At 71.0% G+C, this 55844-nt stretch carries 50 protein-coding genes, 4 tRNA genes and 1 pseudogene (1 of these 55 only partly in view); 22 read left to right on the top strand and 33 right to left on the bottom strand.

Features of this window, described 5'->3' with window-relative positions:
* Positions 1-64 precede the first annotated feature (64 nt).
* Positions 65-1120 (top strand): M23 family metallopeptidase, encoded by a 1056-nt coding sequence (locus tag PH203_RS18000; RefSeq protein ID WP_289921078.1) that lies wholly within the window; start codon positions 65-67, stop codon positions 1118-1120.
* 66 nt (positions 1121-1186) lie between these two features.
* On the opposite strand, the gene PH203_RS18005 is transcribed toward PH203_RS18000, so the two are convergent.
* The 7 genes from PH203_RS18005 to PH203_RS18035 form a co-directional block, all read right to left on the bottom strand.
* Positions 1187-2053, bottom strand: a complete 867-nt coding sequence (locus tag PH203_RS18005; protein WP_289921079.1) for a Cof-type HAD-IIB family hydrolase — start codon at positions 2051-2053, stop codon at positions 1187-1189.
* A 94-nt stretch (positions 2054-2147) separates the two neighbouring features.
* A complete protein-coding gene (locus PH203_RS18010; RefSeq protein ID WP_289921080.1) occupies positions 2148-3059 on the bottom strand; it encodes an LLM class flavin-dependent oxidoreductase in 912 nt (303 codons plus the stop codon).
* A gap of 51 nt (positions 3060-3110) precedes the next feature.
* Positions 3111-3566 (bottom strand): hypothetical protein, encoded by a 456-nt coding sequence (locus PH203_RS18015; RefSeq protein ID WP_289921081.1) that lies wholly within the window; start codon positions 3564-3566, stop codon positions 3111-3113.
* A gap of 25 nt (positions 3567-3591) precedes the next feature.
* Positions 3592-4140: an RNA 2'-phosphotransferase gene (locus tag PH203_RS18020; RefSeq protein ID WP_289921082.1), complete on the bottom strand. Its 549-nt coding sequence runs from the start codon at positions 4138-4140 to the stop codon at positions 3592-3594.
* A gap of 122 nt (positions 4141-4262) precedes the next feature.
* On the bottom strand, positions 4263-5201 hold the full coding sequence (locus PH203_RS18025; RefSeq protein WP_289921083.1) for a MerR family transcriptional regulator: 939 nt from the start codon (positions 5199-5201) through the stop codon (positions 4263-4265).
* A 28-nt stretch (positions 5202-5229) separates the two neighbouring features.
* Positions 5230-6984 (bottom strand): SDR family oxidoreductase, encoded by a 1755-nt coding sequence (locus PH203_RS18030; protein WP_289921084.1) that lies wholly within the window; start codon positions 6982-6984, stop codon positions 5230-5232.
* Between the two features lie 5 nt (positions 6985-6989).
* Positions 6990-7832 (bottom strand): M24 family metallopeptidase, encoded by an 843-nt coding sequence (locus PH203_RS18035; RefSeq protein WP_289921085.1) that lies wholly within the window; start codon positions 7830-7832, stop codon positions 6990-6992.
* A 261-nt stretch (positions 7833-8093) separates the two neighbouring features.
* Between PH203_RS18035 and PH203_RS18040 the strand changes: the two genes are divergently transcribed.
* The 6 genes from PH203_RS18040 to PH203_RS18065 all read left to right on the top strand — a co-directional run bounded on the left by PH203_RS18040 (position 8094) and on the right by PH203_RS18065 (position 12306).
* Positions 8094-9071, top strand: coding sequence for an ABC transporter ATP-binding protein (locus PH203_RS18040; protein WP_289921308.1), 978 nt, complete (start codon positions 8094-8096; stop codon positions 9069-9071).
* Entirely contained in the window at positions 9061-9969 is a 909-nt protein-coding gene (locus tag PH203_RS18045; protein ID WP_289921086.1) for an ABC transporter permease, read from the top strand. Before PH203_RS18040 ends, PH203_RS18045 begins: the two co-directional genes overlap by 11 nt.
* Positions 9966-10877 carry an ABC transporter ATP-binding protein gene (locus tag PH203_RS18050; protein WP_289921087.1) on the top strand — a complete coding sequence of 304 codons (912 nt, stop codon included), beginning with the start codon at positions 9966-9968 and terminating at the stop codon, positions 10875-10877. The genes PH203_RS18045 and PH203_RS18050 overlap by 4 nt, the downstream gene beginning before the upstream one ends.
* 10 nt (positions 10878-10887) lie before the next feature.
* Positions 10888-11607, top strand: a complete 720-nt coding sequence (locus PH203_RS18055) for an ABC transporter permease (RefSeq protein ID WP_289921091.1) — start codon at positions 10888-10890, stop codon at positions 11605-11607.
* A gap of 80 nt (positions 11608-11687) precedes the next feature.
* Complete coding sequence (locus PH203_RS18060; RefSeq protein ID WP_289921092.1) at positions 11688-11921, top strand: hypothetical protein; 234 nt, start codon at positions 11688-11690, stop codon at positions 11919-11921.
* A gap of 282 nt (positions 11922-12203) precedes the next feature.
* Positions 12204-12306: transfer RNA gene (locus PH203_RS18065), tRNA-OTHER, on the top strand.
* A 32-nt stretch (positions 12307-12338) separates the two neighbouring features.
* Here the strand turns inward: PH203_RS18065 and PH203_RS18070 are convergent.
* From PH203_RS18070 to PH203_RS18110, 9 genes are all read right to left on the bottom strand, one after another.
* A complete protein-coding gene (locus PH203_RS18070; RefSeq protein WP_289921094.1) occupies positions 12339-13157 on the bottom strand; it encodes an HAD family hydrolase in 819 nt (272 codons plus the stop codon).
* Positions 13154-14431, bottom strand: a complete 1278-nt coding sequence (serS, locus tag PH203_RS18075; RefSeq protein ID WP_289921095.1) for a serine--tRNA ligase — start codon at positions 14429-14431, stop codon at positions 13154-13156. Before serS ends, PH203_RS18070 begins: the two co-directional genes overlap by 4 nt.
* 562 nt (positions 14432-14993) lie before the next feature.
* Positions 14994-15926, bottom strand: a complete 933-nt coding sequence (pheA, locus tag PH203_RS18080; RefSeq protein WP_289921097.1) for a prephenate dehydratase — start codon at positions 15924-15926, stop codon at positions 14994-14996.
* 125 nt (positions 15927-16051) lie between these two features.
* Positions 16052-17350 carry an iron uptake transporter deferrochelatase/peroxidase subunit gene (gene efeB / locus PH203_RS18085; protein ID WP_289921099.1) on the bottom strand — a complete coding sequence of 433 codons (1299 nt, stop codon included), beginning with the start codon at positions 17348-17350 and terminating at the stop codon, positions 16052-16054.
* 6 nt (positions 17351-17356) lie between these two features.
* Complete coding sequence (locus PH203_RS18090) at positions 17357-19246, bottom strand: copper resistance protein CopC (protein ID WP_289921100.1); 1890 nt, start codon at positions 19244-19246, stop codon at positions 17357-17359.
* Positions 19247-19259: 13 nt separating this feature from the next.
* The gene (locus tag PH203_RS18095) at positions 19260-19739 is read right to left on the bottom strand and encodes a copper chaperone PCu(A)C (RefSeq protein WP_289921101.1); all 480 of its coding nucleotides are present in this window, start codon (positions 19737-19739) and stop codon (positions 19260-19262) included.
* On the bottom strand, positions 19736-20389 hold the full coding sequence (locus PH203_RS18100; RefSeq protein WP_289921103.1) for an SCO family protein: 654 nt from the start codon (positions 20387-20389) through the stop codon (positions 19736-19738). Before PH203_RS18100 ends, PH203_RS18095 begins: the two co-directional genes overlap by 4 nt.
* Positions 20390-20511: 122 nt before the next feature.
* Positions 20512-21273 (bottom strand): YcnI family protein, encoded by a 762-nt coding sequence (locus PH203_RS18105; RefSeq protein ID WP_289921104.1) that lies wholly within the window; start codon positions 21271-21273, stop codon positions 20512-20514.
* 193 nt (positions 21274-21466) lie between these two features.
* The gene (locus PH203_RS18110; RefSeq protein ID WP_289921105.1) at positions 21467-22276 is read right to left on the bottom strand and encodes a hypothetical protein; all 810 of its coding nucleotides are present in this window, start codon (positions 22274-22276) and stop codon (positions 21467-21469) included.
* A gap of 232 nt (positions 22277-22508) precedes the next feature.
* On the opposite strand from PH203_RS18110, the gene PH203_RS18115 reads away from it, so the two are divergent.
* From PH203_RS18115 to PH203_RS18130, 4 genes are all read left to right on the top strand, one after another.
* Positions 22509-22958, top strand: a complete 450-nt coding sequence (locus PH203_RS18115; RefSeq protein ID WP_289921106.1) for an ATP-binding protein — start codon at positions 22509-22511, stop codon at positions 22956-22958.
* Positions 22959-23044: 86 nt separating this feature from the next.
* A complete protein-coding gene (locus PH203_RS18120; RefSeq protein WP_289921107.1) occupies positions 23045-23605 on the top strand; it encodes a GNAT family protein in 561 nt (186 codons plus the stop codon).
* A gap of 103 nt (positions 23606-23708) precedes the next feature.
* Positions 23709-24671 carry an intradiol ring-cleavage dioxygenase gene (locus PH203_RS18125; protein ID WP_289921108.1) on the top strand — a complete coding sequence of 321 codons (963 nt, stop codon included), beginning with the start codon at positions 23709-23711 and terminating at the stop codon, positions 24669-24671.
* A 10-nt stretch (positions 24672-24681) separates the two neighbouring features.
* The gene (locus PH203_RS18130) at positions 24682-25521 is read left to right on the top strand and encodes a triphosphoribosyl-dephospho-CoA synthase (protein ID WP_289921109.1); all 840 of its coding nucleotides are present in this window, start codon (positions 24682-24684) and stop codon (positions 25519-25521) included.
* A gap of 193 nt (positions 25522-25714) precedes the next feature.
* On the opposite strand, the gene PH203_RS18135 is transcribed toward PH203_RS18130, so the two are convergent.
* From PH203_RS18135 to PH203_RS18150, 4 genes and pseudogenes are all read right to left on the bottom strand, one after another.
* Complete coding sequence (locus PH203_RS18135; RefSeq protein ID WP_289921110.1) at positions 25715-26971, bottom strand: MFS transporter; 1257 nt, start codon at positions 26969-26971, stop codon at positions 25715-25717.
* 68 nt (positions 26972-27039) lie between these two features.
* Positions 27040-28389: pseudogene (locus PH203_RS18140) on the bottom strand (PLP-dependent aminotransferase family protein).
* 133 nt (positions 28390-28522) lie between these two features.
* Positions 28523-30010 carry an aminopeptidase P family protein gene (locus tag PH203_RS18145; RefSeq protein ID WP_289921111.1) on the bottom strand — a complete coding sequence of 496 codons (1488 nt, stop codon included), beginning with the start codon at positions 30008-30010 and terminating at the stop codon, positions 28523-28525.
* Positions 30011-30104: 94 nt separating this feature from the next.
* Positions 30105-31625, bottom strand: a complete 1521-nt coding sequence (locus PH203_RS18150; protein WP_289921309.1) for a PP2C family protein-serine/threonine phosphatase — start codon at positions 31623-31625, stop codon at positions 30105-30107.
* 494 nt (positions 31626-32119) lie between these two features.
* Between PH203_RS18150 and PH203_RS18155 the strand changes: the two genes are divergently transcribed.
* Both PH203_RS18155 and PH203_RS18160 read left to right on the top strand, forming a co-directional pair.
* Positions 32120-32785 (top strand): bifunctional DNA primase/polymerase, encoded by a 666-nt coding sequence (locus PH203_RS18155; protein WP_289921112.1) that lies wholly within the window; start codon positions 32120-32122, stop codon positions 32783-32785.
* Positions 32786-32841: 56 nt separating this feature from the next.
* Complete coding sequence (locus PH203_RS18160; protein ID WP_289921114.1) at positions 32842-33408, top strand: hypothetical protein; 567 nt, start codon at positions 32842-32844, stop codon at positions 33406-33408.
* Positions 33409-33663: 255 nt separating this feature from the next.
* On the opposite strand, the gene PH203_RS18165 is transcribed toward PH203_RS18160, so the two are convergent.
* The 3 genes from PH203_RS18165 to PH203_RS18175 form a co-directional block, all read right to left on the bottom strand.
* Positions 33664-34629 carry a DUF5926 family protein gene (locus tag PH203_RS18165; protein WP_289921115.1) on the bottom strand — a complete coding sequence of 322 codons (966 nt, stop codon included), beginning with the start codon at positions 34627-34629 and terminating at the stop codon, positions 33664-33666.
* Positions 34630-34768: 139 nt separating this feature from the next.
* Complete coding sequence (locus tag PH203_RS18170) at positions 34769-35407, bottom strand: ATP-binding protein (protein WP_289921116.1); 639 nt, start codon at positions 35405-35407, stop codon at positions 34769-34771.
* A 153-nt stretch (positions 35408-35560) separates the two neighbouring features.
* Positions 35561-36370 (bottom strand): glycerophosphodiester phosphodiesterase, encoded by an 810-nt coding sequence (locus PH203_RS18175; RefSeq protein ID WP_289921118.1) that lies wholly within the window; start codon positions 36368-36370, stop codon positions 35561-35563.
* A 315-nt stretch (positions 36371-36685) separates the two neighbouring features.
* Between PH203_RS18175 and PH203_RS18180 the strand changes: the two genes are divergently transcribed.
* Positions 36686-38164: a trypsin-like peptidase domain-containing protein gene (locus tag PH203_RS18180; RefSeq protein WP_289921119.1), complete on the top strand. Its 1479-nt coding sequence runs from the start codon at positions 36686-36688 to the stop codon at positions 38162-38164.
* Positions 38165-38226: 62 nt separating this feature from the next.
* Positions 38227-38313, top strand: a tRNA-Ser gene (locus PH203_RS18185).
* Between the two features lie 168 nt (positions 38314-38481).
* Here the strand turns inward: PH203_RS18185 and PH203_RS18190 are convergent.
* Together PH203_RS18190 and PH203_RS18195 are read right to left on the bottom strand one after the other, a co-directional pair.
* Entirely contained in the window at positions 38482-40161 is a 1680-nt protein-coding gene (locus PH203_RS18190; protein WP_289921120.1) for a long-chain fatty acid--CoA ligase, read from the bottom strand.
* A 195-nt stretch (positions 40162-40356) separates the two neighbouring features.
* Entirely contained in the window at positions 40357-40803 is a 447-nt protein-coding gene (locus tag PH203_RS18195; protein WP_289921121.1) for an Lrp/AsnC family transcriptional regulator, read from the bottom strand.
* Between the two features lie 93 nt (positions 40804-40896).
* On the opposite strand from PH203_RS18195, the gene PH203_RS18200 reads away from it, so the two are divergent.
* Positions 40897-41712, top strand: a complete 816-nt coding sequence (locus PH203_RS18200) for an LLM class flavin-dependent oxidoreductase (protein WP_289921123.1) — start codon at positions 40897-40899, stop codon at positions 41710-41712.
* Positions 41709-42140 carry a nucleoside deaminase gene (locus tag PH203_RS18205; RefSeq protein ID WP_289921124.1) on the top strand — a complete coding sequence of 144 codons (432 nt, stop codon included), beginning with the start codon at positions 41709-41711 and terminating at the stop codon, positions 42138-42140. The genes PH203_RS18200 and PH203_RS18205 overlap by 4 nt, the downstream gene beginning before the upstream one ends.
* Positions 42141-42522: 382 nt before the next feature.
* Here PH203_RS18205 and PH203_RS18210 read toward each other — a convergent pair whose 3' ends face one another.
* The 5 genes from PH203_RS18210 to PH203_RS18230 all read right to left on the bottom strand — a co-directional run bounded on the left by PH203_RS18210 (position 42523) and on the right by PH203_RS18230 (position 46514).
* Complete coding sequence (locus PH203_RS18210; protein ID WP_289921125.1) at positions 42523-43092, bottom strand: SigE family RNA polymerase sigma factor; 570 nt, start codon at positions 43090-43092, stop codon at positions 42523-42525.
* Between the two features lie 183 nt (positions 43093-43275).
* Positions 43276-44442, bottom strand: a complete 1167-nt coding sequence (locus tag PH203_RS18215) for a lipid-transfer protein (protein WP_289921126.1) — start codon at positions 44440-44442, stop codon at positions 43276-43278.
* Positions 44439-44900 (bottom strand): MaoC family dehydratase, encoded by a 462-nt coding sequence (locus PH203_RS18220; RefSeq protein WP_289921127.1) that lies wholly within the window; start codon positions 44898-44900, stop codon positions 44439-44441. Before PH203_RS18220 ends, PH203_RS18215 begins: the two co-directional genes overlap by 4 nt.
* A complete protein-coding gene (locus PH203_RS18225) occupies positions 44887-45864 on the bottom strand; it encodes a bifunctional MaoC family dehydratase N-terminal/OB-fold nucleic acid binding domain-containing protein (protein ID WP_289921128.1) in 978 nt (325 codons plus the stop codon). Before PH203_RS18225 ends, PH203_RS18220 begins: the two co-directional genes overlap by 14 nt.
* A gap of 335 nt (positions 45865-46199) precedes the next feature.
* Positions 46200-46514, bottom strand: coding sequence for a hypothetical protein (locus PH203_RS18230; RefSeq protein ID WP_097266095.1), 315 nt, complete (start codon positions 46512-46514; stop codon positions 46200-46202).
* Positions 46515-46863: 349 nt separating this feature from the next.
* Between PH203_RS18230 and PH203_RS18235 the strand changes: the two genes are divergently transcribed.
* The 3 genes from PH203_RS18235 (at position 46864) to PH203_RS18245 (ending at position 49066) form a co-directional block, all read left to right on the top strand.
* Positions 46864-47862 (top strand): bifunctional DNA primase/polymerase, encoded by a 999-nt coding sequence (locus tag PH203_RS18235; protein ID WP_289921129.1) that lies wholly within the window; start codon positions 46864-46866, stop codon positions 47860-47862.
* A gap of 170 nt (positions 47863-48032) precedes the next feature.
* Entirely contained in the window at positions 48033-48464 is a 432-nt protein-coding gene (locus tag PH203_RS18240) for a hypothetical protein (RefSeq protein WP_289921131.1), read from the top strand.
* Positions 48464-49066: a nucleotidyltransferase family protein gene (locus PH203_RS18245; protein WP_354671251.1), complete on the top strand. Its 603-nt coding sequence runs from the start codon at positions 48464-48466 to the stop codon at positions 49064-49066. The genes PH203_RS18240 and PH203_RS18245 overlap by 1 nt, the downstream gene beginning before the upstream one ends.
* Positions 49067-49212: 146 nt before the next feature.
* Here the strand turns inward: PH203_RS18245 and PH203_RS18250 are convergent, their stop codons facing one another.
* Together PH203_RS18250 and PH203_RS18255 are read right to left on the bottom strand one after the other, a co-directional pair.
* Entirely contained in the window at positions 49213-53937 is a 4725-nt protein-coding gene (locus PH203_RS18250) for a PAS domain-containing protein (protein WP_289921134.1), read from the bottom strand.
* 254 nt (positions 53938-54191) lie between these two features.
* Entirely contained in the window at positions 54192-54653 is a 462-nt protein-coding gene (locus tag PH203_RS18255; RefSeq protein ID WP_289921136.1) for an SSI family serine proteinase inhibitor, read from the bottom strand.
* A 170-nt stretch (positions 54654-54823) separates the two neighbouring features.
* On the opposite strand from PH203_RS18255, the gene PH203_RS18260 reads away from it, so the two are divergent.
* Positions 54824-54914: transfer RNA gene (locus PH203_RS18260), tRNA-Ser, on the top strand.
* A 189-nt stretch (positions 54915-55103) separates the two neighbouring features.
* A tRNA-Arg gene (locus PH203_RS18265) sits at positions 55104-55179 on the top strand.
* A gap of 89 nt (positions 55180-55268) precedes the next feature.
* Here PH203_RS18265 and PH203_RS18270 read toward each other — a convergent pair.
* On the bottom strand, positions 55269-55844 hold the end of the coding sequence (locus PH203_RS18270) for a site-specific integrase (protein WP_289921137.1). The gene runs 594 nt beyond the window's last position; 576 of the gene's 1170 nt are visible here — the last part of the coding sequence; the start codon falls outside the window, past its right edge — the gene reads right to left on this strand; its stop codon occupies positions 55269-55271.

Raw genomic sequence — 55844 nt, forward strand, 5'->3', positions numbered from 1 at the left:
TGATTCCCCCGGCTGTACGACTTGAACATGCCCCCGCCCTGCTCCCGGGGTCACGATCGCTGGCATGCGACTGTCCCGCCGCCATCCGCTGCTCGTCCCGGCGTTGCTGTGTGCGCTCGCCGTGCTCGCGGCCCGCCCCACCGACGCCGCGGAGAAGCAGGGCGACGGCACCGACTCCGGGATCAGTGCGCAGGTGGCGAGGCTGTACGAGGACGCGGCCGTCGCGACGCAGCAGTACGAGAAGGGGCGGCAGGAGGCGAAGGTGCAGCGGGCGCGGGCGCAGCGGTTCGAGACGCTGCTCGGCCGGGAGCGGCAGGACATCGCCGTCATGCACGAGGACCTGGGCCGGATCGCGCGCGCTCAGTACCGCAACGGCGGCGACCTTCCGCTCACCGCGCAGATCATCCTCGCCGGGAGCCCGGAGGAGCTGATGCGTGGTCAGCAGGTCTTCTCCCAGGCGAACCTGGCGGTGGACAACGCCATCGAGAAGAGCCGTCGGGCCGAGGCACGGCTGGCGAAGGACGAGGCGAAGGCTGCCGCGGAGTGGCAGGCGCTGGAGCAGCAGAACGTCGAACTCGCCGCCTTGAAGAAGGACATCGGGCAGAAGCTCGAAGAGGCGCGCCGGCAGTTGCAGGGCCAGGCGGACGCGTCGGTCGCCGCCGGCGCCTGCCGTGGCGCCGTCCGCCTCGACCAACCGCCCACGCCGGTCGCGGGCGCGTGGATGACGCCGGTGGAGACGTACGAACTGTCCGCCGGCTTCGGCAGCGGCGGCTCACGATGGGCGAACCGGCACACCGGGCAGGACTTCGCGGTGCCGATCGGCACACCGGTGCGGTCGGTCGGCGCGGGCCGGGTGGTGAAGGTGTCCTGCGGCGGCGCCTTCGGCATCGAGATCGTGATCGAGCACGCGGGCGGCTACTACACGCAGTACGCCCATCTCGCCGCCGTCACCGTCGACCAGGGGGAGCGGGTGGCGCCGGGGCAGTGGATCGGCCAGTCCGGCACCACCGGCAACTCCACCGGACCCCACCTGCACTTCGAGGTCCGGGTGACACCGGAACTGGGCTCATCGGTGGACCCGGTGCCATGGCTGGCCTCGCGGGGCGTGCCCCTCGGCTGAAGCGGCCGAACCACTGAGGCCGATGAAGCCGTTGAACCACTGAGGCCGACGAAGCCGCGGAAACGGCTAGCGCCGCGCCAGCATCTGCTCGATGACGACCGCCACCCCGTCCTCGTTGTTCGCGACCGTCCGCCCCGAGGCCGCCGCGATCACATCGGGGTGCGCGTTGCCCATCGCGTACGACTGTCCCGCCCAGGTCAGCATCTCGACGTCGTTCGGCATGTCCCCGAACGCGACGACCTCCTCGTGCGAGATCCCGCGCTCGGCGCAGCACAGGGCCAGGGTGCTGGCCTTGGAGACGCCGGGGCCGCTGATCTCCAGCAGGGCGCTGGGGCTGGAGCGGGTGACATTGGCGATGTCGCCGATGGCGAGGCGGGCGACGGTGAGGAAGGCGTCCGGGTCGAGCGTGGGATGGAAGGCGAGGATCTTCAGGACCGGCTCGTCGGCGCCCGGACCCTCCGGCGCCAGCAGCTTCTCGGCGGGCTGGAGCTCGTCGGGGATCTCCATGTGCAGCTTGGGATAGTCCGGCTCCTGGTGGAAGCCGTAGGTCTGCTCCACTGCGTACACCGTGCCCGGCGCCGCGTCCCGCAGCAGCCGTACGGCCTCCAGTGCGTTCTCCCGCGTCAGCTCCCGCACCTTCACGAACCGGTGGGCGCCGGGGCCGCCGTGCAGGTCGACCACGGCGGCGCCGTTCCCGCAGATCGCCAGGCCGTGGCCGTGGACGTGGTCGCTGACGACGTCCATCCAGCGCGCGGGGCGGCCGGTGACGAAGAAGACCTCGATGCCCGCCTCCTCGGCGGCGGCGAGGGCCGCGACCGTGCGCGGGGAGACGGACTTGTCGTCCCGCAGCAGGGTGCCGTCGAGGTCGGTGGCTATCAGGCGTGGCGGGACTATGGCGGCCGGGGTCTCGGGCTGTCGAGTCGCTGAGGTCACCCAGCCATTCTCCCGCATATGCCCGCACGGTCGTGCGGGAGCCCGCACATGTGAGTAGTTACCGCCCCCACCAGCACGATCACACTCCGTGTGGTCAGCGCAGCTGCGCCGGGGCCTCCATGGCGATCTGCTCGAAGACCTTCTCGTCCGTGGCGAAGTCCGAATCGGGGATCGGCCAGTGGACGACGATCTCCGTGAAGCCCAACTCCCGGTGCCTGCCCGCGAACTCCACGAACGCGTCGAGCGACTGAAGCGGCCGACCGCGGTCCGGGGTGAATCCGGTGAGCAGGATCTTGTCGAGGCCGGCCGCGTCACGGCCGATCTCCGCGCAGGCGTCGGCGAGCTTCTCGACCTGCCCACGAATGGCTTGAATCGACTGTTCAGGAGTGCCGTTCTCGTGCAGCTTTGGGTCGCCCGTAGTCACCCACGCCTGTCCGTACCGGGCGGCGAGCTTGAGTCCGCGCGGGCCGGTGGCCGCCACCGCGAAGGGCAGCCGGGGCCGCTGCACACAGCCCGGGATGTTCCGCGCCTCGTGCGCCGAGTAGAAGTCGCCCTCGTACGACACCCCGTTCTCGCCGTCTTCGGTCAGCAGCCGGTCCAGCAGCCGCACGAACTCCGCGAACCGGTCGGCCCGCTCACGCGGTGTCCACGGCTCCTGGCCGAGCGCCGTGGCGTCGAAGCCGGTGCCGCCCGCGCCGATGCCGAGGGCGACGCGGCCACCGGAGATGTCGTCGAGGGAGATCAGTTCCTTGGCGAGGGTCACCGGGTGCCGGAAGTTCGGCGAGGTCACCAGGGTGCCCAGCCGCAGCTGGTCGGTGACGGCCGCGGCGGCGGTCAGCGTCGGCACGGCACCGAACCACGGGCCGTCCCGGAAGCTGCGCCAGGACAGATGGTCGTAGGTGTACCCGGTGTGGAAGCCGAGCTCCTCCGCTCGCTGCCATGCCTCACGGCTCCCCTCGTTCCAGCGGCGGTACGGGAGGATCACGGTGCTCAGACGCAGACTCATGGTTCGAGCGTATGCGGCTGAACGGGTTTCACGTGAAACAGTCACCGAAGGTCATCGGGTACGGCCGCTGAGCCATGGGCTGAGCCCGACCAGGATGAACTCCTTGTGCACGCGGTCGCCCGGCAGCGGGACCATCAGGAAGTTGCCCGGCGGGAAGCGGCGCGACTTGACCCAGGCACGGCCGTCGTAGAGGGCACGCAGGAAGGCGGGCACGTCGTCGCGGGCGATGTCGGGGCATTCGATGCCGTCGACGGTGATCAGCGCGTCGTCGTCCGGGAACAGCCGGACGTCCACCCGGGGGCGGCCGCCGAGCTCGACGTATGCCTCATGGGGCAGGGAGCCGTCCGGGTCCGCGGTGACGCCGACGCCCGCAGAGGTGCGGCGAGAGGTCTGGTCGGCGCCGATGTCGTGGGTGACCTCGATCTCGAGGGCGTACTCGGCCGCGAGGGCGCGGAGCGCGGTGACGGCGGCCTCGGTGGTGGGCAGATGGTTCCCTCGGTGGTCCATACCACTGATCATGCCGGAAGCCGGTTCAGTGCGGCTCGGGAAACCGCAGGTACTCCGGCGGCACCGCCTTGGTCAGCCACACCCCGTTCGCGCTGACGTGGAAGACATGGCCGTCGCGGTGCATCGCGCCCGTGTCCACGGAGAGCACGACGGGCCGGCCGCGGCGGGCGCCGACACGGGTCGCCGTCTCCCGGTCGGGCGAGAGGTGGACGTCGTGGCGGTTCATGGGCCTGAGACCCTCGGCGCGGATCGCGTCCAGGAAGCGGTCCACGGTCCCGTGGTAGAGGTACGGCGGCGGGGTGGACGGGGGCAGTCCAAGGTCCACCTCGATGCTGTGCCCCTGGCTGGCGCGGATCCGGCTGCCCTCGATCGCGAAGCGCTTCTTGTCGTTGGCCGCGACGACGTGGTCCAGCTCCTCGCGGGTGAACCGGAAGTTGTGCGCGGCGGCCGCGGCGATCAGTACGTCGATCTCGACCCAGCCGGCCGCGTCGAGCTCCAGCCCGATCCGCTCGGGCTGGTGGCGCAGATGCTTCGAGAGGTACTTCGACACCTTCACGGTGCGTCTTTCGTCCATCCGCTCAGCATGACGGGAGAGACGCGCGTCACGCATTTTGTTTTGGCTGGGAGGTTTGATCCACAACCAAGTCAAGTTATCCACAGGCTACTTGGAGTTTCTGTGGACAACTCGCTGTCATGTCAGCCCTCTTCGTCAAGATCGGCTGGGGGACGCAGCTTTGACGTGAGCGCGTCCAACCTCCTTGCCCGCACCTCCCGTTCAGCCGCCAACGCGATGAACTCCGCCGCCCGCTCACCCCCAACCAGCCCCTCCACCGCCCGTATCGTCTCCTCGGGCAGGGCCACCGAGCGTGACGGAAAGTGTGGTTCCGGCACCTCGCCCCCTCCCAGGTGCCGCCGCAGCTGCCGTACCGCCAACAGCCGCATCGCCCGCGCGAGTTCCGCGTCCACCGTCTGCTGTGCGAGCGGACGCAGACGCCGTACGAGCGAGGCCGCTTCCGCCGCGTCTGCGTCGGTCGGGCGGTGCGGTCCGTCGAGGTAGCGGGCGAAGACGTGCTCGGTGGTGAACTCCAGGAAGCGGGCGGCGATGTGCTCGACCTGCCCCCTCAACTCCCGCAGATGGCCGGAGATCGCGGACAGCGGCACACCGGCGGCATGCAACTCGACCGCCACGGCCAGCTCTTGAGGGCTCGGCACGACGAAGAGGTCCTCGTCCCCCGGCACCGGCTCCAGCACGCCGAGCTCCACGGCGTCGGCGACGGCCGCGTCGTCGGGGCTGCCGCCGAACCGCTCCTCCAACTCGGCGCGCGAGATCCGTACCGCCTCCTCGTCGCTCCACGGCCCGTCGACCTCGGCGACCAGCCCGAGCACCCCGCCGAGCCCTCGGCCGGCGTCCCAGGCCTCCAGGAGCTCCTTGATGGAGGCCAGGGTGTAGCCGCGGTCGAGGAGGCCGGCGATCTGGCGCAGCCGGACGAGATGGGCGTCGGAGTAGAGGTTGGCCCGGCCGTGCCGCTCGGGACGGGGGAGCAGGCCGCGGTCCTGATAGGCGCGGATGGTGCGGACCGTGGCCCCGCTGAGGTGGGCCAGGTCCTCGATCCGCATCGTCGGTAGGTCACTCATGCAACTGTCCTCGAACAGGCGCCCGTGGTTACAGCGGTGGTTCCATCCGTGCGATCGCCCGCAGCGCACGCGGTGCGAACCGGGACAGCAGATGCGCGCCGCGCGCCTCGGGTGTCACCGGCACCACCGCCTCGTTGCGCACGACCGCTCGCAGGATCGCGTCGGCGACCTTCTCCGGCGGGTAGTTGCGCAGCCCGTACAGCCGCGCCGACCGCTTCTGGCGCCGCTTCTCCTCGGCGGCGTCGACTCCGGCGAAGCGTGCGGTCGCGGTGATGTTGGTGTTCACGAAGCCGGGGCAGACCGCGCTCACCCCGATCCCCTGACCGGCCAGCTCCGCGCGCAGGCACTCGCTGAGCATCAGCACCGCCGCCTTGGAGGTGCTGTATGCGGGCAGTGCCTTGGAGGGCTGGTAGGCCGCCGCGGAGGCGGTGTTGACGATGTGGCCGCCCTGTCCGCGCTCGGCCATCTGCCTGCCGAAGAGTCTGCAGCCGTGGATGACGCCCCACAGGTTGACGTCGAGGACCTTTCTCCAGTCCTCCGGGCTGGTGTCGAGGAAGGAGCCGCCGAGGCCGATCCCGGCGTTGTTCACCAGGACGTCCACCACGCCGTACTCGGCGGCGACTTTCACGGCGAGCTTCTCCATGGCCTGCTCGTCGGAGACGTCGGCCGTCTCCGCCCAGGCCTCGGGGGAGCCGATCAGCCGGGACATCTCGGCGGTGCGGGCCGCGGCCTCCGCGTCCCGGTCGACGGCGATCACGCGCGCGCCGGACTCGGCGAACGCATACGCCGTCGCCCGCCCGATGCCGCTTCCCGCGCCCGTGATCAGCACGAGCTGTCCGCCGAAGCGGTCGGCGTACTTGCCGGTGGTCGCCTCGACGGTCCTGCCGCCCTCGTTGGCGTTCACGAACTCTCCGATCCAGGCGGCCAGTTGGTCGGGCCGCGAGCGCGGTATCCAGTGCCGGGCGGCCAGGGTGCGCCGGGTCAACTGCGGAACCCACTGCTCCAGTTCGTCGTAGAGCCGCTCCGACAGGAACGCATCCCCGAGGGGCGTGATGAGCTGCACGGGCGCGTGCGCGTACGCGTCCCCGCGCGGGCGCCGCAGCCTCGCCCGGACGTTGTCCCGGTACAGCCACGCCCCGTGCGCGGCGTCCGTGGGCAGCGACGAGGTCGGGTAGCCGTTGCCGGGGACCCGCTCGAAGCGCTCCAGGAGGCGCGGCCAGGTCTTGCCGAGCGGGCCGCGCCAGGCCAGTTCGGGCAGCACGGGCGTGTGCAGCGCGTACACGTACCAGGACTTGGCGCCCTGGCCGAGGAGCTGGCCGACCCGGCGCGGGGTGGGGCGCTTGAGGCGGCTGTTGATCCAGTGCCCGAAGTGGTCCAGGGACGGCCCGGACATGGACGTGAAGGAGGCGATACGGCCCTCGGTGCGGGCGACGGTGGTGAACTCCCAGGCCTGCACCGAGCCCCAGTCGTGCCCCACCAGATGGACCGGCCGGTCCGGGCTGACCGCGTCCACCACGGCCAGGAAGTCGTCCGTCAGCTTCTCCAGGGTGTACCCGCCCCGCAGCGGCCGCGGGGCCGTGGAGCGGCCGTGGCCCCGGACGTCGTACAGCACGACATGGAAGCGGTCGGCCAGCCGGGACGCGACGTGCGACCACACCTCCTTGCTGTCCGGGTAGCCGTGCACCAGGACGACCGTCGGCCAGGACGGGTCACCGAGCTCGGCGACGCACAGCTCGATGCCGCCGGTCCGTACCCGGCGCTCGCGCGCACCTTCCAGAGCCATGCCGGTCACTCCCCCTCCGCCCAGCGCCGCACATGCGGCAGATCGTCGTCCAGCCAGAACGCGCTCTGTTCGGGGTCCTCGGAGTCGGTGACGACGAGGATCTCCTCGAACTTCGCGCCCGTGCCCCGGAATCCGAGGTGCGGTTCGACCGCCCACAGGCCCGGCTGCGGCGGATGGTCGGAGAAGCGGTACGGCGACCACAGCGGCGACCAGCCCTCGCGGTGTCCGTGCAGGGCGTCGGCCGCCAGGCCCTTGAGGGACTGGGTGCCGAACCCGAAGACCTTCGGTGACCAGCGGCGCTGCTTGACCCGGTCCACCTTGTGGGCGATCACACCGAAGGGGTACGCGCGGTGCCGGTTGGCATAGCCCTGGCGGACCATGAGGCGGTCCACGTCCTCGTAGATCTCGCGCAGCGACCGACGCTCGCGCACCTCGCGCAGGATCAGCTCGCGGTGCGCGCGGAGGTCGTCCATCAGCTTGTCCTGCACCGGGTTGACGCCCAGCGAGCCCGAGTAGCCGATGTCCGCCGTGTACCCCTCGTGGACCGGGGCCATGTCGAGGATGAACGGCATCCCCGGCTCCAGGCGGCGGTCGGTTGGGAAGAACTGCAGCGGGATGCGGAAGTTCACGAACGCCGTGCGGTCACCGAACCAGGCGAAGGGGAGGTGGAACCAGTCCCGCACTCCGCGCTCGCGCAGCCACTCGCGCTGCATCCGCGCCGCCTCGCGCTCGGTCACCCCGGGTTCCAGACGGGCCGCGACGGCCTCGGCGCACTCGTACGCCAGCCGCTGCACCCTTCTGAATCCCCGCAGTTCAGCGGTCCGGTCCTCGGTCACTGCCGTCGTCATGCCACTCCGCCCCACCCAGTCCGCGTCGACTGCGCTACGTGTCCGTAACTTGACATCAGCGAATGTGACAGTTGTTAGAGGCAGCGTCAATAGGCGGGGTCGAGCCTGTGGAAAACTCCCCGGCAGCCGCCCGGCAGGGCTTTCGCGTAGCTCTCAGGCATGGCATCCCCTAGGGATCCGTACAACTGGAGTCTGACGCGAAGACAGCTCTGCGGTGTGACGACCGCCGTGGCGCCGGTCACTACTGTCGAAGACGTGACTGTGATCGCGACCGAAAGCCTGAGCAAGCGGTTCCCCCGGGTGACCGCGCTTGACCGGCTGACCATGGACATCGGGCCCGGGGTGACCGGACTCGTCGGAGCCAATGGAGCCGGCAAGTCCACCATGATCAAGATCCTGCTGGGTCTGTCCCCCGCCACCGAGGGCCGCGCCGAAGTGCTCGGACTCGACGTCGCCACCGACGGCGGCGCCATCCGCGAGCGCGTGGGCTACATGCCGGAGCACGACTGTCTGCCGCCCGACGTCTCGGCGACCGAGTTCGTCGTCCACATGGCGCGCATGTCCGGCCTGCCGCCCGCCGCCGCCCGCGAGCGCACCGCGGACACACTGCGGCACGTCGGCCTGTACGAGGAGCGGTACCGCCCCATCGGCGGCTACTCGACCGGCATGAAGCAGCGCGTGAAGCTGGCCCAGGCCCTGGTCCACGACCCGCAGCTGGTCTTCCTCGACGAGCCGACCAACGGCCTCGACCCGGTCGGCCGCGACGACATGCTCGGCCTCATCCGCCGCATCCACACCGACTTCGGCATCTCGGTCCTGGTCACCTCCCACCTCCTGGGCGAGCTGGAACGCACCTGCGACCACGTCGTCGTCATCGACGGCGGCAAGCTCCTGCGCTCCAGCTCCACCACCGACTTCACCCAGACCACGACCACCCTCGCCGTCGAGGTCACCGACACCGACCGGCATCCCGACGGCACCCGCGCGGTGCGCGAGGCGCTCCACGCGCGCGGGGTGGAGGTCCTCGAAGCCGGCAGCGCCCTGCCGGGCTCCGGCCACATCCTGCTGCTGACCGCACAGGGCGAGGAGACCTACGACGTCGTCCGGGACACGGTCGCCGACCTCGGCCTCGGCCTGGTCCGCATGGAGCAGCGCCGGCACCACATCTCGGAGGTCTTCAAGGACGACCGGCAGACCGAGGCACAGCAGCCGAAGGAGGCCGTCAGCCATGGCAATTGAGCACCCGGTCACCGGCCCCGCGGGCGACCAGACCCGCATCCACAACATCGGCTACCGCAGCTACGACGGCCCCCGCCTCGGCCGCTCCTACGCCACCCGGTCGCTCTACTCGCAGTCCCTGCGCGGCGCCTACGGCCTCGGCCGCTCGGTGAAGTCCAAGGTGCTGCCGATGCTGCTCTTCGTGGTGATGTGCGTACCCGCGGCCATCATGGTCGCCGTCGCGGTCGCCACCAAGGCGAGCGACCTGCCGGTCGACTACACGCGCTACGCGATCATCATGCAGGCAGTCATCAGCCTCTACGTCGCCTCCCAGGCCCCCCAGTCGGTCTCGCGCGACCTACGCTTCAAGACCGTGCCGCTCTACTTCTCGCGGCCCATCGAGACCGCCGACTACGTCCGCGCCAAGTACGCGGCGCTGGCCTCGGCGATGTTCATCCTCACCGCGGCCCCGCTGCTGGTGCTCTACGTGGGCGCGCTGCTGGCCAAGCTGGACTTCGCGGACCAGACCAAGGGATTCGCGCAGGGACTCGTCTCCGTGGCACTGCTCTCGCTGCTGTTCGCCGGAATCGGCCTGGTCATCGCGTCGGTCACCCCGCGCCGCGGCTTCGGCATCGCCGCCGTGATCGCCGTCATGACCATCTCCTACGGTGCGGTCTCCACCCTCCAGGCCATCGCCGACGCCCAGGGCAGCAGCAGCGCCGTCCCGTGGATCGGTCTGTTCTCGCCGGTCACACTCATCGACGGCCTCCAGACGGCCTTCCTCGGGGCGAGTTCGGCCTTCCCCGGCGAGGTGGGCCCGAGCAACGGCGAAGGGGTCGTCTACGTCCTCGCCGTCCTCGGTCTGATCGCCGCGAGCTACGGCCTCCTGATGCGCCGCTACAAGAAGGTGGGACTGTGACCACGCTCCAGATCGACCACGTCTCCCGCTGGTTCGGCAACGTGGTCGCCGTCAACGACATCACCATGACGATCGGCCCCGGCGTCACCGGCCTCCTCGGCCCCAACGGCGCCGGAAAGTCCACCCTCATCAACATGATGGGCGGCTTCCTCGCCCCCTCCACCGGCACCGTCACCCTCGACGGCGAGCAGGTGTGGCGCAACGAGGCCATCTACCGGCACATCGGCATCGTCCCCGAGCGCGAGGCGATGTACGACTTCCTCACCGGCCGCGAATTCGTCGTCGCCAACGCCGAGTTGCACGGCCTGGGCGCCAAGGCCGCCCAGAAGGCGCTCGCCACGGTCGAGATGGAGTACGCCCAGGACCGCAAGATCCAGACGTACTCCAAGGGCATGCGCCAGCGCGTGAAGATGGCGAGCGCCCTCGTCCACGACCCCTCGCTGCTCCTGCTCGACGAGCCCTTCAACGGCATGGACCCGCGCCAGCGCATGCAGCTCATGGACCTGCTGCGCCGCATGGGCGACGACGGCCGCACGGTCCTGTTCTCGTCCCACATCCTCGAAGAGGTCGAGCAACTCGCCTGGCACATCGAGGTCGTGGTCGCCGGACGCCACGCGGCCAGCGGTGACTTCCGCAAGATCCGCCGCCTGATGACCGACCGCCCGCACCGCTATCTGGTCCGCTCCAGCGACGACCGCGCCCTCGCGGCCGCCCTGATCGCCGACCCGTCGACGTCCGGCATCGAAGTCGACCTCCAGGAAGGCGCCCTGCGCATCCAGGCCGTCGACTTCGGCCGCTTCACCACGCTGCTGCCCAAGGTCGCCCGCGACCACGGCATCCGGCTGCTCACGGTCTCGCCGTCCGACGAGTCCCTCGAGTCCGTGTTCTCGTATCTGGTCGCGGCGTAGGAGGCCGAAGATGTACGACCCCACAGTCGCCCGACTCACCTACCGGGCCCTGCTCGGCCGCCGCCGGGCCCTCATCCTGGCGGCCCTGCCCGTCCTGCTGATCGTGATCTCCGTGATCGTGCGGGGTCTCGTCGGCGCCGACGACCAGACCGCCGCCGACCTGCTGGGCGGCCTCGCGCTCGCCACCATGGTGCCGATCATCGGCGTCATCGCCGGCACCGGCGCGATCGGCCCGGAGATCGACGACGGCTCGGTGGTGTATCTGCTGTCCAAGCCGATCAAGCGGCCGACGATCATCTTCACCAAGCTGATCGTGGCGATCGCCGTGACGATGGTCTTCTCCGCGCTGCCCACCCTGATCGCGGGCTTCATCCTCAACGGCAACGGCCAGCAGATCGCCGTCGCCTACACGGTGGCCGCACTGGTCTCCTCCATCGCCTACGCCGCGCTGTTCCTGCTGCTCGGCACGGTCTCCCGGCACGCGGTGGTCTTCGGCCTCGTCTACGCACTGGTCTGGGAGGCCCTGTTCGGCTCCCTGGTCGCCGGGGCACGCACCCTCAGCGTCCAGCAGTGGTCGCTTGCCGTGGCCCACAAGGTCACCGGCGGAGACCTGGTCACCTCCGACGTCGGACTGCCCACGGCGACCGTGCTGCTGGTCGCGGTGACCGTCCTCGCCACCTGGTACGCGGGACAGAAGCTCAGGTCGCTGACGCTGGCGGGCGAGGAGTAGACGCCCGGCTTATTGACGGGGGCTTCACCCCTGTCCGGGCACACTGGATCGACGGGGATGCACTGCTAGGAGGAACGGGGATGGCGGACGCGCACTACGACGGACAGGCACGCTCAGGTGACGACACCTGGGACGACCTCGTCCTGGACGAGGACTTCATACGCTCCGCGGAGACCTCCGAGCCGTCCGCCCGGGCCCGTATGCTCGCCGCCCGCTGGCGCGACGAGAAGCCCGAACCGCAGCCGTGGCGCTCCGACGAGCCGCCCGCGGGCTGGTTCTTCAGCAAGGCGCGCCGCAAGTGGTGGAAGCGGTAGGGAAACCCACGGCAGCAGGCGAACACCCGGCCGATTTATTCGGTGGCGCCCAACTCGGCGTACAGGCACGATGGTTGTGTCCACGCCGGACAGCGACTCCGGCGCCACATTCTGGGAGAGGAGCCGGGCGATGTCCATGCACGACAGTACGTCCAGCTCCCGTCAGGGCAGTCCGCGGCGGGTTCCGGTGTAGTTACGCCACCGTCGAACCCCGCTCGCGGGGAACTGCCCGGGGCGGCCGCTTCGAGCACGCGATGTCGCTCTCGCGTGGGCCGCCCACCCGGAGGATTGGCCGAGTGGCAAGGCACCGGCTTGCGCTGTGTTCACTCCAGAGCAAGTCGTGGTCGGGTTAACGCCCGCGCACGTTCGATCCGTGCATCCTCCGCAAGCTGTTCGAGCAAGAGTGACCGGACCCCCTCAACCCAGCAGACGCTCCAGCACCACAGCGATCCCGTCCTCCTCATGGGAGGACGTCACCTCATCGGCCACCGCCTTGAGCTCCTCATGCGCGTTGGCCATCGCCACACCGTGAGCCGCCCAGCCGAACATCGGAATGTCGTTGGGCATGTCACCGAAGGCAATGGTGTCCGCGGCCTTCAGCCCCAGCCGCCGCGCCGCCAGCGACAACCCCGTCGCCTTCGACAGCCCCAGCGGCAGCAGCTCCACGATGCCCGCACCGGCCATCGCGACGTTCACGAACCCGCCCGCGGCCTGCCGGGCGGCCCTCGCCAGCTCGTCGTCCGACAGCTCGGGATGCTGTATGTAGATCTTGTTCAGCGGGGCGGACCACAGATCGGCCGCGTCCGTGAACGCAGTGGCGGGCAGATCGCCGGTGAGCGCGTACCCCTGCCCGACCAGCACCTCGCCGTCGAGGCCGTCCCGGCTCGCCGCGAGATACAGCGGCCCGACCTCCGCCTCGATTTTCGCGAGCGCGACCCCCGCCAGCTGCCGGTCCAGCGTCACCGAGGTCAGCAGACGGTGCTCACCGGCGTCGTACACCTGTGCGCCCTGGCCGCAGACCGCGAGGCCCTGGTAGCCGAGGTCGTCGAGGATGTGCCGGGTCCACGGCACCGCGCGGCCGGTGACGACGATGTGCGCCGCACCGGCCTCGGTGGCCGCCGCGAGAGCGGCACGCGTGCGCTGCGAGACCGACTCGTCGGAACGCAGGAGCGTTCCGTCGAGGTCGGTCGCGATCAGCTGGTACGGGAAACCCCCGGCCGAGGACGAGTCGCTCACTTGGCGACCGGCTCCAGCACCTCACGCCCGCCCAGGTACGGACGCAGCACCGGAGGCACGTACACGGAACCGTCGGCCTGCTGGTGGTTCTCCAGGAGCGCCACGATGGTGCGCGGTACGGCGCACAGCGTGCCGTTGAGCGTGGCGAGCGGCTGGACCTTCTTGCCGTCGCGCTGGCGCACCGACAGACGGCGGGCCTGGAAGCTGTCGCAGTTGGAGGCCGAGGTCAGCTCGCGGTACTTGCCCTGGGTCGGGATCCACGCCTCGCAGTCGAACTTGCGGGAGGCGGAGGCGCCCAGGTCGCCCGAGGCCACGTCGATGACCTGGAAGGGCAGCTCCAGGCCGGACAGCCACTGCTTCTCCCACTCCAGGAGCCGCCGGTGCTCGTTCTCGGCGTCCTCGGGGGCGACGTACGAGAACATCTCGACCTTGTCGAACTGGTGCACGCGGAAGATGCCGCGCGTGTCCTTGCCGTACGTACCGGCCTCGCGGCGGAAGCACGGGGAGAAACCGGCGTAGCGCAGGGGGAGCTTCTCGACGTCGAGGATCTCGTCCATGTGGTACGCGGCGAGCGGGACCTCGGAGGTGCCGACCAGGTAGTAGTCGTCCTTCTCCAGGTGGTACACGTTCTCCGCGGCCTGGCCGAGGAAGCCGGTGCCCTCCATGGCGCGTGGGCGGACCAGCGCGGGGGTCAGCATCGGGATGAAGCCGGCCTCGGTGGCCTGGGCGATCGCCGCGTTGACGAGCGCGAGCTCCAGGAGCGCGCCGACGCCGGTGAGGTAGTAGAAGCGCGAGCCGGAGACCTTGGCGCCGCGCTCGACGTCGATGGCGCCCAGCGCCTCGCCGAGCTCCAGGTGGTCCTTGGGCTCGAAGCCCTCGGCGGCGAAGTCGCGGATGGTGCCGTGCGTCTCCAGGACGACGAAGTCCTCCTCGCCGCCGACGGGCACGTCGGGGTGGACGAGGTTGCCGAGCTGGAGGACGAGGCGCTTGGTCTCCTCGTCGGCCTCGTGCTGCTCGGCGTCGGCCGCCTTGACGTCGGCGGCCAGCTGGCCCGCCTTCTTCAGGAGCTCGGCCTTCTCGTCGCCGGTGGCCTTGGGGATGAGCTTGCCGAGGTTCTTCTGCTCGGAACGCAGCTCGTCGAAGCGGACACCGGACGACCTGCGCCGCTCGTCCGCAGACAGGAGGGCGTCGACGAGTGCGACGTCCTCTCCACGGGCGCGCTGGGAGGCGCGCACTCGGTCGGGGTCCTCACGAAGCAGGCGAAGGTCAATCACGCGGCCAAGGCTACCGGTGCCGCATGTGAGCCCACGACTCGCTATTCCGAACTACTCCTTACGTACCGCTATGGGTGAATTGCCCTCTTTGTTCATTCGCGTCAATAAAGGGCCTCTCACTCCCTGGAACGAGGCAAGGGGTTAACTCCAGGTTGACTCGACTCCCTTGCGGGGGACGGGACTTGGGGGGCGCTCTGTCCACAGGAATCCACAACCCGAATGAGTTATCCACAGGGTGTGCGAAAGATCTGTGGATGTCGGAAGTGATCATTCCGAATCGGCTCGACCGGGCCGAGAATTCCCGATCCAAACCCTCTTCGCGCCCACTTTCGGGTGGAAATGGGTCGCTCCAAAGGATTGATCGATGGAAACGGGTGGACGAAGGGTGACCTGTGAGGCTGTGGACGGCCTGGGGGGCTGTAGGGCGATTTATCGACTAGGTAGCACTTCCGTGTCGACTTGTCCCCAGGTCGAGACAAAGCCCTGTGGATAACTTCTGTGGATAACAAAAATATGCAGGTAGGAACGGCAGGAAACCCGCAGTACCCCTGCCGGACTCTTGCTAGAAACGTCCGTCCTGGCAGCGCGCGACCCAGTCCGCGGCCGCCACGAACTCGTCGTCCGACGTCCCGCGCAGCGGCGGATGGATGTCCGCCGTGGTGACATCCGCACGCGGGTACGAGCCGAGGTATCGCACGTCGAGGCAGATCCGCTTCAGCCCCATGAGGGCTTCGGCGACCCGGCGGTCGGAGATATGGCCCTCGGCGTCGATGCAGAAGCAGTAGTTGCCGATGCCGGCGCCGGTGGGCCGGGACTGCAGCACCGTGAGGTTGATGCCGCGGGTGGCGAACTCGCCGAGCAGGTCGCGCAGACCGCCGGGGTGGTCGTCGCGCTGCCACAGCACGACGGAGGTCTTGTCGGCGCCGGTGGGCGCGGCGGGCCGGGCAGGCCTGCCCACCAGTACGAAGCGGGTCTGTGCGTTCTCCGCGTCGTGGATTCCGGTCTCCAGTGCCTCCAGGCCGTACCGGGCGGCCGCGAACTCGCCCGCGAAGGCGGCGTCGTACTGCCCCTCCTGGACCAGTCGCGCGGCGTCCGCGTTGGAGGCGGCGGACTCCCAGTGGGCGTCCGGGAGGTTCTTCTTCAGCCAGTTGCGGACCTGCGGCTGGGCGGCCGGGTGGGCGGAGACCGTCTTGATCTCCGACAGTTTCGTGCCGGGCCGGGCCAGCAGCGCGAAGGTGATCGACAGCAGTACTTCGCGGTAGATCATCAGGGGGGCGCCGGCGACCAGCTCGTCGAGGGTGGTGGTGATCCCGCCCTCGACGGAGTTCTCGATCGGCACGAACGCGGCCTCGGCCTCACCCGCGCGCACGGCGTCCAGCGCGGACTGCACGGACACGTACGGGATCAGCTCCCGGGTGGCCGTCTCCGGAAGGGTGCGCAGGGCGACTTCGGTGAAGGTGCCTTCGGGACCGAGATACGCATAGCTCGCTGGCATGACCTCACCCTAATGGGCCTTGCGAAACCCGGTGCACTCGTCTCACGACTGCCCCTCCGCGGAGTGAACCGGCGTGACCGCGGGGCCGCCGCTGACGTTCGCGTGAAACCCGAGCCCAGCCCGCCTCACCCCTCCAGCAGCCGCTGCCCCACGTACTCCCCTTCCGCCGCCCCGCCCGGCACCGCGAACAGTCCGCTCGACTCGTGCCGGATGTACTTCGACAGGGCGTCCCCGCGATCGAGCTTGCGCTGCACGGTGACGAAGCCGCGCAGGGGATCGGCCTGCCAGCACACGAACAGCAGTCCCGCGTCCGGCACTCCGTCGCTGTCGATGCCGTCGTGGTACGAGAACGGGCGCCGCAGCATCGCCGCCCCGCCGTTCTGGTCGGGCCGGGTGATGCGTGCGTGGGCGTTGATCGGGACGACCAGGTCGCCGTTGGCGTCGGTCTTCTCCAGGTCCATGTCGGTGGTCTCGGAGCCCCCGGACAGCGGCGCTCCGTTCGCCTTGCGGCGCCCGATGACGTTCTCCTGCTCGGTGAGCGAGAGCTGTTCCCAGTCGTCGAGCAGCATGCGGATACGGCGTACGACGGCGTAGGAGCCGTTCGCCATCCAGGAGGGGTCCTTCGAGCCGGACGACGGTACGAAGATCCGCTGGTCGAAGTCGGACTCGCTCGGCTTCGGATTGCGTGTGCCGTCCATCTGGCCCATCAGGTTCCGGGCCGTCATGGGGTGGGCGGTGGCGCCCGGCGAGCGGTTGAAGCCGTTCATCTGCCATCGGACGCGCGCCGCGCTCCCGGCGTCCTTCTGGATCGCGCGCAGGGCGTGGAAGGCGACCAGGCCGTCGTTGGCGCCGATCTGCACCCACAGGTCGCCGTTGCTGCGTGTCTTGTCCAGCTGGTCGGAGGAGAAGTCGGGCAGCGGGTCGAGGGAGACCGGCCGCTGCTTCTCCAGTCCGGTCCGCGCGAAGAAGCTGTGCCCGAAGCCGAAGGTGATGGTGAGGCCCGACGGCCCCGCGTCCCGGGCGACGTCCGTGTCGCCGGTCGCCGTCCCCTCGCCCGCCATCAGCCGTCGTGCCGTCTCGGACCAGCGGCGCAGCAGAGCCGCCGCGCCTTTGCGGCCCGCGCCCGCCGTCAGGTCGAAGGCGACGAGGTGGCCGCGGGCCTGGAGGCCCTGGAGGATGCCGGGCTGATGTTTCCCGTGAAACATCGCCTCGTCGGTGCCGACGGAGGCGAGCGGAGTGGCCTCGGCGGGGCGGGCGGCATACCCGACGGCCCCGCCGGCCGCACCGAGCACGAGCCCGGTGGCGCCGGCGGTCCCGAGCAGGCGGCGGCGCGAAACGCCCTCCTTGAGGGCGGCGTTTTCCGCAGCGCCGTCATCAAGTGCCTTCTCGGGAGTGCGGGCCTCCGGAATGGACTGGTCAGCCATGGTGGTTCAGCCGATCTGCGCGTTCTTTGAAACGGTGGTCTGGTCGATGTCGGAGGTCCGCACGGTCACGGCGATCTTCCAGTCGCCCGCCATGGGGAGCTGGACGCCGGCGGCCGTCCAGTGACCGGTGGTGATGTGGTCGGGGACGACGGGCAGCGGCCCGATGTCCTTGGCCTCCAGAGTGAAGGAGACCTTCACCTCGGGTACGTCGAAGGCCCGTCCGTTGGGCCGTTCCACGTAGACGTGCATCTCGTTGGCGCCCACGCGCGCGGGGTCGAGGTCGATCCGCACGAGCCCCTTGCCGTCCTCGCCGCCGGTGTCGAACGGCATGTCGAGGGTGAGGGCGCCCGAGGACGACGTGGAGGAAGAGGACGAGGACGATGACGAGGTGGCCGCCTTGGCCTCCTGCTCGGTGCGGCCGGGCTCGGTCTGGGTCAGCACGGTCGTCACGGCGAGGAGCACGACCGCGACGCCCGCTTCGGCGAGCACCGAGCGGCGCAGCCCGAACCGGTCGGGGTCGGCGTCCCGCTTCCGCTTCTGTCGGGCCGCGTCGACGGCGGCCCGCTGCCGGGCGAGCTGCGCGGCACGCTTGGCGTCTCCGGCCGCGGCACTGGCGGTGACGTGCTCCTTCTCCCGCTCTTCCGCGGCCGCCGGAGCCTTGGCGGTCGCCGTCGCGTCCCCCAGCCGCGCCGTCCAGCGCCGCGAGATCCACGCGATCCCGACCAGCAGTACGACGAGCCCGATCTTGACGAACAGCAGCTGCCCGTACGTCGTCTCGGTGAAGGCCGACCAGGAGCCGAGCTGTCGCCAGGACTGGTAGATGCCGGTGGCGACGAGCGCGAGGACGCTGCCAAAGGCGAGCCGGGAGAAGCGCTGGACGGCTGCTCGCTCGATCGGGGTCTCCGACCGGTACAGCGCCACCAGGAGCGTCGCGAGGCCGCCGAGCCAGGCGGCGACGGCCAGCAGATGCACCACGTCGACCGGCATGGCGATCTCGGTCTGGAGGCCGGTCGAGGCGTGCTCGGCCATCGCCCAGCTCGCCGCGATCCCGGCGGCCACGACGGTGCCGCCGATCGCGAGCCCGAAGGTGAGGTCCCGCTTCTCCTCGTCCTCCCGCTTGTCATAGGCCCCGAAGAGCACGGCGATGAACAGTGCGGCCGCGGCGAGCAGCAGCAGCCGGGAGACGAGCGAGGCGCCGGTCTTGGTCTGCAGCACCTGTCCGAGCAGGCTGAGGTCGAAGACGTCGCCGAGCTTGCCGGTGCTGGTGTAGGAGCCGCGCAGGAGCAGCAGCAGAAGCGTGGCCGCGGTCAGCGCGAGCCAGCCGGAGACCACGAGGCGCTGCACGGCCCGTACGCCGGAACCGCGCTGCCAGCAGGCGAGGACGAAGGCGGCGCCGCCCACGAGGACGATGAACCCGGCGTAGGAGACGTACCGCCCGAAGCCGTAGAGCCAGCCGACGAGCCCGCCGCCGGCGGTCTGGCCGGAGACCGAGACGGTGGTCTTGGACGGGGCACCGATGGAGAAGGTGTAGGCCCCGGCGACGGGGTGGCTGTCCTCGGAGACGACCTGGTAGGTGACGGTGTAGGTGCCGTCGGGCAGGCCGCTGTGCAGGCCCACGGAGTAGGTCGTGCCGCTGACGTTGGAGGGTTCGGCGGTGTCGACGCGCTTGCCCTTGGGGTCGAGCACCCGCAGTGAGTCGCCGGACGTCGCGACCTTCTCGGAGAAGGTGAGCGAGACCTGGGTCGGAGCCTTGTCGACCACCACCCCCTGCTGGGGGTCGCTGCCGGTCAGCGCGGCGTGCGCGGAGGCCGGTGCGGCACCGGCGAGAAGCAGTCCGGTGGCCGCGACGAGCAGCAGCACCAGGTTCCGGACGCGGGGGGCGATGGTCGGTGTCAAGGTGGTCCCTCCCTCAGTGCCCGGTCTTCGGGTTGTACGTCGCGGACTTCACCGGCATCTCGACGGTCACCGGGTCGGACTGCGCGAAGTGCAGTTCCACGGAGACGGTCTCGCCCTGCTTCGGCTTCCGCTTCAGGTTCTCGAACATCAGATGGTTTCCGCCGCTCTTGAACACGAGTTGACCGTGGGCGGGCACATCGAGGCTCTTGACCTCCTGCATGGCGGAGTCGACGGTCTCGTGCGCGGTGACCTGGCCGACGTCGCTGGTGACGGAGGTCAGTGCGTCCTTCGTGCCGCCCTTGTTGGTGATCGTGAGATAGCCCGCCGCCATGGAGTCGGAGACCGGCTGGGGCATGTAGGCGGCGCTGACGGACAGTTCGGCCTGGTCGGAGTCCGAGCCGGAGTCCGAGCAGCCGGTCAGCACGAGGGTGCCGGCCAGGGCGACGGGCGCGAGCCGCGTCACGGGGTGCGCGGGCCGCCGTACCGGAGTCACGGGTTCTCCCCCTTGATGAGCTTGGGGAGGTCCTTGGTGTAGTCGTCGACGGTGGCGTCCTCGCCGTAGAGGACGTATCCGCCGTCGGTCTTCGGCGAGAACGCGACGACCTGAGTGCCGTGGGTCGAGACGATCTTGCCGTTCTTGTCCTTGTGCGGCGGCTCGATGGTGATGCCGAGGGTGCGGGCGCCGGCCTGGATGGTGGCGAAGTCGCCGGTGAGGCCGACGACCTGGGCGTCGATGCCCTTGAGCCACTTGCCGAGCGCGGCGGGGGTGTCACGGTCGGGGTCGGTGGTGACGAACACGACCCGCAGCTCGTCCTGTTGCGCCTTGCTCAGCTGCTTCTTGGCGACGGCGATGTTGTTCATCGTCAGCGGGCAGACGTCGGGGCAGTGGGTGTAGCCGAAGTAGATGAGCGTCGGCCGGCCCTTGGTCTGCTCACGGAGGTCGTACTTCTTGCCGCTGGTGTCGGTGAGCACCAGGTCCGGCTTCTCGAACGGCTGGTCGAGGATGGTCGCGGCCTTGTCGGAGCCGGCCTCCTCGGAGACCACGGAGACGGGCGAGTTGCTGTCGTCGCCGCTGCCACAGGCGGTCAGCGTCAGGGAGGCGGCGGCGAGCAGGGCGGCCGCGGCGAACGTCTTCTTGCGCATACTGCATTCTCCCGGGGGACGCTGTACCCGATTGCCGCTGCGCGGCGGGCCGGCCCCCCGGCCGAAGGACCGGGGAGCCGGGGACACGGGGGGCGTCCCTAGGTAGGGATGGATGGGGTGGGTCAGACGTCGGTGGTGCGTCGGCGTCCGGCGAGCACGCCGTACGCCACCCCGAGCGCGCCGATGACGATGCCGACCACGCCGAGCACGCGCGCGGTGGTGTCACTGGTGTCGGCGGGGGCGGCCGTCTCGGCGGCGGCGTTCTCGGTGCTGTCGGATTCGGAGTCGGAGTCGGATTCGGAGTCGGAGGTCTTCTGGGCCGCTGAGGAGCCGTGGTGGCCGTCCTCGGAGGCGTCGGAGAGCGTCAGTACGGGCGCCGGGTTCTCGGGCTCGTCCTGGCCGTCCTGCTGGACCTCGATCCAGCGGACGACCTCCTTGTCGGAGTACGTCTGGACCGCCTTGAAGACCAGTTCGTCGGCGTTCTCGGGGAGGGCGCCGATGGAGACCGGGAACTTCTGGAAGTAGCCGGCTTCGATGCCCTTGCCGGTGGCGGTCCAGGTGACTTTGGAGACGGCCTCGGAGATCTTCTGGCCGTGCAGTTCGATCGGCTTGTCGAGCGTCGTCCTGGTGACCTTGGAGGTCCAGCCCGGGACCGGTTCCGGCATCGCCGAGGCGAGCGGGTGGTCGGTCGGGAAGCTGACCTCCAGCTTGGTCGTCGACGTGGTGTCGCGTTCGTTGGGGACGCGGAAGTCCACGACCGCGTAACCGCCCTTGGCGGCGGTTCCCTCGGGCTGCACGGTGACGTGCGCGAACGCGGGGGAGGACAGGACGACCACGGCCGAGGCGGCGACGGCACCGACGGCGGCGAGACGGGAAGCCTTCATGGAAGCCTTCATGTAGGGGAGCACTCCACTTCGCTGATTCCGGAGTTGAAGAGGGGTACGCGCGTGTGAAGGTGCCGGATCGCTCGGAGCCGACCGGATCGCTCTGATCAGACCGGGTCGGTCAAAGACACGGCACGCGCGCGTGGCCGCACGACGGCGGCTCCCCGACTCAGGAAGGGGTGCTCGCGTCGTGTCAGGCGGCGAGGACGAGAACGTCGGCGGCGGGCGGCCCGCGCCGGATCACCGCGTGCCGGAGCGCGGTCGTACGGGGCTCGGGCGGCGCGAGCCGTTCGGTGCGCGGCGCTCGCGGACCGGCCTCGGGCGCCCCGGGCAGTCCGGCTCGCAGGGCGCGCACCAGCGCGAGCGCCCCGCGCAGGGACCGTACGAGCGCTCCTTCGGCGACTCCGTGCGCCGACAGTTCGGCCAGCCGCAGCAGGGCCAGGTCGCCGTGGCGCAGCAGCCAGCCGGCGGCGACGGCCGCGAGGACGTGGCCGAGCACCATCGGCAGGGAGGGCAGCAGCGCGGCGGTGGAGTCGGTGGAGCTTGTGGTGGTGGACATGGTGTCCATCGCGCCGTGTCCGTGCGTGCCCTTGTAGAGGCGGGCCTCGGTGAGGATCCGCACCGCCTGGGCGGGGCTGATCGCCGCCGTGGTCGTTCCGCAGAGCAGCCGCGCGGCCTGTTCCACGAGCGTGGCGTCCGTCGGCATCGAGGACATCGGCTGGGTTGTCGCCGCGCTGTGCTGCCCCAGCCCGAACAGGGTGTGCAGCACCGCCTGTCCGACGGTGAGCAGCGCCACGATCCCGGGCAGCGACCGCACCCGTCCGGCGAGCGGCGCCGCGACCGCGAGGACCCCGAGGAAGCCCGCGCCCAGTGTCCACAGCGGAATGGCGGCGCAGGCGGCCATGGCGTGCCCGGCCGCGGCCAGCACGACGCAGACCGCGGCGAAGACCGCGGCCCGCAGGAGCCGGAGAGCGGCTCCGGTGTGCTGGTGGGGGGCAGACATGGCGGGCTCATCATCGCACTGGCCTTATGACCGTCATACGGCAGGTCCACAAGATGACGTACACGTCGTACGACCGAAAGATCACACTCTGGTGTGAACCGGCCCCACATACCCCATCCGCCGACAGGTACGCATCCCCCGTATGGGCGGCGTCACGTCAACTGTGTGCTTATACATGGCCACTGGCGGCAATAGGTAACGGTATGTCGAGCCGCGGCCAGGAGGCTGGAGCATGAGCATCTGGTGGTCACTCCACTTGCGGCGTGAAGCCGCGAGCGTTCCGCTCGCGCGACGTCTGCTGCTCGGCACGATGGAGACCGCGGGCGTCGACCCCGATGTCTCCTACGACCTCTCCGTCGCCCTCAGCGAGGCCTGTGCGAACGCCGTCGAGCACGGCGGGGACACCGAGCGCGGCGGCATCTCGGAGGCGTATCGCGTCACCGCCTATCTGGACGGTGAGAAGTGCCGGATCGAGGTCGCCGACTCCGGTCCCGGTTTCGCCCGCTCCGAGCGGGTGGTGCGGCGTGCGCCGAGCGAGGCCGAGAACGGTCGCGGGCTGTGTCTGATCCAGGAACTCGCCGACCATGTCCACATCGGCAACAAGCCGGGCAGAGGCGGCGCGGTGGTCAGCTTCGACAAGATCCTGAAGTGGCGGAAGGACGCTCCGCTGATGGCGGTGTGAGCGTTGTCCACAGGCCTCCGTGTGTTGTCCACAGTGGCCGGATCGCTCCAACTGTCGTTGTCGGTGCGGCCGATTAGGGTCGCGGCATGGAGATCGAGTCCGAAGAGCTGCCCGGTGGTGTGATCCTGCGGCCCGCCGCGCCCGGCGACGCCGAGGCGCTGCACGTCGCCTGTGTCGAGAACCGCGAGCACCTCCGGCCCTGGGAGCCGCGCCGCCCCGAGGACTTCTTCACGGCCGAGGGCCAGAAGATACGTCTGGACGACAAGCTGCGGCAGTTCGCCGAGGGTCGGCTCGTGCCGTGGCACTTCGAGGCCGACGGCCGGATCGTGGGGGCGATCACCCTGACCGGCATCATCCTGGGGCCCTTCTGCAGCGCCTACCTCGGCTACTGGATCGCCGCCGACCAGCAGGGCCGGGGGCTCGCGACGGCGGCCGTGGAGCGGGTGTGCTGGATCGCACGGGAAGCGGTCGGGCTGCACCGGATCGAGGCCACCACGGTCGTGGACAACGCGGGCTCGCAGCGGGTGCTGGCGAAGTGCGGTTTCGAGCAGATCGGACTGGCGCCGCGCTATCTGCACGTCGACGGGGAGTGGCGGGACCACCGGATGTTCCAGAAGATCCTGCACGAGGACGACCCACAGCTGTGACAAAAGCCGCGAAACGCACAGAACTTCAGCTTCCTCGGCATTCACAGGCGGCTCTCAGCGGTCCCCCATCTCCCTGACGGACACCGTCCCTAACTTCTCGATCATGACGGGAAACCACAGGAACAAGACGATCACCAGGCGCCGCGCGATCGCCGTGACCGGCGGCACGGTCGCCGCGGGCGGCCTCGCCGTCGCCGGCTACCAGTCGGCCTTCGCCGACGACGCCACCGCCACGGCCACGGCCGACGCGACGGCCTCGGCGTCCGCCACCAGCACCAGCACCAGCAGCGAGTGCATGACCCTCATGACGAGCGTCACCGAAGGGCCCTATTACCTCGACGGCGCGCTGGTCAGAAAGGACATCACCGAGGGCAAGAGCGGCGTCCCGCTCACCCTGCGCCTCACCGTCGTCGACGCCACCGACGGCTGCACCCCGGTCCCCGGCGCGGCCGTGGAGATCTGGCACTGCGACGCCTGGGGCTACTACTCCGGCTACACCACCGCCAACCCCGGCGGCTCGGCCCCGGCCGAGAGCGAGGACGGCTCGACCGCCGACGATGCCACCTACCTGCGCGGTTACCAGATCGCCAACGCCAACGGGGTCGTCAAGTTCGAGACGATCTTCCCCGGCTGGTACACCCCGCGCACCTGCCACATCCACGTCAAGGTCCACACCGGAGGTGAGAAGGAGGACGGCACCTACGAGGGCGGCAAGGTCAACTACACCGGCCAGTTCTTCTTCGACGACGACATCGCCCAGGAGATCTTCACCCTGGAGCCCTACTCCCAGCACACCGGCAGCTACACCACCCTCGACAACGACATGGTGTACGACGGCGGCGGCGCCGCGGGCGGCCTGCTCACCCTCAAGGCGGTCAAGAAGGCAGACCCCTCCAAGGGCTACAGAGGCTTCCTGACCCTCGGCATCGACCCCGACGCCGAGAACACCGGCGCCGGCAGCGGCGGTGGCGGCGAGGGCGGCGAGGGTGGCACGCCCCCGAGCGGCGCCCCGACGGGCGAACCGCCGACCGGCAGTGCCTCCCCGTCGGCCTCGGCGTCCTCTTAGGGGCACGGCCATGAGCAGCCGCGAGGACGAAGCTCTGGCGCAGGCCGCCGTGACCGCGCTGACCGGGCAGCTGGCCCTGGCTCCCAAGCCCGGGCTGCCCGATCCGCGTGACCTCGACGCCCGCGTCACCCGCCGGGACCACTGCTCCCTGCGCTGGTCGGCCAAGGCACTCGTGCCCGGCCTCGCGGCGATGGCCGCCGCCGCCCGCCGCACCGGCGAGCCGACGCCCGGACTCCGTACGGAACTCGGCGCGATCGGCCGCTGCGCCGAGCACTCGGTCGCCCTCGCGGGAGGCGGGCACCGCGGCGCCACCTGGGTCCTGGGCCTGCTGGTCGCCGCGGCCGCCCTCAACACCGGGACCGGGGCGACGGACATCGCCGCGGCCGCCAAGGGCGTCGCCCGGCACCCCGACAAGCGAGCCCCGCGCAGGCCCTCCCGGGGTTCGTCGGTCTCGGCGAGGTACGGCGCCGCCGGGGCGCGGGGCGAGGCAAGGGCGGGATTCCCGCATGTGAGGCGGGCGTTGGACGCCCTCGCGGCGGCCCGCAAGACCGGCGCGACCGAGGGCCAGGCCCGCCTCGACGCCCTGCTCACCGTGATGTCCACCCTCCAGGACACCGAACTCCTCTACTGCGCGGGCCCACTCGGCCTCCGGCACGTCCAGGCGGGCGCCCGTGGCGTCCTGGAGGCGGGCGGCACCTCGACGGAGGCCGGTGCCGCGGCCCTGGCCGCCTTCGACGAGGACCTCCACACGCGCGCGTGGAGCCCCCGCGGCAGCGCGGGTCTGCTGACGGGAGCCCTGTTCCTGGACTCGCTGCCGATGACGAGGAGTTCACCGGTACGGGCCACCTGAACGCCCGCGCCCGGAAGCAGCCGGCGACGCACGGCCGCACCCCGGTCGGGTGGCCCTCCACAGCCGTGGCCGGGGCGGGAAGTCCTGCCCGCCGCAGCGCCTGGACGCCGTACACCCCGCTGGTTCCGTGCACGCGTGTGTGCCGACCCGTCTCGGGCCGGCACACACGCGCGTGCTCGCGCCGCGGAGCCGCTCAGCTCACGAGTGCCGGGTGCGGCTGCCGCACCTGCGCCCGGCAGGCGGCGCCCCAGCGCTGCGCGACCGGCCCCATGGCGTACGACGCCACCAGCGTCGCCGCGCCCAGCAGCAGCCACCCCGCCGTACCCCACCCGAGCAGCAGCGTGGTCAGCACCAGCGGGCCCGAGGTCCGCGCCACCGTCACGCCCGTCCCGAAGAACCCCTGGTACTCGCCGACCCGGTCGGCCGGGGCCAGATCGAAGGACAGCTGCCACGAACCGGCCGACTGCCCCATCTCCGCGACGACCTGGAGGGCCGCCCCGGCCACCAGCACCCCGGCGGCGACCCACGGCGAGGCGCCGGCGGACAGCGCGAACACCGCGCACGCCGCCAGCATGACCCACCCCGACCGCCGCACCGCACGCACCGCCGACCCGACCCCCGTGACCCCGCGCGCCATCCGCACCTGGAACACCATCACGGCCCCGGTGTTCAGCACGAACAGCGCGGACACCAGCCACGCCGGCGCCTGCGTCCGCTCGGCGATCCACAGCGGCAGCCCGAGGCTCAGCAACGGCATCCGCAGCAGCAGCACGGTGTTGAGCACCGTGACGGCGACATAGCGCCGGTCCCCCACGACGCCGAGGCCACGACGCTTCCCCGCGCCACCGGCCCCGCGCCGCTCCCCACCCCGCGCCGCCACCGAAGGCAGCCGCAGCAGCACCCCCGCACACACCACGAACGTCGCCGCGTCCATGGCGAACACCCCGAGATACGCCGCCCGCGTCCCCGCCTGGATCGCCAGCCCGCCCAGCCCCGCCCCCACCGCGAGCCCGGCGTTGAACGCCGACTGCAGATAGGCCGACGCCCCGGTCCGCTCCTCGGCGGACACCAGCCCCGCCAGCAGCGACTGCCGAGCCGCGCCCAGCCCCGACTGCGCGGCGGCATAAGCGCACGCGGCCAGAACGAACGGCAGGAACCCGCGCACGAACAGGAACGCCGCCACGCCGATCCCCGCCGCCAGCGCCAGCAGCACCGCCGTCCCCCGCGGCCCCCGCCGGTCCGCGAGCCGCCCCAACGGCACCCCCGCCACCGACCCGACCGCCCACCCGAGGGTCAGCCCGAGCCCCACGCGCGCGGGGGAGAGCCCGACGACGTCGGTGAAGTAGAACGCGGAGGTCACGAGATAGGCACCGTCACCGACGGCGTTGGTCAACTGGGCGAGCGCCAGGACGCGTTGCGGACCCGCGGGCGGGACGAGTGAGTTCGTCATGCCTACGACGTTAGAAGCGAACTGGACCCCACTACAGACCCAATAAGCAGGCTCGTTATTGGCCCAATTTATGGAGCCAGCCCGTCCAGCACCTTCCCCAGCACCTCCAACGCCTCCGGATACACCCGCTCCCGCGGCGTCCCGTACCCCACCACGAGCCCCTGCGGCCGCCCCTGGGCGTCCGGAGCGTGCCAGTGGTCCCCGAGGTGCCCGACGGCGAGCCCCTCCGCCTCAGCCCGCGCCAGGGCCTCCTTCTCGTCGGCGACCTCCACCAGGGCGTGCAGCCCGGCCGCGATCCCCCGCACCGTCCGTCGCGCCCCGAGCCGGTGCAACAGCTGGTCCCGGCGCCGCCGGTACCGCAGCCGGCAGGCGCGCACATGACGGTCGTACGCGTGACTGTCGATGAGCTCGGCGAGCGCCAACTGCCCGATGGACTCGGTGTGGTGATCGCTGTGCAGGTTGGCGTCGGCGACCGTGTCGACGAGGTGCGGCGGCAGCACCATCCATCCGAGGCGCAGCGCGGGCCCGAGGGTCTTGGACGCGGTCCCCAGATAGACGACGTGCCCCGGCGCCATCCCCTGGAGCGCCCCGACGGGCTGCCGGTCGTACCGGAACTCCCCGTCATAGTCGTCCTCGACGATCAGCCCTCAACGCGCGCGTGCCCAGTCCGTGAACGCCCGTCGCCGCTCGGGATGCAAGGTCACCCCGGTCGGATACTGATGGGCCGGAGTCAGTACGACGGCCCTGGCGTCCCCCAGCTCCCCGGCCCGAGCCCCCTTCTCGTCGACCGGCACCGGGACGACGGTCCCGCCACCCCTGCGCACGACCTCCCGGTGAAAGCCCAGCCCCGGGTCCTCCATGGCGATCTCGCCCCCGTCCAGCACCCGCGTGAGCAGCGCGAGCCCCTGCACATACCCGGAGGTGATCACGATCCGCTCGGGCGGCGCGATGACCCCACGCGCCCGCCCCAGATACCCCGACAGCGCCGTCCGCAGCTCGATCCGCCCCCGGGGATCGCCGTAGTCGTACGCCAACAAGGGCGCCGTGGCGATGGCTCTGCGCAGCGCCCGCAGCCAGGCCGCCGCCGGGAACGTCCCGACGTCCGGACTGCCGGGCCGCAGATCGAAACGCGGCGCACGCGCGCGTGAGGCCGCTTCGGGCGCGTCCTGACTTGCCGACGGCAGGGATGCGACCTCGGTGCCCGACCCCTGGCGGGCGGTCAGATAGCCCTCGGCCACGAGCTGGTCGTAAGCCGACTTCACGGTCCCGCGCGAGACGCCGAGCTCAGCGGCGAGCCGCCGAGTGGCAGGCAGCCGAGCCCCAGGAGCGAGCCGCCCGTCCCGCACGGCATCACGAAGGGCACGTTCCAGCCCGGCCCGCCGCCCATCAAGAGAGCCGAGCTCAATATGCAGGTCCACTGCACCCCCCCAAGGGGCGCGGGGCTGTGTCTGATTTGCGGCTCCGCCGCGCGAGCGCGACAAGCCCCCACACACCCGCAGCCCGCAACGAAAGGCCGGGCACCCCACCGGTACCCGGCCGTCGATCCAACCGTCAGCCCTTAAGAGAGGCCATCCAAGCCTCGATCTCTTCCGACCGCCGAGGAAGCCCGTCGGACAGGTTCCGGTTCCCGTCCTCCGTCACCAGAATGTCGTCCTCGATCCGCACACCAATGCCCCGGTACTCCTCGGGCACGGTCAGATCGTCGGCCTGGAAGTACAGTCCGGGCTCGACGGTGAGCACCATGCCGGGCTCCAGCGTCCCCTCGACGTACGTCTCGGTCCGCGCGGCAGCGCAGTCGTGCACGTCCATCCCGAGCATGTGCCCGGTCCCGTGCAGCGTCCACCGCCGCTGCAGCCCGAGCTCCAGCACCCGCTCGACGGGCCCCTCGACGAGCCCCCACTCCACGAGCTTCTCGGCCAGCACGCGCTGCGCCGCGTCATGGAAGTCCCGGTACTTGCCGCCCGGCTGCACCGCCGCGATACCGGCCTCCTGGGCGTCGTACACGGCGTCGTAGATCTTCTTCTGGATCTCGCTGAAGCGCCCGTTGACCGGCAGCGTGCGCGTGACGTCCGCGGTGTACAGCGTGTGCGTCTCGACGCCGGCGTCCAGCAGGAGCAGGTCACCCGACCGCACCGGCCCGTCGTTCCGCACCCAGTGCAGCGTGCAGGCGTGCGCCCCGGCCGCGCAGATGGAGCCGTAGCCGACGTCGTTGCCCTCGACCCGCGCGCGGAGGAAGAACGTGCCCTCGATGTACCGCTCGGAGGTCGCCTCGGCCTTGTCGAGGACCTTCACCACGTCCTCGAAGCCGCGGACCGTGGAGTCGACGGCCTTCTGCAGCTCGCCGATCTCGAACTCGTCCTTGACCAGCCGCGCCTCGGACAGGAAGACCCGCAGCTCCTCGTCCCGCTCGGCGGTGACCTTGTCGGTCAGCGCGGCCTCGATGCCGGCGTCGTACCCGCGCACGACCCGCACCGGGCCGGTGGCCTCGCGCAGCTTGTCGGCCAGCTCGCGCACGTCGGAGGCGGGGATGCCGTAGAGCGTCTCGGACTCGGTGAGGGAGTGCCGGCGGCCGACCCAGAGTTCGCCGTGGCCGGACAGCCAGAACTCGCCGTTCTCGCGGTCGGAGCGCGGCAGCAGGTAGATCGTCGCCTTGTGACCGTCGGTGGCCGGCTCCAGGACGAGGACGCCGTCCTCGGTCTGGTTGCCGGTGAGGTACGCGTACTCCACGGAGGCTCGGAAGGGGTACTCGGTGTCGTTCGAGCGGGTCTTGAGGTTGCCCGCGGGGATCACCAGCCGCTCGCCCGGGAAACGCGCGGACAGCGCCGCACGGCGGGCCGCGGTCTCGGCGGCCTGAGGGATCGGCTGCAGGTCGTGCAGCTCGGTGTCGGCCCAGCCGGACTTCATGCTCTCGGCGAGTTCGTCGGACACGCCCGGGTACAGGCCGTTCTTGCGCTGCTTGATGGGCTCCTCGGTCTCTTCCGGGCCCGCTGCGGCAGCAGCAATGGACTCAGCCGGGTTGAGCTCGTCGGCCACGGTCATCCTCCTAGATACGGCACTGGACCCCCTCCATCGTACGGTCGTGCGGAAGGGGGCCCAGGGCCGGAAGACCTGTTACCGAGCGCTCATCGAGGGGCTACTCGAAGTGCGCGGCGAGCAGCACGACGTCCTCCTCGGAGTCCGCCACGTCGAGCCCGTCCGGCAGCACGGTCCGCAGGACGTGATCGGCGATCGCGTCCGGGTCGTGCCGCAGCGCCTTCGGCACCCCGGCCGCCGCCGCGTGCAGCCGCGCGAAGGCCCGGTCGGTGGCGTCGCCGGTGCGGTGCAGCAGCCCGTCGGTGTACAGCAGAACCGTCTCTCCCGGCTCGGCCTGGAGCTCCACGCTGGGCGCCTCCCAGCAGGTGAGCATCCCGAGCGGCGCCGACACGGACGTCTCCACGAACTCGGTGCGCCGCTCCCCGACCAGCAGCGGCGGGCAGTGCCCGGCACCGGCCAGCGTGATCTTGCGCAGTGCGGGCTCGCAGTAGGCGAACAGTGCGGTGGCCGAGCGGGCGGGTTCGGTCAGCCGCAGCAGCAGCTCCAGGTCGGACAGGACGGCGACGGGGTCCTCGCCCTCCATCACGGCGTACGCGCGCAGGGACGCCCTCAGCCGTCCCATCGCGGCGACCGCGCTCGGCCCCGAGCCGGTCACCGAGCCCACCGCGAGACCGAGCGCGGCATCGGGCAGCGGCAGCGCGTCGTACCAGTCGCCGCCGCCGCGCGGGCCGGTGCGGTGCCGGGCGGCGAGCTGGACGCCGGCGACGCGGGGGAGCCGGGACGGCAGCAGTTCCTCCGACATCGTCGCCATGCACACGCGCGTGCGCTCGACTTCGACGAGGCGCGCCAGGTGCTCGGTCGCGTAGCGCGCGTACAGGCCGACGAGGTGGCGCTGGCGCTCGGCCGGTTCGGCGGGCTCGTCGTACAGCCACACCGCGGCGCCGATCCGGCCGGCGGCCTCGGAGGCGAGCGGGAGCGCGTAACAGGCCGCATAACCGAGGCGGGCGGCCACCTCGCGGTGGCGGGGATCCAGGCCGTCCTCGGCGAAGAGGTCGGGCTCGGCGATCTCGCCGTCGGCGCCCGGCAGTCCGTCGAGGATCTTGCCGTACGACATGGCGCTGCGCGGCACGGTCTCGATGTGACCGAGATCGGCCCGGGCCAGGCCCAGGCCGATCGTGGTGTCGGGGCCGAGTCCGTCGCCCGGTTCCAGTACGACGAGACCGCGCCGGGCGCCCACCAGGGCGGCTCCGGCGCGCAGCAACTCGGTCAGGGCCCCCGGGAGTGCGTCCGTGCGGGCCAGACGTTCCGTGAGTTCGTGGAGGGTCGTGAGGTCGGAGACCCAGCCTGCGAGCCGGTCCTGGAGCAGGGCCCCCGGTGCGTTCGGCGCGTTGGGCGAAGGGGCCGGAGAGGTGTCCGGGACAGCGGGCGCGGGCGCGACAGTGTGTGCGGGCGAGGGAACCGTTGAATCGATTCCGGCCACTTTCGGAGGGTGAGGGGCGTTCATGGCGTCCGGCTTTCCGACCGGTGCGTATTGCTCAAAAGCATCGCAAACCCCCATGTCATTCTGCGCCGCTAGCAGTGTCTCCACATGTACACGCACTCGTGAGGGGATGTCCAGCATTGTCCTGCCGGGATTCCTGGTGTCCATGGGTCACCGGTGCCCCTCTTGCCGAAAAGCAAAGTTGGCTTAAAACTGACTCGGGTAACGGCCTATTGCGGTCGACTGGCCTTGCTCCACAGAGCGTCACAGCGGTCGTGATGGGTACGTACTCGGAGAAGGCCAGGGGTGGTTGACAGCCACCCGGAACCTGGTGGCGGACCCGGGCGTCTTAGCCACCGACGACCGAGCCCCATCCTCCGTGGCGGAGGCGAAGAGAAACACGCGGGACGGCAAAAACGCCAGACTTCGCCACCCCCACGCCACGCCCATGCTTTTGATAGATGCAGTGTGGGTCAGGCTGCCGCGGACGCAGCCAACGCTCGGCCCATATGGGGTTCCCCTTGTCTCGGACAAGGGTGTGATGCGCCAACAGGTACGCACAGTGCAGTGATCGACACATGGTGTGATGTGGTCCACGGTGTTGCCAGCGGTGCAACGGAAAGGAACGAGCGCTCATGCGCGAGATCCTCGGAAAGGCACGCAGGCTCCTGTCCAAGCGGAACGACGGGGGGCCTGAGTTGCTCAGCGCGGCCCTGACCTTCGCGACGGAATGGCAGTGGCCCGTACTCCCCGGCGCGGCGCCGGACCCGCAGGGGCGGGCTCGTTGCAGCTGCCCCGACCCCGAGTGCACGGTCCCCGGCGCACATCCCTTCGACCCCGGACTCCTCGCGGCCACCACCGACGAGCGCATGGTGCGCTGGTGGTGGACCAACCGGCCCGCCGCGCCGATCGTCCTCGCGACCGGCGGCAAGGCGCCCTGCGCGGTCTCCCTTCCGGCCCTCGCCGCCTCCCGTGCGCTGGCCGCCCTCGACCGCCAGGGCATGCGCCTCGGCCCGGTGGTCGCCTCGCCCACCCGCTGGGCGATCCTCGTCAAGCCGTACTCCATGGAGCAGTTGGGCGAACTGCTGTACGCCAAGGACTTCGTCCCCGGCTCCCTGCGCTTCCACGGCGAGGGCGGCTACATCGCCCTGCCCCCGTCCGAGACGGGCCGCGGCGACCTCCGCTGGGAGCGCGCCCCGCTGCCCGGCTCGGCCTCCCCCTGGGTGCCCGATGTCGAGGCCGTGGTGGACGCGGTGGTGGACGCCCTCACTCGTACGGGTGTGAGCGCGCCCGAGTTGTAGGGGTGTCGGGCGCGCGCGGAACCAGCCGTCCGCGCGTGCTCGTTATCGTCCCCCTCATGAACCTTCGTCTGCTCGCCCTCGCGGGTGTCGCGGTGTGCGCCGTCGCGCTTCCTCTGGCCGTGGCGTCCGCGGGACAGGTGGGCGAGGAGACTCGAACTGCCGTACGAGACGCGGCGCACGACGATCACAAGGCGCGGGACGAGTCCGAGGCGCGGGACGAGTCCGCTCCCTCCGTCGAGCCCTCCCGCTCCCCCTTGCTCCTCGGCCTCAGGCTCGCCACCGCCGCCCGCTGCGGACCCGAACTCACCGCCCCCGAGGGCATCGAGGCGCAGACCTGTGTCCTCACCCAGGGCGAGGAGACGTGGGCGCGCACCTACTACCGCAATGTCACCGGCGGCGAGCTGGACTCCGTCCTCAGCCTCATGGCGCCCGGCGGCCGCACCGTGCAGATGTACTGCGCCGTGGGCGCGGGCGACGAGCCGGGGACCTGCGAGACGCCCCGGGAGCGGACCCAGGGCGAGCCGGGCGCGTACACGGCGATCGCGGAGTTCGCGGGGCCGGGCGGCGCGGGACCGCTCCTGCTGCGCTCCGGAAGCAACTCCGCGGAGCCTACGGGCAGTTGACACCCGGCAGCACTCTGTAAAGGCGGCCGGACACACAAAGACCCGGTTGCTGGCGACGGGGGATGCACCAGCAACCGGGCTACTGGAACGGTAACAAGAGATCGGCAGTTCGCAAATTCGATCTCGCTTATTCATCGGCTTTCCGGACACCGACTCACTTGCCCGGAGGGGGAGTTGTGATCGGAATCAGCCGCCGCGACAGCCCGGGGGCCAGCTGACCGACGAGTCAGCAAGCCCCCGGCTCGAACCTCTGTTTCAGCTGAGCGTGACCTGTCGGTTGGTCAGGCCGCCACGCGCGCGCCGCTCGTCCCCGGTGAGCGGAGCGTCCGAGGCCAGCGCGGCGGTGAGCCGCTCGGCGAACTCGGCCGCCGGCTTCTCCACATCGTCCGCGGTGACCCCGCTCGGCAGGTCCCAGACCGGCACGGTGAGCCCGTGCGCACGGAAGGAACCCACGAGTCGAGTGCCCTCGCCCAGGCCCGACTTCCCGGCCGCGTGCAGCCGCGCGAGCGCGTCCAGAAGCTGCTCCTCGGGATACGGCATCACCCACCGCAGGTGGTTCTTGTCCGGCGTCTCGCACCAGTAGGCGGCGTCCACGCCCTGCAGTTTCGCGGTCGGGATGGCCGCGGCGTTGGCCCGCTCCAGGGAGGCGGTCACCTCCGGGGTGGCGTTCTGCGCGTCCGGCACCCAGAACTCGAAGCCCGCGTGCACGACTGGCTCGAACACGCCTTCGGGGTCGAGGAGATCCTGCAGTCGCGGACCGTCGGCCGGGGCGCGACGGCCCTGCACCGGCGTGCCCGGGTCGGCGGTGAGGGCGCGCTGGAGGGTGTCGGCGAGGTCGCGGCTGATGTCACCCGACGCCGTGTCGTTCTGCAGGCCCAGCAGCACCGAGCCGTCGTCGCGGCGCAGTGCCGGCCATGCCATCGGCAGCACGGTGGCCAGGGAGACCGACGGGACGCCCTCGGGGAGGCCGCCCTTGAGCGTCAGTTCGACCGTGGCGGCCGGGACCAGCTCGCGCAGGGCCACCCAGTCCCCCTCGCTTGGCAGTCCCTCGAACGGACGCTGCACCAGCTCGGTCACCGCGTGCGCGGCCTCCCGGCCGTGGCAGGCCTTGTAGCGGCGGCCGCTGCCGCAGGGGCAGGGCTCGCGGGCGCCGACGACCGGGATCTCTCCATCAGTGATCTGAGGGCGCTTGGCCTTCGTCTGGGGTCGCTTCTTGGCCATCGTGAGGTCTCCCGGTTACGGCTCGTCTCGTACGGCGGGAGCCTAGCCGTTCACGGGGGGAGCGACGGGAGCCTGTGGACAACGTGGTCCGGTGTGCCGACCCTGTGGACGACGTGCCCGGCGGTTGGGCCGCGTCGCCTCAGTCCAGGTCGGTGAACGCGTCCGCGAAGTCCAGATCGGCGATCGCCGACACCGAGGGGGCCGTCACGCGCGTGGCGAAGTCGTCGCGGCGGTGGCCGGCGTCCGGATCATGAACGTCGTCGTGGACGACGACCCACACCGTGACCTCACCGCGGGCGTCGTCCCGGACGCCCCAGTCGTCGGACAGTGCGGAGATGATGTTCAGCCCGCGGCCGCCGTGTGCGGTGACCGAGGGCGTGGCCGGAGCAGGGCGGGTGGGCCCGCCGCCGTCCGTCACCTCGACCGTGAGTCTGCCACCGGTGTCCACCCGCCAGGCGGCGCGGACATCGCCGTCCCCGGCCAGGGCGTCGCCCAGTGGCCGGCCGTGCTTGCACGCATTGCTCAAGAGTTCGGAAAGAATCAGTACGGCATCGTCGATGACCGCTTCCGACACACCACCCGTGCGCAGCTGAGAACGCATCCGGTGTCTTGCTTCCCCCACGCCCGCAGGGCCATGGGGTACGGCCATGCTCGACGACGTGGGCACCTCCTGTGCCACCACCAACGCCACCCCCGAGACCTCCTTTGCCCCACGCCACGGTGTGGATGCCCCATTGGCCTGTACCGGAAACCGGCCGATGGCGGTCCGCTGACGCATTCGTAACGATCGAATACGGTCCGAACGCGCCGGAGCACTCCCTGTAGTCGTATGGCTGGATTTCGACGTACTGGCCGGGTGGCGAGAATGCTGGTGTCCGAGGTGCCGGGTCAAGACACCTTCACAGGTCTTTACCAGTTGTGTCCGCTTTGGTTATCTGTCCAGCTGGCGAAGGACCGCGCGCGGGCGGTTGGTGATGATCGCGTCGATGCCCAGCTCGACGCAGAGGTCCACGTCCTCGGGCTCGTTCACCGTCCAGACGTGCACCTGGTGACCGGCTCGTTTCAGCCGTTCGACATAGGCCGGATGATTGCGCACGATCCGCATCGAGGGGCCCGCGATCCGCACCCCGGCCGGAAGCCGACCGTCCCTCAACCGGGGTGAGACGAACTGCATCAGATAGACCGTCGGCAGTGCCGGCGAGGCGGCACGCACGCGATGCAGCGAACGGGCCGAGAAACTCATGATCCGCACCGGCGACTCCGCGGCCGTCGCGGGCGCGTCCAGGCCGAACCGCTTCAGCAGCACCAGCAGCCGCTCCTCGACCTGCCCCGCCCACCGCGTGGGGTGCTTGGTCTCGATGGCGAGCTCCACCCGCCGCCCGGCGTCGGCGACCAGCTCGAGGAGCCGTTCCAGGGTCAGTACGGAGGTGTCCTCGCGGTCCTCCGGTCGGTGCTCCCAGTCGGGCTCCTCGTCCCGGTTCTTCCAGGAGCCGAAGTCGAGCGCGGCCAGGTCGGCCAGCTCCAGGGCGGAGACCGCCCCGCGCCCGTTGGACGTACGGTTGACGCGTCGGTCGTGGACGCAGACGAGATGGCCGTCGGCGGTCAGGCGTACATCGCACTCGAGGGCGTCGGCGCCGTCCTCGATCGCCTTCTTGTACGCGGCCAGAGTGTGCTCCGGGGCCTCCTCGGAGGCGCCACGGTGGGCGACGACCTGAATGCTGTGCTGCCGTGCGTGGGTCACCGCGTCATGGTGCCACCGCGGCGGGGTACGCGTCGCACGAGGACGCCGATAGGGGGCGTGAGGAGACCGTATTCGGGCGTCATTCGGACGGCGTCCGAGGCGGTCGCCGAGATGCGCCCCTTTTGCGCAACAGGTCCCATATAAAGGATGGTCGTGGACCCACAGCCACCGCTTATGGTGCTCTGACGGCCTGTGGGAAAAGCTGACGGCATACAAAAGCACATGCACAGCTGCATCGCGCCGGACCGTCGGCAAGCGTGACGAGCGTGACCGAGTGCGACCGAGGACAACAGCCGTGGATCGAGGAGAAAAGCTGTGAGCACCGAGAACGAGGGCACTGCGGTACCCCCGGCCCCGTCCGCACCTCCTGTGCCGGTGGAATCCCCCGCAGCCTCCGCACAGGCGGCGCCCGGCAGTGGCGCCCCGACGACCCCGCTCCCCAGTACACCCCCGCACGCCCCCGGCGCACCGGAGCAGCAGCTGGTCCACGCGGGCCAGGCACCGGCGTACGCCTCGGCGGGCGCGGGCGGTCCGCAGGGCGGTGCCCCGGGCCAGGCGCCGGACGCCTCCTGGCCGCCCCCGCCCCCCGCGACCCCGATGTACGCCGACAGCGGCTCGGGCGGCGGCGCGGGTGCCGGCGGCTGGGGCGCCTCGTACGAGCCCCCCGCGCCGAAGTCCCGCGGTCGCGGCGGTCTGATGGCGGCGGTCCTGATCGCCGCGCTGGTCGCGGGCGGTCTGGGCGGCGGCCTCGGCTACACCCTCGCCAAGAACGACGACAACACCTCCTCGACCACCGTCTCCGCCGCCGACAGCGGCGGTTCCGTCAAGCGGGACGCGGGCACGGTCGCGGGCGTGGCCGCGGCGGCGCTGCCGAGCACCGTCACCATCCAGGCCGAGTCCAGCAGCGGCGAGGGCGGCACCGGCACCGGCTTCGTCTTCGACCGTGAGGGCCACATCGTCACCAACAACCACGTGGTGGCGGACGCGGTGGACGGCGGCAAGCTGACGGCGACCTTCCCGAGCGGCAAGAAGTACGACGCCGAGGTCGTGGGCCACGCTCAGGGCTACGACGTGGCGGTCATCAAGCTCAAGAACGCACCGAGTGACCTGAAGCCGCTCACGCTGGGCGACTCGGACAAGGTGGCGGTGGGCGACTCCACGATCGCCATCGGCGCCCCCTTCGGCCTGTCGAACACGGTCACGACGGGCATCATCAGCGCGAAGAACCGCCCGGTGGCGTCCAGCGACGGCAGCGGTTCGAACGCCTCCTACATGAGCGCCCTCCAGACCGACGCCTCGATCAACCCGGGCAACTCCGGAGGCCCCCTCCTCGACGCCCAGGGCAATGTGATCGGCATCAACTCCGCGATCCAGTCGACCAGCAACGGCGGCCTCGGCGGCACCAGCCAGTCCGGCTCCATCGGCCTCGGCTTCGCCATCCCGATCAACCAGGCCAAGTACGTCGCCCAGCAGCTGATCGAGACCGGCAAGCCCGTCTACGCCAAGATCGGCGCCTCGGTCTCCCTGGAGGACTCGACCGGCGGCGCGAAGATCACCGAGCAGGGCGCCAGCGGTTCCGACGCGGTCGAGGCGGGCGGCCCGGCCGCCAAGGCGGGCCTGAAGCCCGGCGACGTCATCACCAAGCTCGACGACCGCGTCATCGACTCCGGCCCCACCCTCATCGGCGAGATCTGGACCCACAAGCCCGGCGACAAGGTCAAGATCACCTACGAGCGCGACGGCAAGACCAACACCGTCGAACTCACCCTGGGCTCCCGCCAGGGCGACAGCTGACCCCACGCGCGCACGGTCACCGGTTACTCTTGTCCCCGCGCCGCCGGTGACCTGCGGCGCGGGGAAGCGTGCCCGAGCGGCCTAAGGGAACGGTCTTGAAAACCGTCGTGGCAGCGATGTCACCGTGGGTTCAAATCCCACCGCTTCCGCTGGGAATGGCGTGAGAGTAAGTCAGAAGGGGCGCAGCCGAGTCGGCTGCGCCCCTTCTGGGTTTCAGGTGTCACGCGGTTCGTCGCGTGTGTCCCGTCTCTGGCCCCAGCCCGCGAGCTTCGTCAGGTCAGGTCAGGTCAAGTCAGGTCAGAGCAGGGCAGCTCAGCTCAGCTCAGCTTGGTGATGTCGAGCTGACCCAGCCTGTGCGCTTCGCGGATCTTCTTCTTGTCGAACTTGCCCACACTCGTCTTCGGCACGGCCTCGATGATCGTCCAGCGCTCCGGAAGCTGCCACTTGGCGATGTGGCCCTCCTCGGCGAGGAAGGCGCGCAGGGACTCGAAGTCGGCGGTGGAGCCCTCGCGGAGGACGACCGTGGCCAGCGGGCGCTCGCCCCACTTGTCGTCCGGGACGGCGACGACGGCGGCCTCGGTGACGTCCGGGTGGGACATCAGGGCGTTCTCCAGCTCGACCGAGGAGATCCACTCGCCGCCGGACTTGATGACGTCCTTGGCGCGGTCGGTGAGGGTGAGGAAGCCGTCGGCGGAGATCGTGCCGACGTCGCCGGTCTTCAGCCAGCCGTCCTCGCTGAACTTGTCGGCGGGGCGCAGGGGTTCGGCTCCGGGGCCGTTGTAGTAGGCACCGGCGATCCACGGGCCGCGGACCTCCAGCTCGCCCGCGGACTCGCCGTCCCAGGGCAGCCGCTCGCCGCCGGGGCCGGTGAGACGGGCCTCGACGCTCGCCGGGAAACGGCCCTGGGTGAGGCGGTACGCGAACTCCTCCTCCGTGCCCACCACATGGGCCGGCGGACGGGCGATGGTGCCCAGCGGGGAGGTCTCCGTCATGCCCCAGGCGTGACAGACCCGCATGCCCAGCTTGTCGAAGGCCTCCATGAGGGAGGGCGGGCAGGCCGAGCCGCCGATGGTGACCTGGCCGAGGGAGGAGACGTCCCGCGGCTTGGCGGTGAGCTCGGCGAGCAGGCCCTGCCAGATGGTGGGGACGGCGGCCGCGTGGGTCGGCTTCTGCGTCTCGATCATCTCGGCGAGCGGCGCGGGCTGCAGGAAACGGTCCGGCATCAGCAGGTTCACGCCCGTCATGAACGTGGCGTGCGGCAGACCCCAGGCGTTGACGTGGAACTGCGGGACGACCACCAGGGAGATGTCCTGGTCGGTGAGGCCCATCGACTGGGCCATGTTGACCTGCATCGAGTGCAGATAGATCGAACGGTGGCTGTACACCACGCCCTTGGGGTCGCCCGTGGTCCCGGACGTGTAGCACATGGCCGCGGCCTGCCGCTCGTCCAGCTCCGGCCACTCGTACGCCGTCGGCTTCCCGGCGATCAGTTCCTCGTACTCGTGCACCTGCACGTCGGCCGCCGCGAGCCCGGCACGGTCGCCCGGCCCCGACACCACCACATGCTCGACGGTCTTCAGGTGCGGCAGCAGCGGGACGAGCAGCGGCAGCAGCGAACCGTTGGCGATCACGACCCGGTCGGCCGCGTGGTTGACGATCCAGGCCAGCTGCTCGGGAGGCAGCCGCAGGTTGAGGGTGTGCAGGACCGCGCCCATGGACGGGATCGCGAAGTACGCCTCGACGTGCTCGGCGTTGTTCCACATCAGCGTCGCGACCCGCTCGTCGCCCGCGACCCCGAGGTCCTCACGCAGCGCGTGCGCCAGCTGGGCCGCGCGGCCGCCGATCTCGGCGAACGAACGCCGGTGCGGCTCGCTCTCACCGGTCCAGGTGGTCACCTGTGATGTGCCGTGGATCGTGGACCCGTGGGTCAGGATCCTCGAGATCAGCAGCGGTACGTCCTGCATCGTGCTCAGCACGGCGTCCTCCCGGGGCGACATTGCCTACGCGGTAGTAAGGGTTGGGCTGATTCTGCTCACATACCGCTCGGTATGTCACTAGGCAGCGGCGATCGATCACGTCACGTTGCGTTCACATGGACGTGCGGCTACCGGAGAGGCGGTGGTCGAGGTCAGGGCCGGTCGGGTCGACCGGGTCGATCGGGTCGATCGCGCTGGTCGGGCTGGTCGGGCCGGTCAAGGCCGGTCGGGTCCACGGAAGGGCAAGGTCTGGCTGTAGACGACGCTCGTGGTCGTACTGCCGAAGCCCGCCAGCTCGTCCATGAGGATCTCCAGATGCGCCATGGAGGTCGCGGCCACCTTCAGCGTGTAGCAGTCGTCGCCGGTGGTGCGCAGACACTCGAGGATCTCCCGCCGCTCGGCGAGCAGTTCCCGCAACGGCTGGTGCCGGTTGCCCGGATACTTCAGCCGCACGAGCGCCAGCACGGGGTACCCCACCTTGGCCAGATCGACCTCGGCCCGATAGCCGGTGACGACCCCCTGCGCCTCCAGCTGCCGCACCCGTTCCGTGGTGGCCGACGGGCTGAGATTCACCCGCCGCCCCAGCTCGCTCAGGGAGATACGGGCCTCCTGCTGCAACTGCCGGATGATCGCCCAGTCGACCTCGTCGAGATTCACGGCCATACCGAAAATCTACCGCGAGATTCCCGGCGTCCGGCCACGGCAACCGAGAGAAGTCCATTCCGTTCCCCCTGATCGCCGCTATAGCCTCAAGCAATGCAACTGGGCGTCAACGTACCCAACTTCGGCCCCGGCACCGACCCGGGCGTCCTGCGTGAATGGGCCCGCGTCGCGGAGGGCCTCGGCTACGACCTCCTCATGGTCTCGGACCATGTGACGGTCACCCCGGATGTCGCCGAGCGATACCCCGAGCCGTTCTACGAACCGTTCACCACCCTCTCCTGGCTGGCCGGCGCCTCCACCACCCTGCGCCTGGGCACCACCGTCCTCGTCCTCCCCTACCGGCATCCCCTGCTCGTCGCCCGCATGGCCACCAACCTCCAGCAACTCAGCGGCGGCCGCTTCGTGCTCGGTGTCGGTGTCGGCTGGGCACGCCAGGAGTACGAGGCACTCGGCGTGCCGTTCACCGCACGCGGGCGACTGACCGACGAGCACCTGGCCACCCTGCGGAAGACCTGGCGCCCGAAGGACTCTGCGGGCTCCTCCGTCCCCGTCTGGGTCGGCGGCAACAGCGATGCGGCGATCCGGCGAGCCATCCGCTTCGGCGATGCCTGGCACCCACTGCGAGGCACCCTGTCCTGGCTGCGCTCGGCCGTCACGGACCACTCCCTGCCGGGCTTCGCCCCACGCATCGCCCTGCGCCTGACGACCACCCCGGTCGACGACCCCGAACGTCCCGCCGGCGTCGGCACCCTCGACCAGATCCTCGACGACCTCGACCAACTCCGCCTGCTCGGCGCCGAGACCGTCGTCCTCGACCCCTACCACGGGGACCCGGAGGAGACCCGGCGTCCGCACCGGGCCTGGCAGGACCTCACCGCCATCGCCACCCACTGGAGGAACCGCTCATGATCAGCACCGCCGACGAGCGATTCCTGCGCCGCGCGATCGCCGTCGCGGCCCACGCCGTCACCCTGGGCGACGCCCCCTACGGCTCCCTGCTGGCCGACCCGGACGGCGAGATCCTCGCCGAGGCCCACAACACGGTCCGCCGTGACAACGACATCAGCGCCCACCCGGAACTCAAGCTCGCCCGCTGGGCCGCCCGCGAGCTCACCCCCGACACCGCCGCCCGCACCACCCTCTACACCAGCTGCCAGCCCTGCGGCATGTGCACCGGCGCCATCATCCGCTCCGGCCTCGGCCGCGTCGTCTACGCCCTCGCCACCGAACAGCTCCTCGAACTCAACCCGTCCTCGGACTGGCCGACGGTCGACCAGGAGGGCCCGGCCCTGTTCGACGAGGCCCGGATCCCGATCGAGACCTACTACCGGCCTTGACCCGTCGGGGGCGCGGGAGCGGTCCACGCCTTTCCGGGCGCCCAGAGCCTGTCGGGCGGCGGATCGGGCCAGCGGCTCAGTCCGGGGCTCAGACCGGCTGCGAGAAGCAGCTCAGCTCCTGGCGGGCGGGCGGCGCGGGGCCGACGGGGAGCCTCCTGCTCGGGGGAGTCCGAGCGTGGAGGAGTCCGAGCGCGGGGGAGTCCGAGCGTGGAGGAGTCCGAGTGTGGAGGAGCCGAGCGTGGAGGAGCCGAGTGTGAGGGACTCGGCAACCGACGGCCGCGAGGCTGAGGGACGCCCCCTCTCGCGGACCGTGTGCCAGACCCCGCGACGCCGGCGCAATCTGCCGGACAGGCCCTGGCGAACTGCCGGACAGTGACAGGCCCTAGCGAACCAGCCCCAGCTCCGAGTCCTCCCGCAGCTTCCCCAGCGCCCGCGACACCGCCGACTTCACGGTGCCCACCGACACCCCGAGCACCTCGGCCGTCTGCACCTCGCTCAGATCCTCGTAGTACCTGAGGACGACCATCGCCCGCTGCCGGGCCGGCAGCTTCACGATCGCCCGCCACATCGCGTCGCGCAGCGCCTGCTGCTCGGCCGGGTCGTCCCCGCCGGGCACCGGCTCGGGCTCCGGGATCTCGTCCGTCGCGAACTCGTCCACCTTGCGCTTGCGCCACTGCGAGGTGCGCGTGTTCAGCAGCGCCCTGCGCACATAGCCGTCCAGCGCCCGGTGGTCCTCGATCCGCTCCCAGGCGACATACGTCTTGGTGAGCGCGGTCTGCAGCAGGTCTTCCGCGTCGCACGGGTTCGCGGTCAGCGACCGGGCGGTACGCAGCAGCATCGGCTGGCGGGCCTTCACATACGACGAGAAGGAGGGGTACGTCGCGTACGGAGGGCGGGTCTGCCTCGCCGGTACCGCGACGTCCGAAGCGCTGGTGCAGACGGGTGTGGTCATGGCTCCACGCTAGGAGTGAGGGTGCCTCCGGCTCATCGGCCGCAGGTCCCGAAGACGACTCCGCCTCAGGTTGTAGGGGTGGGGGTGGCTCCACCTCCTGAGGGTGGAGCAGTGGGCCCCCAGTACTGCGGGACGACCCCTGAGAAGTACACCGTCCTCGCAGCCAGGACCGCTGCCGCGGCCTCAGTCGTCCCCGGAGAGCACCAGCCCCGACGTGGGCACTCCCGTCCCGGCCGTCACCAGGACCCGGTCTGCGCCGGATATCTGGTTCACCGCCGTCCCCCGTATCTGACGCACTCCCTCCGCGATCCCGTTCATCCCGTGCAGATACGCCTCCCCCAGCTGCCCCCCGTGGGTGTTGAGCGGCAGCCGCTCCCCGGCCACGAAGTCCGCCGCCTCCCCCTTCCCGCAGAACCCGAACTCCTCCAGCTGCATCAGCACGAACGGCGTGAAGTGGTCGTACAGGATCCCCACGTCGATGTCGGCCGGGGTGAGTCCCGAGGTGCGCCACAGCTGACGGGCCACGACGCCCATCTCGGGCAGGCCGGTCAGGTCGTCGCGGTAGAAACTGGTCATCTGCTCCTGGGCCCGGCCCGCGCCCTGGGCCGCCGCGACCACGATCGCCGGCGGGTTCGGCAGATCGCGGGCCCGCTCGGGAGTGGTGACGACCAGGGCCTGGCCGCCGTCCGTCTCCTGGCAGCAGTCGAGGAGGCGGAGCGGCTCGACGATCCAGCGGGAGGCCGCGTGGTCGGCGAGGGTGATCGGGCGCTGGTGGAAGTACGCCGCCGGGTTGGTCGCCGCGTGTCTGCGGGCGGTGACCGCCACATGCCCGAACGCCTCCGGGGTCAGACCGTGGGTGTGGAGATAGCGCTGGGCCGCCATCGCCACCCAGGAGGCCGGGGTGAGCAGCCCGAACGGCAGGGACCAGCCGAGCGCGACCCCCTCCGCGGAGGGCTCCCGGTGCTGCACTCCGGAGCCGAAGCGGCGCCCCGACCGTTCGTTGAAGGCGCGGTAGCAGACCACCACCTCGGCCACGCCCGTCGCCACGGCCAGCGCCGCCTGCTGGACCGTCGCACAGGCCGCACCGCCGCCGTAGTGGACGCGGGAGAAGAAGGACAGCTCACCCATCCCGCAGGCCTGGGCCACGGTGATCTCCGGGCTGGTGTCCATCGTGAACGTCACCATCCCGTCCACGTCCGCCGGTGTCAGCCCCGCGTCGTCCAGCGCGGCCGGCACCGCCTCCACGGCCAGCTTCAGCTCACTGCGGCCCGAGTCCTTGGAGAACTCGGTGGCCCCGATCCCGACGATCGCGGCACGGCCGCCGAGGGTGTCCCGGGCGCGGATGCTCATGCCGGGCCTCCTTCTGAGGGGCTGGCGGGATCGGAGGGACCGGCGGTGTCGGAGGGGCCGGAGGCGTCGGAGGCGTCGGAGGGCAGGGTGACGGTCACCGTGCCTGTGACGTGTCTGCCGATGCCGTTCTCCCCGACCACGCGCACGGTCGCCGTCTCGCCGGCGATCTCCTCGACGGTCCCGGTCAACACCATGGTGTCCCCCGGATAGTTGGGCGCTCCGAGACGGATGGCGACGCGGCGCAGCTCCGCCGTGGGGCCGAAGTGGTCCGTGATGTAGCGGCCGACCAGGCCGTTGGTCGTCAGGATGTTCATGAAGATGTCCGGGGAGCCCTTCTCCCGGGCCAGCTCCGCGTCGTGGTGGACGTCCTGGTAGTCGCGGGAGGCGAGGGCACCGGCGACGATCAGCGTGCGGGTCACCGGGATCTCCAGCGGCGGGAGCTGCTCACCGGGCCGCATGGGACACCCCCTCGTGCGAGCCTTCCTCGGCGCGGAACACGGGCAGCACCAACTCCTCGTCGTACTCCTTGAATTCGAGCCGCACCGGCATGCCGATCCGCACCTTGTCGTACGGCACGCCGGTCACATTGCTGATCATTCGCACCCCTTCCGTGAGCTCTATCAGGCCCACCGCGTAGGGGCCCGCCGCGCCAGCGGCATGATCAGACGCGGTGAAAGCCGGGAAGGGCGGGTGGTGCATGACGACGTACGAATGGACCGTGCCGGTGCCGCTCGCCTCGACGGTGTCCCAGTCCGGGTGGCCGCAGCTGTTGCAGCCGGGCAGCCAGGGGTGGCGCAGGGTGCCGCAGGCGGTGCAGCGCTGGATGAGGAGGCGGTGCCGGCGGACGCCTTCCCAGAAGCCGGCGTTGTCACGGTTGACGACGGGGCGGGGGCGGCGCGGGGTCTTGGCCGGCTCCTGCTCCTGGGGGGTTCCGCCGGGCTGCCGCGCCGGGGCGTACTTGAGGATGCGGAAGCGGTGGGTGCCCGCGAGGTCGGGGCCGACGCGGATGTCCATGCGGGTCGTCACGAAGTAACCCGTGCCCAGCTTCGTCGTCTTGCGGGGCGACACCGACTCGATCACCGCATCGAAGGTGATCTCGTCACCGGGGCGCAGGGGGCGGACGTACTCCTGCTCGCAGTCGGTGGCGACGACCGAGGTGCAGCCCGCCTCGTCGAGGAGGGTGAGCAGTTCGTCGTAGGACGACGAGCGGCCCGTATGGCCGGAGAGGCCGCCCATGGTCCAGGCCTGGAGCATGGTGGGCGGGGCGATGGCGTCCGGGCCTCTGTACGCCGGGTTGGTGTCGCCCATCGCCTCGCACCAGTGCCGGATCATGGGCACGTTGACGGGGTCCTTGCCGGTGCCGGAGACGGCGGCGGGCCGGCCCTCGTAGGTCTTCAGCAGCAGCTCCAGGTCGTCGGCCATGGTGCCCCCTCGTACATCTCGTCCGCTTGGTCCCGCCCGTCGCGTTCTGACACTTCTGGTACACCGTGGCCCCCGCCCGGGTTCCCACCCGTTCCGCGAAGATTTCTGACTGTCCGTCAGATATCGTGCGCTGTCAAGGCGGACGGCGGGACGCCCCTCCAGGTCCACGGCCCGCACGCGAAAGCGCCTGCGCGAAAACGCCTGCGCGGCGATGCCGAAGCACCGCCGCGCAGACGCGTCACACCCCACAAAGCACATTCCACAAAGCACACCCGCCGAAGGACACCCCTCGGAGACCGGGCCGCCGCCGGAGCGGCGGCCCTCAGATCACCGGGTCACCACCACAGCGGCGTGAAATTGACGGACGTGTTGTCGTTCCCCTGGTTGATGGCCGTGAACGCGGAGCCGTTGACCTGTGCGGTGTTGCTCTGGTTCGAGGCGCCGGAGCCGACCGCGTTCTGCTGCGTGGTGGACGAGTTGCCGTTGTTGGTGCCACCGACGCCGCTGCCGACGATGCTCGCGACACCCGCGTTCGATCCGTCGTCCGCGAAGCCGCCGTTGTCCGCCGCCGCGACGCCGGTGAAGAGTGCGGCGGCGAGCGGGAGGGCGGAGACGGCGGCGATGACGCGGGCGGTACGGATGCTTGCCATGTTTCTTCCTCCAGAACCCGGCTTCCTAGCCGGAAGTACGTCAAGTAAGGCTGTTTCCAAGGTGGTTGGCCGACCGCCTCGGGGTTGTTCACGACGTCGCGAGACCAGAGTTGCCCACCGAATCCCCGGCGAACCACCCCGGAAGCGGCTATTCCCCCTGAAGCGTGAGGACAAGTCGATAAACCCCTTTCGCGACGTTGAGCAGCAGGTAGGGGTGGTACGGGGCATAACGCACTCAAGCGCCCCAAGGGGTGAAGCGTTTCGGCGCTTTTCCGGCCAACCCGCCCCGCTCGGCGAGTCGCCCCGGAATACACTTCCCTTTCTCGAACAGGTGTACGAAAATAGAGTCATGGCCACCACAGACCGGCAGGCCACGACGCTGGCCCTCGCACACGCCCTGTCAGCCGCCGAGCGCGGCCTGGCCGTCATCCCCCTGTCCCGGACGAAGCTCCCGGCCCTGCGTTCACCGCACCGCGACGAGCCAGCGGCGCCCCACCGTGAGGCGCCTGGACCCGCGGGCCGCGACACCTCGGCGCCCGCACCCCACGACACCCCTGAACCCCCGCCTCAGCCCTCGCCGCGGTCCCCGGCCTCACCCCCGGCCTCACCCCTGTCCCCACCCCCTCCCTGCCACGGCGAATGCGGCCGCTTCGGCCACGGGGTCTACGACGCCTCCACCGACCCGGACCGCATCCGCGCCCTGTTCGCCGCCGCCCCCTGGGCGACCGGCTACGGCATCGCGTGCGGCCTCCCGCCCCACCACCTGATCGGCGTCGACCTCGACACCAAATCCGGTACGGACTCCTCGGCCGCCCTGCGCGAGCTGGCCCTGCGCCACCTGTTCACGATCCCCGCCACGGTCGTCGTACTGACCCCGTCCGGCGGCCGCCACCTCTGGCTGAGCGGCCCGCCCGACGTCGTCGTCCCCAACTCGGCCGGCCGGCTCGCCCCCGGCATCGACATCCGGGGCGCCGGCGGCTACCTCGTCGGCCCCGGCTCCCGCACCGACCAGGGCGTGTACGCGACGGCGCCGGGCACCGCCCACCTGGCTCCGGCCGCCTGCCCACCGGCCCTGCTCCGGCTCCTCCTCCCTCCGCCCCGCACCTACCACCCCACGCCCACGTCGGCCGGCGACCACGGCCAGGGCCTTGTCCAGTTCGTCCTCGCCGCGCACGAGGGTCAGCGCAACACCCGCCTGTTCTGGGCGGCCTGCCGCGCCTACGAGGACGGCATCGGCCCCGCCCTCGTGGCCCCTCTCGTCGACGCGGCCCTCAACACCGGCCTGACCGAGCGCGAGGCTCGGGCGACGATCGCGTCGGCGGCGCGGATGACGGGGCATCGGCCGTAGGCGCCACAAGAACAGCCGTTGACCGTGAAATCGACCAGCAACCAGCAACCATCGAACAGCGAACAGCGAACAGCGACCATCAACGATCGACCATCAACGATCGACCATCGAACGGCGTCGGCCAGGAAATCCAGGGGAGCTCGATGCACCACCGCCCTAAAGTGCCGACCATGTCACTCGCCCGTGTCGTCCTCACCACCGGCCGCCAACTCGACCTCTCCGACCTGAGGTTCTCCTCGACGTACGGCGGGATGCTGGAGGGCTACCCCTGCCGGGTGGTCAACGAGATGAAGATCCGGGGCCTGTTGCACTCGGCCGAGAAGGAGTTCCCGTCCACGCCGGTCCATCTGGTCCCGCCCACGCGCGAATACCCGGACCAGTACGCCGGAGCGTTCGGACCGGTCGAGGTCATGCCGTCGGTCGCCTGCGTCGGCCGCTTCCGCTCCACAGCCCTCGATCCGGCCCTCGATCCGGTCCTGCACCGCTCCGCCCTCGCGGTCGTCTGGTTCCAGCCCACCACCGAGGTGCCGTCGGGGTGCGATGCGGAGGAGGCGCTGCGGGACCTGGCCTGGGACGAACTGGCGCGGGACTACGAGCTGTAGTGGCAGACGTCGGCCGTCTCCCGCTGGATCGACAGCCAGCCGCCCTCAGGTCCGTGCTCTCGCGCAACGAGGTCCTGCTGGAGGTGCTGGACAGGACCGCGTCCTTGGAACTGCCCGGCTGGTACCTGACCGCGGGGTGCCTGTTCCAGACCGTGTGGAACGTGGTCACGGACAGGCCCCCGGCCCACGGCATCAAGGACTACGACGTCTTCTACTTCGACGACCGTGATCTGTCCTGGGAAGCGGAGGACGCGGTGATCAGGGCGGGTGTGGAGGTCTTCGCCGGGCTGCCCGCCGAGGTGGAGATCCGCAACGAGGCGCGCGTGCATCTCTGGTACGAGCGGAAGTTCGGCGTCCCGTGCGCCCCGCACGCCTCCACCGAGGCCGCGATCGACTGCTTCGCCGCGACGACCTGCTGTCTGGGTGTACGGCTGGAGCCCGGAGGCCAGTGGCGGATCTACGCCCCGCACGGGCTGTCCGACGTGTTCGCCCTCGTCGTACGGCCGAACCCGGTTCTCGCCCCGCGGGAGGTCTACGAGGCCAAGGCGGCTCGTTGGCGGCGGCAGTGGCCTGAACTGACCGTGCTGGACTGGCCGTCATGAACGTCCGAACCGGATGACACCCAGCCCCGGCGTCCCCCAGCCCCGACGTCACCCGACTCCAACGTCCCCCGGCCCCGACGTCACCGAGTACGACGAACCCTGACCGACCCCGACGAACCCCGGCACCAACCGCCCCCCACCGACGGTCAGTTGGTGCCGATCCGCGCCAGCAGATCCACGATCCTCGCCTGTACCTCGGCACTGGTCGACCGTTCCGCCAGGAACAGCACCGTCTCGCCGGAGGCCAGCCGCGGCAGGTCCGCCTGGTCGACGGCGGCGGTGTAGACGACGAGCGGCGTGCGGTTGAGCTGCCCGTTCGCCCGCAGCCAGTCCACGATCCCGGCCTGCCGCCGATGTACCTGGAGCAGATCCATCACGACCAGGTTCGGCCGGAACTGCCCCGCCAGCGTCACCGCGTCCGCGTCACTCGCCGCCCGCGCCACCTGCATCCCACGCCGCTCCAGCGTCGCGGTCAGCGCCAGCGCGATCTCCGCGTGCTCCTCGATCAGCAGCACCCGCGGCGGATGCTGCTCACTGTCGCGCGGCGCCAGCGCCTTCAGCAGTACGGCGGGGTCGGCGCCGTACGCCGCCTCGCGCGTCGCCTGTCCGAGTCCCGCGGTCACCATCACCGGCACCGAGGCGGCCACCGCGGCCTGCCGCAGCGACTGCAGCGCGGTCCGGGTGATCGGCCCGGTCAGCGGGTCCACGAACAGCGCCGCCGGGAAGGCCGCGATCTGCGCGTCGACCTCCTCACGCGAGTGCACGATGACGGGCCGGTACCCGCGGTCGCTGAGCGCCTGCTGGGTCGTCACGTCCGGCGCCGGCCACACCAGCAGCCGTCGCGGGTTGTCCAGCGGCTCCGGCGGCAGTTCGTCGTCCATCGGCTGCGGACGCGGCGGGTCGGCGACCTCCACCGCCCCGCCGGGACCGTCCAGCGGCTCGGGCCCCTCGGCGGCATTCTCGTCCGGTGCTCCTATGGCGTACGACCGTCCGGTGCCCTCCGTCATCTGCGCGAGCCGGGACTGCCCGGCCAGGGACGGCTGGGGCTGGGCCGGTGTCTGCTCGCCCGTCGGATGCGGGCGTCCGGCGGCCGGGTCGGGCGGCGTGCCGAGCTTGCGGCGGCGGCCGCCACCGCCTGGCTGGTGCGGCGCGGGCGTCGCCGTCGGCTGCGGCTGCGGCTGCTGCACCTGCGCGGCCTGCCGGGTGAACGGCACGCCCTGCCCCAGCGTCCGCACGCTGATGGCCCGCCCCTGCGTCGAGTTCGGGTCGACGGGCGCCGCGGCGGCCGCGGCCCCCTCGGGCAACGGCTGCGCCGCCCGCGCGGCCCCCTCGGACGGCAGCGCGGTGCCGGGCGGCACCGGAGCGGCGGCGGGCTGCGGGACGTTCGCCGGTACGGAGCCGGTGTCGCCGGCACCGGACCAGGCCGCCGAGGCCCCCTGAGCCGCCGCCTGACCCGTAGCCGCCTCGGCCGGAAGCGGCTGTCGGGCGACGGTCTGGCCGGACGGGGCCTGCGCGGGCAACGCGGCCTGCCCGGTGGAGTGCTGCGCGGCAGCGGGCTGGGGCGCCTGCGCGGCCCCCGCCTGAACAGGCGGTGCCTGCCCCTGCGGCGCCTGCCCCTGAGGCGCGACCGGCTGCCCGGCCGCCGACTGAATCCCCTGTCCCGCGGTTCCCTGCCCGGTCACCTGCCCGGTCATCTGCTGGGCCGGAATCCCCTGCCCCGAAGTCCCACCGGCCTCCGCCGACTGCGCCACGGCCCGCCGACGACGCCCGGTGGGCGCGCTCGCCGGGTGAGGCTGCGGGGGAGTGTGATCCCCGGACTGATCGTGCGGCACCGCGTCATGCCGACCGTCGTCGACCAACCCGGCCACGGGACCGGCCTGCCCAGGCACCTGCACGGCCACCTGGACACCGGGCACCTGCACGGGCACCGAGCCTTGCCCAGGCACCTGCCCTGGTACGGCCACCTGCCCCGGTACTTGGCCGGGGACGGCAACCTGCCCACCCGGCACGGCAACCTGCCCACCCGGCACCTGCCCAGGCACGGCAACCTGTCCCGGTACTTGCCCCGGCACCTGCCTCGGAACGGCAACTTGCCCCGGCACCTGTCCCGGTACGGCGATCTGCCCCTGCACTTGCGCCGGTACGGCGACCTGCCCTCCCGGCACCGGCCCGGGCACGGCCACCTGCCCACCCGGAACCTGCGCGGGCCCGCCTGTCTGCCCCTGAACCGTCCCCTGCCCGGCAGCACCGGCCTGAGCACCGGCCGCCTGCGCAGGCACGCCGGCCTGCCCCGGCACCTGCCCGGTCGCGGCCGCCTGTCCCGGCACCTGCCCGGTCGCGGCCGCCTGTCCCGGCACCTGCCCGGCCGGGCCAACCTGCCCAGCGGCAACCGGCTGCCCCGGCACCTGCCCGCCCTGCGCAACCTGCCCGCCGGCAACCAACTGACCCGCGCCCGGCCCCTCCGTACCGCCCGCCCCCCGATCCGCCTCGGCCGGCGGGAGCGCGAACACCGCGCGGGGTGCGGCCTCCTGCGCGGCGGCCCGTTCGTTCGCGGCGGCGAGGGCGCGACGGCGGCGTCCGGTGGGCTGGGCACCGCCGTTCTCGGCGGCGGGGACGGGGACGGCGGCGGGATCGCCGGACGCCACTGCGGGCAGCGCAGGCGGCAGCGCATGCTGTTCGACGGCGGCGGAACCCTGATCACGCCGGGCGCGACGCCCCCCGCCGGGCCCGGGCACGCCCTGCGGCGGCACGGTCCCGCCCAGTCCGCTCCCCACGGCCGCGGTACCGGCGGCATACTCGGCGGCGGTGACGACGGCCCCTTCGGAGACGCCCTCGACGGCACCGGCGTCCTCGCCGATCCCGTCGGTCACGTCGATCCCGTCGGCCACGTCCGCGCCGGCGCCCTCGGCAGGCCTGCCGCGCCGCCGCCCGGTGCCGCCGCCCGTCGGCTCCACCGCGGCCTGCGCCGGAGTGGGCGCCGCCTCCTCCGCCGTACGCCTCCTGCGCCGCCCGGTGGGAGATCCCTCGCCCCCGTCGGAGCCACCGGAGCCACCGGAGCCGGATTCGGGCTGACCGCCCGGCACGTCCTCGGCCTCCAGGAAGGCGTCGACGGACGACCGGCGAGCGCGCCGGCGTCCGCCGCTTCCGCCGTCCGTGTCGGTGGCCGGCGCGGGCTCGATCGCGGCCGGGCCCGGGGCCGGTACGGCCCCCGCCCCGCCCCCGATGGGCACTTCGAGGACGTACGCGTTACCGCTCATCCCCGGCACTTCATGCGTCTGCAGCACACCACCGTGGGCGCGCACGATCCCGCGCACGATCGGTTCGTGCACCGGGTCCCCGCCGGCGTACGGCCCGCGCACCTCGATGCGTACGACCTCGCCGCGCTGCGCCGCCGCCACGACGACGGTGTTGTCCATGTACCCGCCCGCGGACACCGGCGAGTTGCCGGTCGCGTCGACGCCGGCGACGTCCGCGACGAGATGCGCGAGGGCGCGGGCGAGCAGCTGCGGGTCGACCTCGGCCTCGATGGGCGGGGCGTGCACGGCGAACTGCACCCGCCCGGGCCCGATGAGCTCCACGGCCCCGTCGACACCCGCGGCGACGACCGCGTCGAGCATCACTTTGGTACGCGTGATGCCGTCGGTGCCGGCGTCGAGCCGCTGGTAGGCGAGGACGTTGTCGATGAGCTGGGTGATCCGCGAGTACCCGGCGGACAGATGGTGGAGGACCTGGTTGGCCTCGGGCCACAGCTGCCCGGCGTCGTCGGCGGCGAGGGTGGCGAGTTCACGGCGCAGTTCGTCCAGCGGCCCGCGCAGCGAGGCGCCGAGCAGCGTCAGAAGCTGCTCGTGCCGTCCGGCGAGCGCCTCGTAGCGATCCTTCTCGCGCTCGCCCAGCGAGGCATACCGTTCCTCGCCCGCGGCGAGTTCCTCCTCGTGCCGCTCCTGGAGTTCCTCGATCTCGCGGACGTGCTGCTGGCGCAGGGCGGTCAGCTCGGAGGCGTGGTCCTCGGAGAGCCGCTCCAGCTCCTCCGCGTGCGTCTTCTCGGCGGCGTCCTTCTCCTGCGCGAGCTGGTCGTACGGCCGCCGGTCGGTGAAGGTCATGACGGCACCGACGAGCTGGTCCCCGTCCCGCACCGGCGCGGTCGTCAGGTCGACGGAGACCTTGTCGCCCTTCTTCGACCACACCACCTGCCCGCGCACCCGGTGCTTGCGCCCGGAGCGCAGGGTGTCGGCGAGCGGGGACTCCGCGTACGGGAACGGCGTTCCGTCCGCGCGGGAGTGCAGCATGACGTCGTGCAGCTCGCGGCCGCCGAGGTCGCTGGCCCGGTAGCCGAGTATCTGCGCGGCGGCCGGGTTGACGAGCACGATCCGCCCGTCGGTGTCGGTGCCCACGACCCCTTCCGCGGCCGCGCGGAGGATCATCTCGGTCTGCCGCTGCGAACGCGCCAGCTCGGCCTCGGTGTCGACGGTTCCGGTGAGGTCCCGCACGACGAGCATCAGCAGCTCGTCGCCGCCGTAGCCGTAGTTGTCGTAGGCCTGCTGGCCGTTCTCGAGGTTGGCGCTGGTGACCTCGACCGGGAACTCGACCCCGTCGGTCCGGCGCGCGATCATCCGCGTCGGCCTGGTCTGGCCGCGCGGATCCATGTGATCGGGCCGCCGCATGGACCCGGGGATCAGCTTGGAGTCGAACTCGGGCAGCAGATCGAGCAGCCCGCGCCCGACCAGTGCCGTACCCGGCGCTTCGAAGGCCTCGAGCGCGATGGTGTTGGCGTTCACGACGGTCCCGTTGGCGTTGACCAGCACCAACGCATCGGGAAGCGCGTCGAGTATGGCTGCGAGGCGAGCAGCGCCTCGGGATGGCCTGCTGCTCACGAGACGCTTCCTCCCTGTTACCGCACCTTGCCGACCGCTCGGGCCATCTTGCCAACCGGCCCGCGACGTGTCACGCGAGGGAGTCTAAAGGCAGCGGTTGTGCCGGGGCCCCGGATGAGAGGGAGGTCGCACGACGAAGTGAAGTAGAACGTGTGCCCGTACGACGGCTACCTGCTTCTTTCCCGGAAGCCCGTTTCCGCCATGAATCGCCTGTGTGGAAACCCTTGCGGGACAGGAACCCCGGTGCGGCACGCCTACCGGCCCATGTCGGGGAGGACGGGCACGAGCCGGTCCCAGCGGGCGATCTGGCACCCGTCACTGCGGTCGTACGACGCGTCGACCGGCCGCCCGGCCCAGGTCCCGGTGACATGCGCGGTGGCGGGCCCGCCGTACTGCATCGTGCACATGCTCCGCTCCGGTACGGGCGCGAAGGCGTCCTTGCCCCAGCGCGCACCCCGGTCGAGCGCGGCGCACGCGCTGCCGGCGTCGGGGTGTGTGCCGCCGCCGGGATGGCAGTACAGCTCGAACGTGCCGTCCCGGCCGCCGCCCGCGTTCCGCACGGTGACGGTGAGGTGGTCCCCGGCACGGTCGTCGTCCCGCGCGGGCGGCGGCATCAGGGAGTGCGCGGAGGCGGGTGCGGCGGTGAGGGGACCGGCGGCGACCAGCGAGGAGACACCTAGGACGAGGAACCGGGCGAGCCGGGAGGACTGGAGCATGACCTGACTAACGCGCCCCGCTTCCCCCGGTTGCGCGACCGCGCCTCACCCCGGGAAGGGCTTTGCTCTGCGGCCTGCCTGCCTAGTACCGTGGGAGGCGATTGGTGACACCACGCTCGACTGTGTCATCATCTGCACGCACCACTCGCGCTCGCGCGGGCGGCTGTGCTGGAGGCGTCGCCTAGTCCGGTCTATGGCGCCGCACTGCTAATGCGGTTTGGGCCTTAAAGCCCATCGAGGGTTCAAATCCCTCCGCCTCCGCGCTTGATCACGAAGCCCCGGTCATACCGACCGGGGCTTCGTCGTTGTCACTAACGGCCCATCGGGCTGTTTCCGCAGGTCACAAGGGGTGCGGCAAACGGATTTCACATGGCGGCGGCAGTCATGTAATGTTCTTCCTGTCGCCGCGAGCGGCCCGGAAGGGCAAGGAACGGCGGGAAAACAAAACAAGCACTCGTAGCTTAACGGATAGAGCATCTGACTACGGATCAGAAGGTTGCAGGTTCGAATCCTGCCGAGTGCACCAGAAGTGCCAGGTCAATGGCTCCGAATCGCTCCGGCGGATCGGGGCCTTTGTCGTGTCGTCTCACGGTTTCTCACATCCCGCTCGAGGACTCAGCCGAGGAGATCGGCGAGCCTGTCTGAACCCGCCTTCAGCGACTGGGGATCGGGGTGCACGTAGGTCCGCTTCGTGAAGCTCAGGTCTGCGTGTCCGGCCCATGCGCTCACCACGGTGTCGGGGACGCCGTTGTTCGCCATCCACGACAGGCACGCGTGCCGCGCGTCGTACAGCCTCACCCGCCGCACCTCCGCCGCCTCCATCAACTCGTACGCCCGGCGCCGGAGCCAGTCCGTCTTCACCGCGGCGCCGAGCTCGTCGACGACGACGCGCCCCGACGGCTTGTAGCCCTCGCCAGCGGCGAGCCTCTCCTTCGCCTGGCGCCGGTGGAACACCTTCAGCGCGGCGAGCACCGGCGCGGGCAACGGAAGCCCGCGCTCCCCGGCGGTCGACTTGGCGTCCTTCTCGATGACGACGCCGGCGACGAGCGTGCGCGTCCACTCCACAGAGAGCGTGCCGGCCTCAAGGTCGATGTCGACCCACCGCAGGCCGCACACCTCCGCGGGCCGCAGACCGATCAGGCTGAGGAGCATCACCGCGTACAGCCGACCGCTCGCGCAGTATGCGAGGAA

It is taken from the genome of Streptomyces sp. S.PB5, assembly GCF_030403745.1.
GTDB lineage: Bacteria > Actinomycetota > Actinomycetes > Streptomycetales > Streptomycetaceae > Streptomyces.

What these genes read in the sequence shown, in the direction of transcription:
- pheA (WP_289921097.1), bottom strand. Translation starts at nt 15,926, where the DNA reads ATGCCAGCGAGCTATGCGTATCTCGGTCCCGAAGGCACCTTCACCGAA.
- PH203_RS18010 (WP_289921080.1), bottom strand. Translation starts at nt 3,059, where the DNA reads ATGAGTCTGCGTCTGAGCACCGTGATCCTCCCGTACCGCCGCTGGAAC.
- PH203_RS18015 (WP_289921081.1), bottom strand. Translation starts at nt 3,566, where the DNA reads ATGGACCACCGAGGGAACCATCTGCCCACCACCGAGGCCGCCGTCACC.
- PH203_RS18045 (WP_289921086.1), top strand. Translation starts at nt 9,061, where the DNA reads ATGGCAATTGAGCACCCGGTCACCGGCCCCGCGGGCGACCAGACCCGC.
- PH203_RS18025 (WP_289921083.1), bottom strand. Translation starts at nt 5,201, where the DNA reads ATGAGTGACCTACCGACGATGCGGATCGAGGACCTGGCCCACCTCAGC.
- PH203_RS18110 (WP_289921105.1), bottom strand. Translation starts at nt 22,276, where the DNA reads ATGTCTGCCCCCCACCAGCACACCGGAGCCGCTCTCCGGCTCCTGCGG.
- PH203_RS18165 (WP_289921115.1), bottom strand. Translation starts at nt 34,629, where the DNA reads ATGGCCAAGAAGCGACCCCAGACGAAGGCCAAGCGCCCTCAGATCACT.
- PH203_RS18115 (WP_289921106.1), top strand. Translation starts at nt 22,509, where the DNA reads ATGAGCATCTGGTGGTCACTCCACTTGCGGCGTGAAGCCGCGAGCGTT.
- PH203_RS18225 (WP_289921128.1), bottom strand. Translation starts at nt 45,864, where the DNA reads ATGGCCGACGACCTGGAGCTGCTGCTGAAGACCTACGAGGGCCGGCCC.
- PH203_RS18000 (WP_289921078.1), top strand. Translation starts at nt 65, where the DNA reads ATGCGACTGTCCCGCCGCCATCCGCTGCTCGTCCCGGCGTTGCTGTGT.
- PH203_RS18145 (WP_289921111.1), bottom strand. Translation starts at nt 30,010, where the DNA reads ATGACCGTGGCCGACGAGCTCAACCCGGCTGAGTCCATTGCTGCTGCC.
- PH203_RS18020 (WP_289921082.1), bottom strand. Translation starts at nt 4,140, where the DNA reads ATGGACGAAAGACGCACCGTGAAGGTGTCGAAGTACCTCTCGAAGCAT.
- PH203_RS18235 (WP_289921129.1), top strand. Translation starts at nt 46,864, where the DNA reads ATGGCCACCACAGACCGGCAGGCCACGACGCTGGCCCTCGCACACGCC.
- PH203_RS18100 (WP_289921103.1), bottom strand. Translation starts at nt 20,389, where the DNA reads ATGCGCAAGAAGACGTTCGCCGCGGCCGCCCTGCTCGCCGCCGCCTCC.
- PH203_RS18055 (WP_289921091.1), top strand. Translation starts at nt 10,888, where the DNA reads ATGTACGACCCCACAGTCGCCCGACTCACCTACCGGGCCCTGCTCGGC.
- PH203_RS18105 (WP_289921104.1), bottom strand. Translation starts at nt 21,273, where the DNA reads ATGAAGGCTTCCCGTCTCGCCGCCGTCGGTGCCGTCGCCGCCTCGGCC.
- PH203_RS18170 (WP_289921116.1), bottom strand. Translation starts at nt 35,407, where the DNA reads ATGCGTCAGCGGACCGCCATCGGCCGGTTTCCGGTACAGGCCAATGGG.
- PH203_RS18195 (WP_289921121.1), bottom strand. Translation starts at nt 40,803, where the DNA reads ATGGCCGTGAATCTCGACGAGGTCGACTGGGCGATCATCCGGCAGTTG.
- PH203_RS18130 (WP_289921109.1), top strand. Translation starts at nt 24,682, where the DNA reads ATGAGCAGCCGCGAGGACGAAGCTCTGGCGCAGGCCGCCGTGACCGCG.
- PH203_RS18120 (WP_289921107.1), top strand. Translation starts at nt 23,045, where the DNA reads ATGGAGATCGAGTCCGAAGAGCTGCCCGGTGGTGTGATCCTGCGGCCC.
- PH203_RS18190 (WP_289921120.1), bottom strand. Translation starts at nt 40,161, where the DNA reads ATGTCGCCCCGGGAGGACGCCGTGCTGAGCACGATGCAGGACGTACCG.
- PH203_RS18200 (WP_289921123.1), top strand. Translation starts at nt 40,897, where the DNA reads ATGCAACTGGGCGTCAACGTACCCAACTTCGGCCCCGGCACCGACCCG.
- PH203_RS18060 (WP_289921092.1), top strand. Translation starts at nt 11,688, where the DNA reads ATGGCGGACGCGCACTACGACGGACAGGCACGCTCAGGTGACGACACC.
- PH203_RS18230 (WP_097266095.1), bottom strand. Translation starts at nt 46,514, where the DNA reads ATGGCAAGCATCCGTACCGCCCGCGTCATCGCCGCCGTCTCCGCCCTC.
- PH203_RS18205 (WP_289921124.1), top strand. Translation starts at nt 41,709, where the DNA reads ATGATCAGCACCGCCGACGAGCGATTCCTGCGCCGCGCGATCGCCGTC.
- PH203_RS18030 (WP_289921084.1), bottom strand. Translation starts at nt 6,984, where the DNA reads ATGGCTCTGGAAGGTGCGCGCGAGCGCCGGGTACGGACCGGCGGCATC.
- PH203_RS18210 (WP_289921125.1), bottom strand. Translation starts at nt 43,092, where the DNA reads ATGACCACACCCGTCTGCACCAGCGCTTCGGACGTCGCGGTACCGGCG.
- PH203_RS18125 (WP_289921108.1), top strand. Translation starts at nt 23,709, where the DNA reads ATGACGGGAAACCACAGGAACAAGACGATCACCAGGCGCCGCGCGATC.
- PH203_RS18150 (WP_289921309.1), bottom strand. Translation starts at nt 31,625, where the DNA reads ATGCTGGACATCCCCTCACGAGTGCGTGTACATGTGGAGACACTGCTA.
- PH203_RS18155 (WP_289921112.1), top strand. Translation starts at nt 32,120, where the DNA reads ATGCGCGAGATCCTCGGAAAGGCACGCAGGCTCCTGTCCAAGCGGAAC.
- efeB (WP_289921099.1), bottom strand. Translation starts at nt 17,350, where the DNA reads ATGGCTGACCAGTCCATTCCGGAGGCCCGCACTCCCGAGAAGGCACTT.
- PH203_RS18220 (WP_289921127.1), bottom strand. Translation starts at nt 44,900, where the DNA reads ATGCGGCCCGGTGAGCAGCTCCCGCCGCTGGAGATCCCGGTGACCCGC.
- PH203_RS18160 (WP_289921114.1), top strand. Translation starts at nt 32,842, where the DNA reads ATGAACCTTCGTCTGCTCGCCCTCGCGGGTGTCGCGGTGTGCGCCGTC.
- PH203_RS18215 (WP_289921126.1), bottom strand. Translation starts at nt 44,442, where the DNA reads ATGAGCATCCGCGCCCGGGACACCCTCGGCGGCCGTGCCGCGATCGTC.
- PH203_RS18035 (WP_289921085.1), bottom strand. Translation starts at nt 7,832, where the DNA reads ATGACGACGGCAGTGACCGAGGACCGGACCGCTGAACTGCGGGGATTC.
- PH203_RS18135 (WP_289921110.1), bottom strand. Translation starts at nt 26,971, where the DNA reads ATGACGAACTCACTCGTCCCGCCCGCGGGTCCGCAACGCGTCCTGGCG.
- PH203_RS18255 (WP_289921136.1), bottom strand. Translation starts at nt 54,653, where the DNA reads ATGCTCCAGTCCTCCCGGCTCGCCCGGTTCCTCGTCCTAGGTGTCTCC.
- PH203_RS18240 (WP_289921131.1), top strand. Translation starts at nt 48,033, where the DNA reads ATGTCACTCGCCCGTGTCGTCCTCACCACCGGCCGCCAACTCGACCTC.